Annotated in this window: 51 protein-coding genes and 1 tRNA gene (1 of these 52 running past the window's edge); 12 read left to right on the forward strand and 40 right to left on the reverse strand. The window is 67.7% G+C overall.

Features of this window, described 5'->3' with window-relative positions; genetic code table 11:
* The 5 genes from ACZY0Y_RS07730 to ACZY0Y_RS07750 all read right to left on the reverse strand — a co-directional run.
* Nucleotides 1–1,042, reverse strand: a 1,042-nt coding sequence (locus tag ACZY0Y_RS07730) for a DUF222 domain-containing protein (RefSeq protein WP_463957313.1), incomplete at its 3' end; no start/stop codon positions are given.
* Between the two features lie 529 nt (nt 1,043–1,571).
* Nucleotides 1,572–1,647 (reverse strand) — tRNA-Val (locus ACZY0Y_RS07735).
* Between the two features lie 91 nt (nt 1,648–1,738).
* The gene (locus ACZY0Y_RS07740) at nt 1,739–2,632 is read right to left on the reverse strand and encodes an NAD-dependent protein deacetylase (RefSeq protein WP_463883401.1); all 894 of its coding nucleotides are present in this window, start codon (nt 2,630–2,632) and stop codon (nt 1,739–1,741) included.
* A 31-nt stretch (nt 2,633–2,663) separates the two neighbouring features.
* Nucleotides 2,664–3,182 carry a peroxiredoxin gene (locus ACZY0Y_RS07745; protein WP_463957314.1) on the reverse strand — a complete coding sequence of 173 codons (519 nt, stop codon included), beginning with the start codon at nt 3,180–3,182 and terminating at the stop codon, nt 2,664–2,666.
* Complete coding sequence (locus ACZY0Y_RS07750) at nt 3,179–3,598, reverse strand: DUF3052 domain-containing protein (protein WP_224046791.1); 420 nt, start codon at nt 3,596–3,598, stop codon at nt 3,179–3,181. Before ACZY0Y_RS07750 ends, ACZY0Y_RS07745 begins: the two co-directional genes overlap by 4 nt.
* Nucleotides 3,599–3,995: 397 nt before the next feature.
* Here ACZY0Y_RS07750 and aceE point away from each other — a divergent pair, with 397 nt between their 5' ends.
* The 6 genes from aceE to fabF all read left to right on the forward strand — a co-directional run bounded on the left by aceE (nt 3,996) and on the right by fabF (nt 12,014).
* On the forward strand, nt 3,996–6,776 hold the full coding sequence (gene aceE / locus ACZY0Y_RS07755; protein WP_463957315.1) for a pyruvate dehydrogenase (acetyl-transferring), homodimeric type: 2,781 nt from the start codon (nt 3,996–3,998) through the stop codon (nt 6,774–6,776).
* A gap of 155 nt (nt 6,777–6,931) precedes the next feature.
* Nucleotides 6,932–8,176, forward strand: coding sequence for a PucR family transcriptional regulator (locus tag ACZY0Y_RS07760; protein WP_463957316.1), 1,245 nt, complete (start codon nt 6,932–6,934; stop codon nt 8,174–8,176).
* 87 nt (nt 8,177–8,263) lie between these two features.
* Nucleotides 8,264–9,193, forward strand: coding sequence for an ACP S-malonyltransferase (locus tag ACZY0Y_RS07765; protein ID WP_463883406.1), 930 nt, complete (start codon nt 8,264–8,266; stop codon nt 9,191–9,193).
* The gene (locus tag ACZY0Y_RS07770; protein WP_463883408.1) at nt 9,190–10,251 is read left to right on the forward strand and encodes a beta-ketoacyl-ACP synthase III; all 1,062 of its coding nucleotides are present in this window, start codon (nt 9,190–9,192) and stop codon (nt 10,249–10,251) included. Before ACZY0Y_RS07765 ends, ACZY0Y_RS07770 begins: the two co-directional genes overlap by 4 nt.
* Before the next feature lie 126 nt (nt 10,252–10,377).
* Nucleotides 10,378–10,623, forward strand: a complete 246-nt coding sequence (locus tag ACZY0Y_RS07775) for an acyl carrier protein (protein WP_011692310.1) — start codon at nt 10,378–10,380, stop codon at nt 10,621–10,623.
* A gap of 155 nt (nt 10,624–10,778) precedes the next feature.
* Nucleotides 10,779–12,014 (forward strand): beta-ketoacyl-ACP synthase II, encoded by a 1,236-nt coding sequence (gene fabF, locus ACZY0Y_RS07780; protein WP_463883410.1) that lies wholly within the window; start codon nt 10,779–10,781, stop codon nt 12,012–12,014.
* A 117-nt stretch (nt 12,015–12,131) separates the two neighbouring features.
* Here fabF and ACZY0Y_RS07785 read toward each other — a convergent pair whose 3' ends face one another.
* The 19 genes from ACZY0Y_RS07785 to ffh form a co-directional block, all read right to left on the reverse strand.
* Nucleotides 12,132–12,635 (reverse strand): DUF3145 domain-containing protein, encoded by a 504-nt coding sequence (locus ACZY0Y_RS07785; RefSeq protein ID WP_024368243.1) that lies wholly within the window; start codon nt 12,633–12,635, stop codon nt 12,132–12,134.
* A 301-nt stretch (nt 12,636–12,936) separates the two neighbouring features.
* Nucleotides 12,937–13,863, reverse strand: a complete 927-nt coding sequence (locus ACZY0Y_RS07790) for a tyrosine recombinase XerC (RefSeq protein WP_463883412.1) — start codon at nt 13,861–13,863, stop codon at nt 12,937–12,939.
* Between the two features lie 100 nt (nt 13,864–13,963).
* Complete coding sequence (gene dprA, locus ACZY0Y_RS07795) at nt 13,964–15,154, reverse strand: DNA-processing protein DprA (protein ID WP_463957317.1); 1,191 nt, start codon at nt 15,152–15,154, stop codon at nt 13,964–13,966.
* 73 nt (nt 15,155–15,227) lie between these two features.
* Complete coding sequence (locus ACZY0Y_RS07800; protein WP_463957318.1) at nt 15,228–16,775, reverse strand: YifB family Mg chelatase-like AAA ATPase; 1,548 nt, start codon at nt 16,773–16,775, stop codon at nt 15,228–15,230.
* Nucleotides 16,776–17,132, reverse strand: coding sequence for a YraN family protein (locus tag ACZY0Y_RS07805; RefSeq protein WP_463883416.1), 357 nt, complete (start codon nt 17,130–17,132; stop codon nt 16,776–16,778).
* Nucleotides 17,133–17,261: 129 nt separating this feature from the next.
* Nucleotides 17,262–17,588 (reverse strand): DUF2469 domain-containing protein, encoded by a 327-nt coding sequence (locus ACZY0Y_RS07810; protein ID WP_024368249.1) that lies wholly within the window; start codon nt 17,586–17,588, stop codon nt 17,262–17,264.
* A gap of 99 nt (nt 17,589–17,687) precedes the next feature.
* Entirely contained in the window at nt 17,688–18,359 is a 672-nt protein-coding gene (rnhB, locus tag ACZY0Y_RS07815) for a ribonuclease HII (protein WP_463957319.1), read from the reverse strand.
* Nucleotides 18,360–18,370: 11 nt separating this feature from the next.
* A complete protein-coding gene (lepB, locus tag ACZY0Y_RS07820) occupies nt 18,371–19,345 on the reverse strand; it encodes a signal peptidase I (protein ID WP_463957320.1) in 975 nt (324 codons plus the stop codon).
* A complete protein-coding gene (lepB, locus tag ACZY0Y_RS07825; protein ID WP_463883419.1) occupies nt 19,346–20,026 on the reverse strand; it encodes a signal peptidase I in 681 nt (226 codons plus the stop codon). It abuts the gene before it with no gap.
* Between the two features lie 112 nt (nt 20,027–20,138).
* A complete protein-coding gene (gene rplS / locus ACZY0Y_RS07830) occupies nt 20,139–20,498 on the reverse strand; it encodes a 50S ribosomal protein L19 (RefSeq protein WP_024366586.1) in 360 nt (119 codons plus the stop codon).
* Between the two features lie 230 nt (nt 20,499–20,728).
* Nucleotides 20,729–21,553, reverse strand: a complete 825-nt coding sequence (gene trmD / locus ACZY0Y_RS07835; protein ID WP_463957321.1) for a tRNA (guanosine(37)-N1)-methyltransferase TrmD — start codon at nt 21,551–21,553, stop codon at nt 20,729–20,731.
* Entirely contained in the window at nt 21,554–22,144 is a 591-nt protein-coding gene (rimM, locus tag ACZY0Y_RS07840) for a ribosome maturation factor RimM (protein WP_463957322.1), read from the reverse strand.
* 113 nt (nt 22,145–22,257) lie between these two features.
* Complete coding sequence (locus tag ACZY0Y_RS07845) at nt 22,258–22,500, reverse strand: RNA-binding protein (protein ID WP_056426755.1); 243 nt, start codon at nt 22,498–22,500, stop codon at nt 22,258–22,260.
* Nucleotide 22,501: 1 nt separating this feature from the next.
* Nucleotides 22,502–22,924: a 30S ribosomal protein S16 gene (gene rpsP, locus ACZY0Y_RS07850; protein WP_024366590.1), complete on the reverse strand. Its 423-nt coding sequence runs from the start codon at nt 22,922–22,924 to the stop codon at nt 22,502–22,504.
* A 206-nt stretch (nt 22,925–23,130) separates the two neighbouring features.
* Nucleotides 23,131–23,568: a hypothetical protein gene (locus ACZY0Y_RS07855; protein WP_463883423.1), complete on the reverse strand. Its 438-nt coding sequence runs from the start codon at nt 23,566–23,568 to the stop codon at nt 23,131–23,133.
* 421 nt (nt 23,569–23,989) lie between these two features.
* A complete protein-coding gene (locus ACZY0Y_RS07860; RefSeq protein WP_463957323.1) occupies nt 23,990–24,865 on the reverse strand; it encodes a VOC family protein in 876 nt (291 codons plus the stop codon).
* 101 nt (nt 24,866–24,966) lie between these two features.
* The gene (locus tag ACZY0Y_RS07865) at nt 24,967–26,049 is read right to left on the reverse strand and encodes an amidohydrolase family protein (protein WP_463957324.1); all 1,083 of its coding nucleotides are present in this window, start codon (nt 26,047–26,049) and stop codon (nt 24,967–24,969) included.
* A 52-nt stretch (nt 26,050–26,101) separates the two neighbouring features.
* Nucleotides 26,102–26,851, reverse strand: coding sequence for an alpha/beta fold hydrolase (locus tag ACZY0Y_RS07870; protein ID WP_463883427.1), 750 nt, complete (start codon nt 26,849–26,851; stop codon nt 26,102–26,104).
* A gap of 58 nt (nt 26,852–26,909) precedes the next feature.
* Complete coding sequence (gene ffh / locus ACZY0Y_RS07875; protein ID WP_463957325.1) at nt 26,910–28,496, reverse strand: signal recognition particle protein; 1,587 nt, start codon at nt 28,494–28,496, stop codon at nt 26,910–26,912.
* Between the two features lie 164 nt (nt 28,497–28,660).
* Here ffh and ACZY0Y_RS07880 point away from each other — a divergent pair, with 164 nt between their 5' ends.
* Entirely contained in the window at nt 28,661–30,037 is a 1,377-nt protein-coding gene (locus ACZY0Y_RS07880; protein ID WP_463957326.1) for a glucose-6-phosphate dehydrogenase, read from the forward strand.
* 48 nt (nt 30,038–30,085) lie between these two features.
* On the opposite strand, the gene ACZY0Y_RS07885 is transcribed toward ACZY0Y_RS07880, so the two are convergent.
* From ACZY0Y_RS07885 to ACZY0Y_RS07895, 3 genes are all read right to left on the reverse strand, one after another.
* The gene (locus ACZY0Y_RS07885) at nt 30,086–31,288 is read right to left on the reverse strand and encodes an acyltransferase family protein (protein WP_463883431.1); all 1,203 of its coding nucleotides are present in this window, start codon (nt 31,286–31,288) and stop codon (nt 30,086–30,088) included.
* A 185-nt stretch (nt 31,289–31,473) separates the two neighbouring features.
* Complete coding sequence (locus ACZY0Y_RS07890) at nt 31,474–31,812, reverse strand: P-II family nitrogen regulator (RefSeq protein WP_463883433.1); 339 nt, start codon at nt 31,810–31,812, stop codon at nt 31,474–31,476.
* Nucleotides 31,809–33,173: an ammonium transporter gene (locus tag ACZY0Y_RS07895; protein ID WP_463883434.1), complete on the reverse strand. Its 1,365-nt coding sequence runs from the start codon at nt 33,171–33,173 to the stop codon at nt 31,809–31,811. Before ACZY0Y_RS07895 ends, ACZY0Y_RS07890 begins: the two co-directional genes overlap by 4 nt.
* Nucleotides 33,174–33,420: 247 nt before the next feature.
* Here ACZY0Y_RS07895 and ACZY0Y_RS07900 point away from each other — a divergent pair, with 247 nt between their 5' ends.
* A complete protein-coding gene (locus tag ACZY0Y_RS07900; protein ID WP_463883436.1) occupies nt 33,421–34,668 on the forward strand; it encodes an MFS transporter in 1,248 nt (415 codons plus the stop codon).
* Between the two features lie 95 nt (nt 34,669–34,763).
* Here the strand turns inward: ACZY0Y_RS07900 and ftsY are convergent, their stop codons facing one another.
* Nucleotides 34,764–35,987, reverse strand: coding sequence for a signal recognition particle-docking protein FtsY (gene ftsY, locus ACZY0Y_RS07905; RefSeq protein WP_463883438.1), 1,224 nt, complete (start codon nt 35,985–35,987; stop codon nt 34,764–34,766).
* Nucleotides 35,988–36,049: 62 nt separating this feature from the next.
* Nucleotides 36,050–39,643: a chromosome segregation protein SMC gene (gene smc, locus ACZY0Y_RS07910; RefSeq protein WP_463957327.1), complete on the reverse strand. Its 3,594-nt coding sequence runs from the start codon at nt 39,641–39,643 to the stop codon at nt 36,050–36,052.
* Between the two features lie 365 nt (nt 39,644–40,008).
* Here smc and ACZY0Y_RS07915 point away from each other — a divergent pair, with 365 nt between their 5' ends.
* Nucleotides 40,009–44,769, forward strand: coding sequence for a DUF4082 domain-containing protein (locus ACZY0Y_RS07915; RefSeq protein WP_463957328.1), 4,761 nt, complete (start codon nt 40,009–40,011; stop codon nt 44,767–44,769).
* A gap of 83 nt (nt 44,770–44,852) precedes the next feature.
* Here the strand turns inward: ACZY0Y_RS07915 and ACZY0Y_RS07920 are convergent, their stop codons facing one another.
* The 8 genes from ACZY0Y_RS07920 to coaD form a co-directional block, all read right to left on the reverse strand.
* The gene (locus ACZY0Y_RS07920; protein WP_463957329.1) at nt 44,853–45,881 is read right to left on the reverse strand and encodes a TolB family protein; all 1,029 of its coding nucleotides are present in this window, start codon (nt 45,879–45,881) and stop codon (nt 44,853–44,855) included.
* Nucleotides 45,878–47,170, reverse strand: a complete 1,293-nt coding sequence (locus tag ACZY0Y_RS07925) for an MFS transporter (RefSeq protein ID WP_463957330.1) — start codon at nt 47,168–47,170, stop codon at nt 45,878–45,880. The genes ACZY0Y_RS07920 and ACZY0Y_RS07925 overlap by 4 nt, the downstream gene beginning before the upstream one ends.
* A 4-nt stretch (nt 47,171–47,174) precedes the next feature.
* Entirely contained in the window at nt 47,175–47,891 is a 717-nt protein-coding gene (locus tag ACZY0Y_RS07930; RefSeq protein ID WP_463957331.1) for a hypothetical protein, read from the reverse strand.
* A gap of 132 nt (nt 47,892–48,023) precedes the next feature.
* Nucleotides 48,024–48,983 carry a bifunctional DNA-formamidopyrimidine glycosylase/DNA-(apurinic or apyrimidinic site) lyase gene (gene mutM, locus ACZY0Y_RS07935; protein WP_463957332.1) on the reverse strand — a complete coding sequence of 320 codons (960 nt, stop codon included), beginning with the start codon at nt 48,981–48,983 and terminating at the stop codon, nt 48,024–48,026.
* A 9-nt stretch (nt 48,984–48,992) separates the two neighbouring features.
* Nucleotides 48,993–49,772 (reverse strand): ribonuclease III, encoded by a 780-nt coding sequence (rnc, locus tag ACZY0Y_RS07940; protein ID WP_463957333.1) that lies wholly within the window; start codon nt 49,770–49,772, stop codon nt 48,993–48,995.
* A 21-nt stretch (nt 49,773–49,793) separates the two neighbouring features.
* The gene (gene rpmF, locus ACZY0Y_RS07945) at nt 49,794–49,997 is read right to left on the reverse strand and encodes a 50S ribosomal protein L32 (RefSeq protein WP_009356569.1); all 204 of its coding nucleotides are present in this window, start codon (nt 49,995–49,997) and stop codon (nt 49,794–49,796) included.
* A gap of 36 nt (nt 49,998–50,033) precedes the next feature.
* Nucleotides 50,034–50,558 (reverse strand): YceD family protein, encoded by a 525-nt coding sequence (locus tag ACZY0Y_RS07950; protein ID WP_084507086.1) that lies wholly within the window; start codon nt 50,556–50,558, stop codon nt 50,034–50,036.
* A gap of 174 nt (nt 50,559–50,732) precedes the next feature.
* Nucleotides 50,733–51,233, reverse strand: coding sequence for a pantetheine-phosphate adenylyltransferase (gene coaD, locus ACZY0Y_RS07955; RefSeq protein ID WP_160665041.1), 501 nt, complete (start codon nt 51,231–51,233; stop codon nt 50,733–50,735).
* 48 nt (nt 51,234–51,281) lie between these two features.
* Between coaD and ACZY0Y_RS07960 the strand changes: the two genes are divergently transcribed.
* Genes ACZY0Y_RS07960 through ACZY0Y_RS07970 form a run of 3 tightly spaced genes read left to right on the forward strand, consistent with a single transcriptional unit; the run spans nt 51,282 to nt 54,120 of the window.
* A complete protein-coding gene (locus ACZY0Y_RS07960) occupies nt 51,282–52,139 on the forward strand; it encodes an SDR family NAD(P)-dependent oxidoreductase (protein WP_463957334.1) in 858 nt (285 codons plus the stop codon).
* Nucleotides 52,136–53,338 carry an aminotransferase class I/II-fold pyridoxal phosphate-dependent enzyme gene (locus tag ACZY0Y_RS07965; RefSeq protein WP_463883454.1) on the forward strand — a complete coding sequence of 401 codons (1,203 nt, stop codon included), beginning with the start codon at nt 52,136–52,138 and terminating at the stop codon, nt 53,336–53,338. Before ACZY0Y_RS07960 ends, ACZY0Y_RS07965 begins: the two co-directional genes overlap by 4 nt.
* Nucleotides 53,338–54,120, forward strand: coding sequence for a spermidine synthase (locus ACZY0Y_RS07970; RefSeq protein WP_463883456.1), 783 nt, complete (start codon nt 53,338–53,340; stop codon nt 54,118–54,120). The genes ACZY0Y_RS07965 and ACZY0Y_RS07970 overlap by 1 nt, the downstream gene beginning before the upstream one ends.
* On the opposite strand, the gene rsmD is transcribed toward ACZY0Y_RS07970, so the two are convergent.
* The 3 genes in view from rsmD to ACZY0Y_RS07985 are tightly spaced (at most 30 nt apart) and all read right to left on the reverse strand, a layout consistent with a single transcriptional unit that may run on beyond the window.
* A complete protein-coding gene (gene rsmD / locus ACZY0Y_RS07975) occupies nt 54,117–54,746 on the reverse strand; it encodes a 16S rRNA (guanine(966)-N(2))-methyltransferase RsmD (protein ID WP_463883458.1) in 630 nt (209 codons plus the stop codon). The two genes, ACZY0Y_RS07970 and rsmD, sit on opposite strands and share 4 nt — an antisense overlap.
* Before the next feature lie 30 nt (nt 54,747–54,776).
* Nucleotides 54,777–57,062 (reverse strand): ATP-dependent DNA helicase RecG, encoded by a 2,286-nt coding sequence (locus ACZY0Y_RS07980; RefSeq protein ID WP_463957335.1) that lies wholly within the window; start codon nt 57,060–57,062, stop codon nt 54,777–54,779.
* On the reverse strand, nt 57,052–57,671 hold the 3' portion of the coding sequence (locus ACZY0Y_RS07985; protein WP_463957355.1) for a DAK2 domain-containing protein. It continues 442 nt past the right edge of the window; only the last 620 of its 1,062 coding nucleotides appear in the window; its start codon lies beyond the right edge, outside the window — the gene reads right to left on this strand; it ends in the stop codon at nt 57,052–57,054. The genes ACZY0Y_RS07980 and ACZY0Y_RS07985 overlap by 11 nt, the downstream gene beginning before the upstream one ends.

The raw sequence follows: 57,671 nt of genomic DNA on the forward strand, positions 1-57,671 counted from the left end.
GCAGCCCTCCCGTAACGGGCAGGGTCCCGGCGGCGAGGGCAACTTTGCAGGCACCGACGAGGCCGTCGAGGAGTTTCTGCGGCCGGGAGCGCAGGTCCAGCGGGACGTCCATGCCCGCCGCGGAACCGTCCGCTGCGGAATCAGGGCTGGCGGCAGCGTCCACCCCGGGCTCCGGGGCCTGCGTGCGGGGGTTGGTGGCGGTGTTCATCACGGTGAGGAGATGTTCGAACTGTTCGGCGGTCGCGAAGATCTCCAGGTGCTGGAGTCCGTGCCGGGGCTTGCGGAGGAACGCGCCCTGGAGCTGGCGCAGGAGTTCTTCGGAGGGCTCGGCCCCGTCCTGGTCGATCGCGTCTGCCCAGCTCCGGGCCACCCGGGCCAGGAAGTCCGGGTCGTTCTCCGCGGCCGTGCGGGTCAGGGCGTGTTCCATCCGGGCGGCGGTCTCGGCGTCGCAGACGTGCCGGACACGGTCCAGGGCGAGGCTGATGATGGTCGCGGGCCGGGACCCGACCGCGCCGGAAGCGACGGCGGCCCCCAGCTCCCCGTGCACGGCAGGCAAGTCTTCTCCGGTGAATCCCCGGCGGGGCAGCAGACTGTCGGCGAGGGACAACCGGCGCCGGGCCTCCGCGGAGCCGATCCGCAGCCGCGCCCGCAGGAACTCCGTAGTGTTCCGGTACCCGTCATCAACAGCACCAGCATCAGCAGGCTCATCCGCGGCGGCCGGGTCGTCAGTGCCGCCGGGGGTCTCCCGCCAACCCGTGGACCACGACGTGCCCGCCTTCGGGCCGGCGGCCGCGGCCTGCTTCCGGGTCCGGTCCACGGCGCCGGCCGCGACGAGCTGCAGATACTCCGCGATCCGCGAGAACTCCTCCACGGTGCCGGCGAACTCCGACGCCTCCTGGAAGCCCCGCAACGCCGCATCCCCGGCCGCCGTCAAAGCCACCTCCCGGAGCGTGGCCAGGGCATCATCCAGACCGGACCGCCGGGCCGGAGCAACGCCCCGGTCTGTGTCCTGAAAAGCAATGAAATCCCTGACGGTTTCCATAAACCCACACTACTTTGGGGGTCTGACACTTCTAAGCGAGGTCTATTAGGACAAACCGTGTGTATGGAATGTGCCTGCTTCCCAGTGGCGGCGGGGGGAGATCCGGGGTAGCTAGGCTTTGAAAGCTTAGGGTGGCTGGGGTGCTTGTTTATCTCTGGAATGCCTGGTGTGCGGCCGGACGCTGGGCCGAAACGGGCAGACCGTTGCGGCCCAGCCGGTGCCGGTGCCTGGGTGAACTCCGGACGGCGCCATTCGCCGTCCGGGGCGCCTTTGAACACGATTCCGGCCCTTAAGGTCCGGTGTTTGCGGCGTGTCCGTGTCAAAGTGCCCCAGGACCGCCCATGACGGGCGAAACCAGGGGCGCGCCCGAGTCCGCTTGCTTAGGGTCCAGGCAGGACGCGACCGGCACGCCGGGGATTGACCCACGTTTTGTCCTATAAGCGTGTTCCCCGGTTGTCTGACCATCCCGTTCCGAGAAAACAAAAAACCCCGCCATGCTGCCTTTGGGCCTGCACTGACGGGGTTTTGCTGGTGGGTCCTACCGGGATCGAACCGATGACATCCACGGTGTAAACGTGGCGCTCTACCAGCTGAGCTAAAGACCCAAACCGCTGATTCCGCGCTTCCACGCTTCAACCAACGAACAGTCACTGTACCGGATGAACCCGGCGGAGCGCCAATCGGACCTGTCGCCTCTCAAAGCGGCGGGAGTTCGGCAGCGAGCCAGGTGAGCGCTTCGCTGACACCGGCGTCGAGCTTGATGGTGGCGAGGTCATCCCCGCGGGTCTGGCCCCGGTTGATGATGACAACGGGCTTTCCGTGCTTGGCAGCGTGCCGGGCAAACCGCAGCCCGCTCATTACCGTCAGCGAGGAGCCGGCGACCAGGAGGGCAGCGGCCTCGTCCACCATGGCATAGGAGCGTTCGACCCGGTCCTTGGGGACGTTCTCGCCGAAGTAGACGAAGTCGGGTTTGAGTGTGCCGCCGCAGGCCGGGCAGTGGGCCACGACAAAACTCTCGATCAGATCGGCGTCCTCGACTGTGGCGTCGGCGTCCGGGGCCATTTCGACCGCCCCGGCGGCCTGTGCCCGCTCCAGGAAGCCGGGGTTGAGTTCCGTCAGCACTCCCGCCAGCATTGTTCGGCTGTAACGCCGGTGGCAGGCAAGGCAGACCACCTGGTCGAACCGGCCGTGCAGGTCCACCACGTTGACGCTGCCGGCGTCCTCATGGAGCCGGTCCACGTTCTGGGTGATGAGTCCCGTGAGCAGACCGCGGTGTTCCATCCGGGCGACGGCGGCGTGGCCGTCATTGGGGTCGGCCCGGCGCAGATGGGACCAGCCGATGTGGTTGCGGGCCCAGTAGCGGCGCCGGTTGTCCGCTTCGCCGATGAATTCCTGGTAGGTCATGGGGGCACGCGGTGCGGCGCCCGGTCCGCGGTAATCGGGGATGCCGGAATCCGTACTCAGCCCGGCACCGGTCAGCAGCGCGAAGCGCTCGCCCGCGAGGAGGCGGTGGATTTCCTGCAGGACCTCAAGCTCGTCACGGGCCGGTACGGCGGCGGGGACCGGGGGCAGGCTGGCAAATCCAGTCATGCCGATCCCGGGCCGCCGCGTCCGCACTGCGTCAGTTCCCGACGAGTCCCGCCAGGGCGGCGCGGTAGTCGGCGAAATCCCGGGCCTGGCCGCGGGGATTCACCACCACATAGCGCACGATTCCGCTCGCGTCGATGATGAAGGTGCCGCGCTTGGCCATCCCGCTGTCGGGGTCAAAAACGCCGTACCGCCCTGCCACGGCCCCATGCGGCCAGAAATCCGCCAGCAGGTCGAAGGCGTAACCTTCCTTCTCCGCGTAGGCCCGCTGGGCGAACTTGCTGTCCACGGAAATCCCCAGGACGGTGGTATCGGCGTCCTCGAACAGCGCCAGGTTGTCCCGGATTTCGCACAGCTCCCCCGTGCAGATGCCGGAGAAAGCGAACGGGAAGAACACGAGGACGACGTTGCGGCCGCGAAGTTCCGCGAGCCTCACGGGTTCGCCGAACTGGTTCAGCAGCTCGAAGTCAGGGGCTGCCTCGCCGACGGCGGGTACACCCCGAGCTTCACGTCCCTGTTCCGCTATGGTGCCAACCGCTCCGGTTTGGGTCACTTGTTCTTCCGTGTGACCAGACGGGTGGCGCTCCAGTCCTTGGAGACGCCCGCGGAGGTGGTGTAGTGCAGGCCGGCGGTGGGGGCGGCATCCTGGATGTCGGCCGGCGAAACGTAGCCCACGCGGCCGGACTTCGGGGTCAGCACCCAGACGACGCCGCCCTCGGTCAGGGTGGTCCGCGAGCCGACCAGAGTGTCCACGAGGTCGCCGTCGTCGGACCGCCACCAAAGAATCACGGCATCGACGACTTCGTGATCGTCCTCATCGAAGAGTTCCGAGCCGGTGAGATCTTCGATGTCGTCGCGCAAATCGAAGTCGACATCATCGTCATAACCGAATTCCTGAATCAGGTCCCCGGTTTTGAAACCCAGTTTTTCCGCCACATTTACCGAAGTGGCGGCGTCGGCCTCGCTCACGTGTTGCTCCTATGCTTGGTGTTTTCAATAGCTCTAGTGATTTCCATTACTCCAAGCCAACACCCTTTGCGCCTGCGCTTCAAGCTGTTGGCCCCGCGATCCGCCATATTCTGCGTCACACACGGGGTTTCGGGCGCCGCCAGGCGGCACGTCGTCACACAACCAGTATGCCGGTCAAATACAACCCGGACCCCAGGCGGGAGCTACGCATCCCCGAGCCGTCACAGCTAGAGTGGCTGATGACGACTACGCCTGCGAGGGCGGACGCCCCGCTGACGAAGGCGGGCATAGTTGTGATTGGACCTTGCCCGGCGCACATGACCGGGCAGTTGTAACCGATATGTCGCACACGTCGCGTTCACGCCAGGCAGTTACCCTGCCGGAGCTGAGGGCGCCGATGAATGCGCTCAAAGAGAGGTTGGACGTGGCTGCAGGAGAAGAGACCTCCCATATCCTCAGCGGGTTGACTAACCAGCTGCCTGATCGTGATCCGGAAGAGACCGCCGAGTGGCTGGAGTCCCTGGATACGCTGATTCAGGAACAGGGCACTGAGCGTGCCCAGTACATAATGCGCAGCCTGCTTCAGCGGGCCGGCGCGCAGAGCGTGGGTGTTCCGATGGTCACCACCACGGACTACGTCAACACGATCCCGGTGGACCAGGAAGCACCATTCCCCGGCGACGAGGAGATTGAGCGCAAGTACCGGGCGTGGCTGCGCTGGAACGCCGCGGTCATGGTGCACCGGGCGCAGCGGGCCGATATCGGCGTCGGCGGACACATCTCCACCTACGCCGGTGCCGCAACGCTCTACGAGGTCGGTTTCAACCACTTCTTCCGCGGCAAGGACCACCCCGGCGGCGGCGACCAGGTCTTCTTCCAGGGCCACGCCTCCCCCGGCATGTACGCCCGGGCCTTCATGGAAGGCCGGCTCTCCGAGGAGGACCTGGACGGGTTCCGGCAGGAAAAGTCCAAGGAGGGCCACGCACTGTCCTCCTACCCGCACCCGCGGCTGATGCCGGAGTTCTGGGAATTCCCCACGGTCTCGATGGGCATCGGGCCGATGAACGCGATCTACCAGGCACAGTCCAACCGCTACCTGCACAACCGCGGCATCAAGGACACGTCCGACCAGCAGGTCTGGGCGTTCCTGGGCGACGGCGAAATGGACGAGCCCGAGTCCCGCGGCCTGCTCCAGCTCGCCGCAAACGACAAGCTGGACAACCTCAACTTCGTGATCAACTGCAACCTCCAGCGCCTTGACGGACCCGTCCGCGGCAATGGCAAGATCATGCAGGAACTTGAGGCGTTCTTCCGCGGCGCGGGCTGGAACGTCATCAAGGTCGTCTGGGGCCGGGAGTGGGATGACCTGCTGGCCAAGGACGAGGGCGGCTCACTCGTCAAGATCATGAACGAAACCGTCGACGGCGACTACCAGACCTACAAGGCCGAGTCCGGCGCGTTCGTCCGCGAGCACTTCTTCGGGCAGACCCCACAGACCAAGGAAATGGTCCAGGACCTCACCGACGACCAGATCTGGAACCTCAAGCGCGGCGGCCACGACTACAACAAGGTCTACGCCGCATACAAAGCCGCGACCGAGTTCAAGGGCAAGCCCACGGTCATCCTCGCCCACACCGTCAAGGGCTACGGCCTGGGCACCCACTTCGAGGGCCGCAACGCGACCCACCAGATGAAGAAGCTCACCCTCGCGGACCTGAAAGCCTTCCGCGACCACCTGCGCATTCCCATCACGGACGACCAGCTCGAAGCGGACCTCTACCGCCCCCCGTACTACCACCCCGGCATGGACTCCCCCGAGATCCAGTACCTCATGGAACGCCGCCGTTCCCTCGGCGGATTCGTCCCCGAACGCCGCTCCAAGCACAGTGAGGTCACCCTCCCGGAGGACAAGGTCTACGAAGTCGCCAACCGCGGCTCCGGCAAGCAGCTGGCAGCCACCACCATGGCCTTCGTCCGCCTGCTCAAGGACCTCATGCGGGACAAGGAGTTCGGCCAGCGGATCGTTCCGATCATCCCGGACGAGGCCCGCACGTTCGGCATGGACGCGTTCTTCCCGACGGCCAAGATCTACAACCCCAACGGCCAGAACTACCTGTCCGTGGACCGCGAGCTCGTCCTGGCGTACAAGGAGTCCATCTCCGGCCAGATCGTGCACGCCGGCATCAACGAGGCCGGCTCGGTGGCGGCCTTCACCGCCGCGGGCACGTCCTACGCCACGCACGGCGAGCCGCTGATCCCGATCTACGTGTTCTACTCGATGTTCGGTTTCCAGCGCACCGGCGATTCGTTCTGGGCCGCCGCGGACCAGATGACCCGCGGGTTCATCATCGGCGCCACCGCCGGCCGCACCACCCTCACCGGTGAAGGCCTGCAGCACGCCGACGGACACTCTCCCATCCTGGCCGCGACCAACCCGGCCGTCGTCACCTACGACCCGGCATACGGCTACGAGATCGGCGTGATCATGCGCGACGGCCTCAACCGTATGTATGGTCCGGGCCTGGCGGACAACGACCCGTCGCGGAACGTGATGTACTACATCACCGTCTACAACGAGCCGATCTCCCAGCCTGCAGCGCCGGCGGAAATGGACGTCGAGGGCATCATCAAGGGCATCTACCTGCTGGCACCGGCCAAGATCGACGGCCCGCGCACGCAGATCCTTGCCTCCGGCGTGTCTGTTCCCTGGGCCCTCGAGGCCCAGCGGGTCCTCGCCGAGGACTGGGGCGTCTCGGCCGATGTGTGGTCCGTGACGTCCTGGAGCGAGCTGCGCCGCGACGCCATGGCCGCCGAGGAAGAAGCCTTCCTCAACCCCGGCCAGCCCGCCCGCGTCCCGTTCGTCACCGAACAGCTCGCCGGCGCCACCGGTCCGATTGTGGCGGTCACCGACTACATGAAGGCCGTGCCGGACCAGATCCGGCAGTTCATCCCGAACGAGTTCGCCTCGCTCGGGGCAGACGGCTTCGGATTCTCCGACACCCGCGCCGCAGCGCGCCGCTTCTTCAAGAACGACATCCACTCCGTGGTTGTCCGTTCCCTGCAGATGCTGGCCCGCCGTGGCGAGGTGGATGCCCAGGCTCCGGCCCAGGCCATCGAGAAGTACCGCCTGCATAACGTCAACGCCGGCACCACCGGCAACGCGGGCGGCGACTCCTAGGGTCAGTCCAGCACCGTACGACGGCGGTCCCCACCGGAAGGCGGGGGCCGCCGTCGTCGTTAAGGCCCTGTGATCTGGCACTGTGATCCAGCACAAGGCGCGTTGTAGCCTTTGCACAAATGGAGCTTGGGCCGCAGTCCCCGTATGCTCGATGGATGGCCGAGCCGATCACCACTCCCGCAAAACGCAAGCCCGCTTCGAGGGCGGTGCCTCCGGAGAAGGTCGAGACGCTCAAGAAGCTGCGGGCAAGCGTGGGCCAGCTCTCCACGACGACGCTCCGCCAGCTGGAGAAGTCCCTGCCGTGGTACAGCCGGCTGAACTCCGACGAACGCTCGGCCCTGGGCATGGTGGCCCAGAACGGCATCGCCGCCTTCGTCACGTGGTACGAGCGGCCCAGCTCGCCGTCGTGGATCCTGTCGGACGTTTTCGGCACCGCGCCCACCGAACTCACCCGCTCCATCAGCCTGCAAAAGGCTCTCCAGCTGATCCGGATCGTGGTGGAAGTGGTCGAGGACCAGGTGCCCGTGATCGCCCCGGAGGCGGACCAGGGCGCGCTGCGCGAGGCGGTACTGCGGTACTCCCGCGAGGTGGCGTTCGCGGCGGCCGATGTCTACGCCCGCGCTGCCGAAACCCGCGGATCGTGGGACACCCGGCTGGAAGCGCTCATTGTGGACGCCATCCTGCGCGGCGAAAACACCGATGCCCTGCGGTCCCGGATTGCTGCCCTGGGCTGGAAGGCGCAGGAGCGCTTCACCGTCATGGTGGGCAATACCCCGTCCGAACCGAATGCCAGCTACGTCAGCGAACTGCGCCGCACGGCCGGGCGTTTTGCCGAAGACGCCCTCGTCGGAATCCAGGGCGACCGGCTCATCCTCATCCTCGGCGGGGTCCACGACCGGGAGACCGCGTACCTGAAACTCGCCGAACTCTTCGCCCCCGGTCCGGTGGTCTACGGCGCCGAAGCGGGCTCCCTGCTGGAGGCCAGCAGCTCGGCCCAGTCAGCCTTCGCCGGGCTGACCGCTGCCCGCGCTTGGCCCGCCGCGCCCCGCCCGGTCGCCGCCGATGACCTCCTGCCGGAACGGGTGATCTCCGGCGACGACGCCGCCCGGCGCTCCCTCGTCAAGAACATCTACCGGCCCCTGCTCGCGGCATCCAACGGCCTGGTGGAGACCCTCGGGACGTACCTGGAACTGGGCCATTCGCTCGAGGCCACGGCCCGTGAACTCTTCGTCCATGCCAACACCGTGCGCTACCGGCTCAAGCGCGTCTGCGACGTCACGGGCTGGGACCCGCTGTTGCCCCGGGAGGCTTTTGTACTCCAGACGGCCCTTGTCGTTGGCCGTCTGGCGGCCCCGCCGAAGCCCGCCGCGGAACGGCAACCGTCGCGTAACAACACCTGAGCAGTTGTAGACTTCCTACAAAGTGACCCTGTGAGCTTGGTGCATGAATGCACCGATAATCACGCCGTAGTTTGGAAAGCTGGATACGTGCTTGCAATCGTCTGCCCTGGACAGGGCTCCCAGACCCCCGGTTTTTTGGCCCCTTGGCTGGAACTGCCGCCCGTCGCAGGCCATCTGGCCGCCCTCAGCGAAATCGCAGGGGTCGACCTCACCGCTCACGGCACCACCTCCGATGAAGAGACCATCAAGGATACTGCTGTTGCGCAGCCGCTGATCGTCGCCGCCGGACTGGTGGCCGCACAGTCGCTGTTCGACGTCGAACTGGGCACCCTGCCGGTCATCCTTGCCGGCCACTCCGTCGGGGAGATCACAGCGTCCGCCCTGGCCGGCGTGCTCACCGAAACCGAAGCCATGACGTTCGTCCGCGAACGCGCCAACGGCATGGCAGCCGCCGCCGCAGCCACGCCCACCGGCATGAGCGCCGTTGTGGGCGGCGACCCGGCCGAGGTCCTGGCCGCGATCGAGGCCTGCGGCGCCACGGCAGCCAACGTCAACGGCGCCGGCCAGACCGTCGCGGCCGGAACCCTGGACCAGCTCAAGGCCCTCGCGGGGAACCCGCCGGCCAAGGCCCGCGTCATCCCGCTCAAGGTCGCCGGGGCATTCCACACCTCGCACATGTCCCCCGCCGTCGCGGCGCTCCGGGCCCTCCGGCCCTCGCTGCACCCGCGGAACCCGCAGGTCCCCCTGCTCTCCAACTTCGACGGCGCGGAAGTCACCGATGGTGCCGCCGCCGTCGAAAGCCTGATCGCCCAGGTATCCCGCCCGGTCCGCTGGGACCTTTGCATGGAAACGCTCGTGAAGCGCGGCGTGACCGGCGTGATTGAACTGGCTCCGGCCGGAACCCTCGCCGGACTCGCGAAGCGCGGCATGCCGGGCGTCAAGACCGTGACCGTCAAGACCCCGGACGACTTGTCCGCCGCCCTGGCCCTATTCGCAGAACTGGAAGGACAGGCATGAGCGTGCCCACGTTGAAGCAGGCCCCCCTGCACGAGAACACCCGAGTCATGGGAGTCGGCGCATACCGGCCCAGCGTGATCGTCACCAACGATGACGTCTGCCAGTGGATCGATTCCTCCGACGAGTGGATCCGCCAGCGCACCGGCATCATCACCCGGCACCGTGCCCCCGCTGACGTCAGCGTCATCGACATGGCCGAGGGCGCGGCCCGCGATGCCCTGCAGAAGGCCGGCATCGAAGCCTCCCAGCTCGGCGCCGTCATTGTCTCCACTGTGACGCACCCGTACGCGACGCCGTCCGCGGCCGCCAGCCTCGCCGACCGCCTCGGCGCGACGCCGGCCCCGGCCTTTGACATCTCCGCCGCCTGCGCCGGGTACTGCTACGGCATCGCCCAGGCCGACGCGCTGGTCCGCTCCGGCGCGGCCAACTATGTCCTCGTCGTCGGCGCGGAAAAGCTCTCGGACGTCATCGACAACACCGAGCGCACCATCTCCTTCCTGCTCGGCGACGGCGCGGGCGCCGTCGTGATCGGCCCCTCCGACACCCCGGGCATCGGTCCGTCGGTGTGGGGCTCGGACGGCAGCAAGTGGGACGCGATCGGCATGACCGGCTCCATGCTGGACCTCCGTGAGCTCGCCACGGCGGGCAAGCAGGGCGGTGCGCTGAGCGCCGAGGAAGCCGCCGTCACCGACGCGGCGCTCTGGCCGACACTCCGCCAGGACGGCCAGACGGTCTTCCGCTGGGCAGTCTGGGAGATGGCCAAGGTGGCCCAGCAGGCGCTGGATGCTGCCGGCATCAGCGCCGACGATCTCGCGGCCTTCATCCCGCACCAGGCGAACATGCGGATCATCGACGAGATGGCCAAAAAGCTGAAGCTGCCGGAGAACGTCATCATCGCCCGTGACATCGCCGACGCCGGCAACACCTCCGCAGCGTCCATCCCCCTGGCCACCCACCGCCTGTTACAGGAAAACCCGCAGCTCAGCGGCGGGCTTGCACTGCAGATCGGATTCGGTGCCGGACTGGTTTTCGGTGCCCAAGTGATCGTGCTTCCGTAGGCGTCCTTCCTCCCAACTTTTCCCGTCTTCATATCCCAGAGCAAACCGAACCCTCGGTTTGAGTCATTTCCGCCCAGGCTGCCGGCACACCGGCAGCCCACGGCAATAACAAGAAAAGGAGCCATCATGGCTAGCAACGAAGAGATCCTGGCCGGCCTGGCTGAAATCGTCAACGAAGAGACAGGCCTGGCCACCGAGGCAGTCGAACTGGACAAGTCCTTCACCGAGGACCTCGACATCGACTCCATCTCGATGATGACGATCGTCGTCAACGCTGAAGAGAAGTTCGGCGTGCGCATCCCGGACGAAGAGGTCAAGAACCTCAAGACCGTCGGCGACGCCGTCAGCTTCATCGCGAACGCACAGGCCTAATTACGGCCCCGGCCGGTCCGGGGGCGCACCTGCACCCCCGGACCGCGCCATTTGCAGCACCACCCCAGCAGCACCCCACAGTTTTTCAAACGCAGGCCCCGGCAAAGCATTCCCAAGTCCCGGACACGGCAGGCGCACCGACAGAGAGTGATCCCATGGCACGCAAAGTAGTCATTACCGGTCTGGGTGCCACCACACCCATCGGCGGCGATGTCCCCACGATGTGGAAGAACGCGCTGAAGGGCGTCTCCGGCGCGCACACGCTTGAGGACGACTGGGTGGCCAAGTACGAGCTGCCCGTCCACTTTGCCGCCCGCGCGTCCACCCCCGCCACTGAGGTCCTGAGCCGGGTCGAAGCCAAGCGCATGGACCCGTCCACGCAGTTCGCCGTTGTGGCCTCCCGCGAGGCTTGGGCCGACGCCGGCATCACCGAAATCGACCACGACCGCCTGGCCGTGGCCTTCGCCACCGGCATCGGCGGCGTCTGGACCCTCCTGGATGCCTGGGACACCCTGCGCGAAAAGGGCCCCCGCCGCGTCCTGCCCATGACCGTTCCCATGCTGATGCCCAATGGCCCGGCCGCGGCGGTCAGCCTCGACCTTGGCGCCCGCGCCGGTGCCCACACCCCTGTCTCCGCCTGCGCGTCCGGCACCGAAGCCGTGCACATGGGCCTGGACCTGATCCGCTCCGGCAAGGCCGACGTCGTCGTCTGCGGTGGCGCCGAAGCCGCCATCCACCCGATGCCGATCGCCGCCTTCGCCTCCATGCAGGCACTCTCGCGCCGCAACGACGATCCCGAGCACGCCTCACGGCCCTACGACCGTGACCGCGACGGTTTTGTGATGGGCGAAGGCGCCGGCGCCCTGGTCCTTGAAGCCGAGGAACACGCCCTGGCCCGCGGTGCCCGGATCTACGCGGAGCTGGCCGGCACGTCGGTCACCGCCGACGCCTATCACATCACCGCCCCGGACCCACAGGGTCTCGGAGCCACCCGCGCGCTGAAGGCCGCCATGTTCGACGGCCGCATCCAGCCCGAGGACGTGGTGCACGTCAACGCGCACGCCACGTCCACCCCGGTCGGCGACAAGCCCGAGTACGCCGCCCTCAAGGCCGCGCTGGGCAAGCACGTGGACGACGTCGCCGTCTCGGCCACCAAGTCGCAGATGGGGCACCTGCTGGGCGCCTCCGGTGCCGTGGAAGCCGTGCTGACCGTCATGGCCATCTACGAGCGCAAGGCGCCGGTGACCATCAACCTGGAGAACCAGGACCCGGAAATCCCGCTCGACATCGTCACGACGGCCCGCGATCTGCCCTCCGGCAGCATCTCGGCGCTGAGCAACTCCTTCGGCTTCGGCGGCCATAATGCCGTGATCGCAGTGCGGAGCATCTAGCCCGGGCTGCCCGCAGCACGCCGGGAACACAGATGGCGGCAATGTTCTTCGTGAACATTGCCGCCATCTGTGTTCCCGGCGCAGCTATGGGGGTGTGTTGCGGCTGGCTTGCAGGCCTTAGCCGACCTGGTGGAGCCAGCGCACCGGGGCGCCTTCGGCGGCATGCCGGAAGGGCTCGAGTTCTTCGTCCCAGGCTTCGCCGAGGGCCAGGGAAAGCTCATGGTAAACCGCGGAGGGGTCGCCGGCGCCGGATTCGTACGCGTATCGGATGCGGTCCTCGGAGACCATGATGTTGCCGTGCACGTCCGTGGCGGCGTGGAAGATGCCAAGCTCCGGAGTGTGCGACCAGCGGCCGCCATCGACGCCCTGGCTGGGCTCTTCCGTGACTTCGTAGCGAAGGTGCGCCCAACCTCGAAGCGCGGACGCCAATTGGGCCCCCGTGCCCGGGTTTCCGGTCCACGACAGCTCAGCCCGGAACATTCCGGGCGCTGCTGGCTGAGCAGTCCACTCAAGGTCCGTCCGCTTGTCCACAACTGAACCTATGGCCCACTCAACGTGGGGGCACAGGGCAGTTGGGGCCGAGTGAACGAACAACACACCGCGGGTCAGTGCAACAGACATTCCATCCTCCATAGCTGTAGGTACGTCTTCCCCAACGACCTCTGCCTGGATGTCTGTCTGTTGCTCGGGTCCGTAGTGATGCGGGTGGTCCTTGCCAGACTATTAAGTTACTGCCCGGTTCCTCGATGGGACTTGATGCTCAAGAGCTTCAAGCAACACTTGAAAGTTGCCGGGCGTGAGTCTTATTCTGCCGTACCCCACCTAATTACGCCAGTGCGATTCGGCGCGTCTTCTCCGGCGCGCCGCACGGCGTGCCGTCTGTGTCCCCTTCGCTCGACCGGGCCGGCCTGAAGCGCTGGGGTCAGGCCCGCGGGTGGGCCTGCTGGTAGCTCTGCCGGAGCCTCTCGACGGAGACATGGGTGTAGATCTGCGTGGTGGCGAGGCTGCTGTGTCCCAGGATTTCCTGCACCGCCCTGAGGTCGGCCCCGCCGTCGAGCAGGTGCGTGGCGGCGGAGTGCCGGAGGGCGTGCGGGCCCGTGGCGGCGGTGTCCCCCAGGGCTTCCAGCAGATCGTGGACGACGCTGCGGACCTGCCGCTGGTCGACCCGTTTGCCGCGGGCACCGAGGAAGAGGGCGGGCCCGGAGGTATCCGTGGCGAGGGCGGGCCGGCCCCGGCGGAGCCAGTCGTCGACGGCGAGTGCTGCGGGCAGCCCGTACGGCACGGTGCGTTCCTTGTTGCCCTTGCCGAGCACGCGAAGGGTCCTGCGGTCAGGATCGAGGTCGTCCACGTCGAGGCCCGCCAGCTCGCCGACCCGGATGCCGGTGGCGTACAGGAGCTCTACGATGGCACGGTTCCGCAATGGCAGGGGTCCGCCCTCGGCGGCCGCGGATTCCACGCCGGCGACGAGCCGAAGGACCTGCTGCTGGTGCAGCACTCCGGGCAGGGACTTTTCCCGTTTCGGCGCTTTCAAGCGGAGTGCGGGGTCGGCTTCGATCAGTTCCTCGCGGACGGCCCAGGCGGTGAATGCCCGGGCCGTGGCGGAGCGGCGGGCCAGGGTGGCACGGGACATCCCCGCTTCGCTCTGCGAGCCGAGCCAGCGCCGCAGGGTGCCAAGCTCCAGGCCCGCGAGGTCCTCCACTCCTTCGGAGGCTGCGTAGTCAAGGAGGCTGCCGACGTCGGAAAGGTAGGCGCGCACCGTATGGGCTGAACGCCCGCGTTCCGCTTCCAGGTAGCGGCCGAAACGCTGGGCGGCGGTGGCCAGTGCGGCCGGGATCTGCTGTGTGGACACCCCCTTACTCTCGCAGGAATCGCCCGGCGATCAAGGAGCCCGACGGCGAGCCGCCGGTCCGGTGCCCGACGGTGCCGCCCCCTGGCACGCCGGGCGCCGTTCAGCTTTCCTTTCCCGACCGCTTCCAGCCGCCGCGGTGCGACTCGGCCAGGCCCAGCAGCCCGAGCCGGCCCAGGCCAGCACGGACCGACTCCGCGCTGAGGCCCGCAACGGCGGTGAGCTTTTCGACCGAACTTGTGGTCCGCAGCGGCAGGGCGTCCAGCAGGATAAGGTCCTCCAGCGTCAGTCCATCCTGGACAGCCTGCCGGCCGGCCTTGACCTCGGGCAACGATTCGCCGCTGGGCGATGCGAGCTCCGCGATCTCCCCCGCATCGGTGACGCAGACCGCGCCGCCTTCCCGGAGCAACCGGTGACACCCTGCAGAGTTGGCGCTGTGCACTGACCCCGGCACGGCGCCAACGGCCCTGCCGAGCGTTTCCGCATGGTGCGCCGTGTTCAGCGCGCCGGATCTCCACCGGGCTTCCACCACGACCGTGACGGACGCCAGCGCGGCGATCAGCCGGTTGCGCTGCAGGAACCTGTACCGCGTCGGCGCAGAGCCCGGCGGGACCTCTGCCAGGACCGCCCCCTGGTTCGCGACGGTCCGCAGCAGGTCCTCGTTGCCGGAGGGATAGAAGCGGTCCACTCCCCCTGCCATGACGGCGATGGTGGGCATACTGCCGCCGGATCCGCCGGCGAGGGCGGCACGATGGGCGTGGGCGTCGATCCCGTAGGCGCCGCCGGAAATGATCGTGAATCCGCGCTGCGTCAGTGAATACGCGAGGTCGGCCGTTACGGACGCGCCGTAGGAGGTGCTGTCCCTGGAACCCACCAGGGCAATGGACCTGCCGGGCGGAGGCAGCTCCTGCTCGTTGCCGCGCCACCAGAGACAGATCGGTTCCTGCAGTCCGAGGTCCGCCAGTTGGCGGGGCCACAACTCGTCGGAGGGGATGATCAGGCGTCCGCCGAGCCGCTGCATCGTGGCGAGGTCCCGATCCGGTGCCAGATCCGGGACCCTCGGCGCCCAGCGCTTCCGGGCCGTCCCCAGGCCCGTCCAGCCGCTGCCCGAGCTGTTCTCCTGCAGGAGCCGGAACATCTCCTGTTCCAGGTCGGCTCCGGCGGCCACCTGACCGGTCGCGATCTTCAGCGCGTCCTCCGCCCCGGCGATGCGCACGAGCGCGAGGCCGGCGGCGTCCTGCGGTTCAAACAGCCGGGATAACGCTGCCCGGGCGGTCCGTTCGCTCTCTGTCATGGTGTTGTCCTTTCACGGGCTGGCTTTGGTGGCGGCGCCCCAGTTTCGCGGCGGCGACAGTAGGGTGTTTCTGCTACGCGGCGACAGCCGCCTGCCGGAGGTTGAGCGCCAATCCGATGTCATCTGCTGCCGGGACGTCACGGAGGGCCAAATCCGCCAGGGTCCAGGCGAGACGCAACACGCGGTCGTAGCCGCGGGCCGTCAGCACCCCACGCTCCAGGGCATGGTCCAGGATCCGGGTGGTGGGGGCGCCGAGCCGCAGTGCACCCCGCAGCACGCGCCCCGGCACCTGGGCGTTGGTCTCCATCCCGAACGGCAGCAGCCGCCCGAGCTGGCGCTCCCGTGCGGCCCGGACGCGGGACGCAATGGTTGCGGTGTCCTCTTCCGCCCCTGGCCGGCCAAAGTCGGCCAGCGAAACCCGTTCGACCTGCAGCTGGATGTCGACCCTGTCCAGCAGCGGCCCGGACATCCGGGCCAGATACCGCCGGCGCATTGTGGGGGTGCAGATGCAGTCGACCCCCTTGCCCGTGGCCTTGCCGCAGGGGCACGGGTTGGCCGCAAGGACAAGCTGGAAGCGGGCAGGGTACGCCGCTGTTCCCGCCGACCGGTGAAGTACGAGCTCTCCGCTCTCCAGCGGCTGCCGGAGCGCATCAAGGACCCGGCGCTCGTATTCAGGAGCCTCGTCAAGGAACAATACGCCGCGGTGCGCCCGTGATGCGGCGCCGGGCCGCGGCAGCCCGGAGCCCCCTCCGATGATGGCAGCGGACGTGGCTGTGTGATGCGGGTTTTCATACGGGGGCCTGCGCACGAGTTGAAGTGAGGCTGAGGTCAGTGAGCAGAGCGAATGGATGGCCGTCACCTCCATGGCCTCGGCGTCGCCCAGGTCAGGCAGGAGTCCGGGAAGCCGTTCGGCCAGCATCGTTTTTCCCGCGCCCGGCGGGCCGGTCAGCAACAGATGGTGCGCGCCGGCGGCCGCGACTTCCAGCGCTCTCCGGGCGTCCCCTTGCCCGGAGACGTCGCACATGTCCGGTGGGATGAAGGAAACCGCGTCGGTTCCGGCGTCGGGTCCGCCGGGCTCGGGCGCGGGCTCGAAGTCCAGAGCCAGCTCCTGCAGATCAGCGCCGAAGTCGAAGGCCAGGCGGGCCAGGGTGGCGTAGCCCTGCACCCGGGCGCCGGGCACGAGTTGGGCTTCGGCGGCGTTTGCCTGCGCCACGACAATGTCGGCGTAGCCTGCCCGTACCGCAGCCATGACGGCGGGAAGGACCCCGCGGACAGGCCGCAGCCTGCCGTCCAGTCCGAGTTCGGCGATAAACACAGTCCGGCCGGTCGACCGGACATCATTGGAGGCCAGCAGGGCTGCCATGGCGATTGCCAGGTCGAAGCCTGAGCCGCGTTTGGGCAACGACGCCGGAATGAGGTTGGCCGTGATCTTCCGGCGGCTCAGCGGAATGCCGGAGTTCTGGGCCGCCGAGCGGATCCGTTCCTTGGCCTCATTGAGCGAAGCGTCGGGCAGCCCAAGGATGATAAACGCCGGGAGGGTCTGGCCGATGTCGGCCTCCACCTCAACGATGTAGCCGTTCAGCCCCACGAGGGCCACCGAGTAGGTCCGGCCGAGCGCCACCTACCCCACCCCCTTAAGGTGTTCCACGCGGGGGTCCGCAATGCCGTCGTCGAGCACGGAAACGACGTCCACCCGGCGCAGGGTCATCCGGAGGTCATGGTCGCGGCACCAGGCAGAGGCCAGGCGGTGCAGCCGAGCCAGCTTGTCCAGGCCGACAGCTTCGAACGGATGCCCGTACGCGAGGGAACTGCGCGTTTTCACTTCGGCGATGACCAGGGTGTCGCCGTCGAGGGCGACAATGTCGATTTCGCCCTCGGAACACCGCCAGTTGCGGTCCACTATCCGCATGCCCTGGGCTTCGAGGTATCCGGCCGCGAGTTCCTCCCCGCGCCGGCCCAGCACGTCCTTTGCTCTCATGTAACCAGCGTGCGGCGCCGCGGGAGGACAGCCCAGAGTGTCAGGGCGCTATGTGGATAGCCAACGCCAGGACGGTGGTGTGGAGGAGGAGTGGCCCGGCGCTCCCCTGCTAGTCACCGGAAAATCCGGTCAGTTCCCCAGGTCGCCGACCTTGGGCAGCGCGAGTTCCTCGTTGCGCGGGAGTTCCTCGACGTTGACGTCCTTGAACGTGATCACCCGGACGCTCTTGACGAAGCGGGCGGAGCGGTAGACGTCCCAGACCCAGGCATCCTGCAGCGTCAGGTCGAAGTAGACCTCGCCGTCGGCGCTGCGGGCCTGCAGGTCAACGTGGTTGGCCAGATAGAAACGCCGTTCGGTCTCGACCACATAGCTGAACAGCCCGACAACGTCCCGGTATTCGCGGTAGAGCTGCAGCTCCATGTCGGTTTCATAGTTTTCAAGGTCCTCGGCACTCATGGTTCCATCTTGCACCATCCGGCGGGGCCCGCGAGCCACGGCCCGTCGCGCAGCAGCACCGGCAGCCCGTTTGCCGTTCGTGCCGGGACGGTCCGGACCTCAGTCCGCGAGGAGCTGCCAGCTCACGCGGTGGTACGGCGTGGTCCCGGCAGCGCGGAGGGCGTCCTTGTGTATGGCCGTGCCGTAGCCCTTGTTCACGTCCCAGCCGAAGGCCGGGTATTCGTTGTGCAGTTCACGCATGATGCCGTCGCGTTCCACCTTGGCCAGGATGGACGCTGCGGCAACGCTCAGGCACTGCATGTCGGCTTTGATCAGCGTGTGCACGGGCGCGTCGCAACCCGGTTCCGCCGGGCCGGCGTCGAAGAGGGACGGCTGGGTCTCCGGCGAGAGCCAGTTGTGGCTGCCGTCCAGCAGTACGACGTCCGGGGTCACCCCTGTGGCAAGGACTGCGAGCCAGGCGCGCGTGCCGGCGAGCCGGAGCGCGGCGACGATGCCGAGGGCGTCGATTTCCTTCGCCGATGCATGGCCGACGGCGGAGGCCACACTCCAGCTCCGGACCAGCGGGACCAGGCGTTCACGGTCCGCCACCTTGAGCAGCTTGCTGTCCCGCACGTCGGCGAGCAGCGTCAGCTGGTGCAGGTCCACGACCGCGATCCCCACGCTGACGGGCCCGGCGAGGGCGCCGCGGCCCACCTCGTCGACGCCGGCGACAAGCCGGGCGCCGGAGCTTCGAAAGCGGCGCTCGTAGTCGAGGGTGGGCGCGTCGGACATGGCTTCAGCTGCTACTTTCCGGCCGGGGCGGGCACGCCGCGGAAGACGTCGGGATAGTTATCCAGGGCGCCGATGCGGTTCAGCGGCCAGGCAATGACGGCGGCCCGGCCTTCAATGTCGGCGATGTTGACGAAGCCGCCGTTGCTGTCCGTGTGGGCGCGGGAGTCGGCGGAGTGGTTCCGGTTGTCGCCCATGACCCAGACCTTGCCTTCGGGGACCACAACGTCGAATTCGCGGACCTGGGGCACTTCGGCGGGGTTGATGTAGGTCTCGTCCAGCGGGGTGCCGTTGACCATGAGCCGGCCGCCGGCGTCGCAGCAGGCCACACGGTCACCCGGCAGCCCGACGACGCGCTTGACGAGGTGCTGCTCCGAGTTGTCCGGCAACAGCCCAATGAACGTCAGTCCGTCCTGGACCCAGGTGAAGGGGCCGGCTGCCTTCTGCGCCGCAGGCACCAGCCAGCCCTGGGTGTCCCGGAACACAACGACGTCGCCGCGCTCCAGGGCGAACGGCTCCGGGACCAGGAGGTTCACGAAGATGCGGTCGTTCACGTCCAGGGTGTTGACCATGGATTCGGACGGAATGTAGAAGGCCCGGAACAGGAAGGTCTTGATCAGGAACGACAGCACAATGGCGACGAGCACCACGGTGGCCACTTCCTTCACCCACAGGAACAGCGGGCTGTGGCCTTCCTGGGCCCTGGCCCGGCGCGCACGCTTGGAGGTGCCTCCGGCATGGGCCGGCCCGCCTGGAGCCGGCGCGTCCCGGGGCGGGGTCGCTGCAGCCGGCGCATCCCGGGGCGGGGCCTGCGGCAGCTGCGAGGTCGGATAGGCGTGGGCGGCCGGAGAGCCGGCGCCGGCCAGGGGCCCGGGATCCGAGCGGAATCCAGCCTCCGCGGCATGCTTCGTGGCGGGGATCGCCGAGGAGGTAACCCCGGGCTGGTCCTGCCCCTGCGGATCGGGATTCCGGGGTCCGGTCTCGGGCATCTACTGTCCGTTCTTCGCTGTCGTTGTGGCGGCCCCGGAGGGCCTTGCTACTGCTGTAAATCTATCAAGCGGCCAGATGATCTGTACCGGCCTGCCGATCACCCGCTCCTGCGGGACCATGCCTCCGCCGGGGGCGCCCAGAAGACTGCGGGAATCCGCGGACAGGGAGCGGTGGTCGCCCATCAGCCACAGCCGGCCGGGCGGAACGATCACACTGAATTTCAGCTCGCTCGGGGCGTCACCCGCATAAAGGTAGGGTTCCGCAACTTGCTGGCCATTGACTGTGAGGTGGCCGCCGGCATCGCAGCAGACCACGTGGTCGCCGGGGAGGCCGATGACGCGTTTGATGTAGGTGTTGTCACCGCCGGAGAGTCCGATCCAGTGCCCGACGCCGCCCAGAAAGTCCAGCGCGGGGCCGTTGCCGCTGTTCAGCGGGGCGAAGGATCCGCGGCCGTCGAAGACGACGATGTCGCCACGGCCCATAGGATCGGCGCGGAAGTCCGTCCGTGACACGAGGATCCTGTCACCTTCACGGAAGAGCGGCTCCATCGAGCCGGAGGGGATGTAGTAGACGTCGAGCCACAGTGAGCGGACCAGGCCGCTGATGAGGACGGCCAGCACCACGGCCAGGAACACAAAACGCCAGCCGAGTTTCCTGGGCTGGCGTTTTGTGTGTTCCATGATCCGTATCCTCTAACGCTTGATGTGAACAGCGCTGTTGCGGATGCTCCGGCGCTGGCCGGACACGGTCCTGGACCCGCGGTGGAAGGCTGCGGTGTTAGACGGAAAAGTCTTACTTTGCGGTCTGGAAGTCGCGCTTTTCCTTGATCTTGGCGGCCTTGCCACGCAGGTTGCGCATGTAGTAAAGCTTGGCGCGGCGCACGTCACCCTTTGAGACGAGCTCGATCTTCTCGATGATCGGGGAGTGCACCGGGAACTTACGCTCCACGCCAACGCCGAAGGAGACCTTGCGGATGCTGAAGGTTTCGCGCAGCCCGTCGCCGTGGCGGCCAAGGACGAAGCCCTGGAACACCTGGACACGGGAGTTCTTGCCTTCGATGATGTTCACGTGAACCTTGAGGGTGTCACCCGCGCGGAAGACCGGAATATCGGTGCGCAGCGAGGCTGCATCTACGGAATCGAGAATGTGCATTGATTCACTCCTGGTGAACGCCACAGGTCCTTCACGTTGGGTCACGACGGCCAAACCCGGGCGCGCGTGCGTCCGGAAATTCCCGCCGAAAAATTGTCAATCCGGCTCCGTCAGGACTTGACGGGGACCGGGGTGCCGCGCTGTTGATTACGCTCCCCCTGTGGCAGGTTCGCAACCCAGCAGGCACAAGGACTAATTTTGCCACACCCGGGGCCATCCAGCCAATCCGGTCAGGCGGAATTACCGCCGGCGTCGGGGCGGCGTTCCAGGCGGCCGTCGACGACGGCGTACCCCAGGTCCGCAAAAGCGGTCCGGTCCGCGCGGGGCAGCTTGCCGGCGTCGAACCCGGCGAGGAGGTCCGGGCGCCGTTCGGCGGTGCGCCGGTACTGCTCGTGCCGGCGCCACTGGGCGATCTTGCCGTGGTTGCCGCTGAGCAGCACCGCGGGGACCTCGCGGTCCCGCCAGCTCGAGGGCTTGGTGTAGACGGGGTACTCCAGCAGGCCGTCCGAGTGCGATTCCTCCACGAGGGATTCAGGGTTGCCAACAACGCCGGGCAGCAGGCGGCCGATGGCCTCCACCATCGCCAGCACTGCCACTTCGCCGCCGTTGAGCACGTAGTCGCCGAGGCTCATCGGCCGCACCGTGAAGTGGTCGGCCGCCCATTCCATCACGCGCTCATCGATGCCTTCGTACCGCCCGCAGGCGAACACCAGCCGGTCTTCCCCGGCGAGCTCGTGGGCCGCGGCCTGGGTGAACCGCTCCCCCGCCGGGGACGGGACGATCAGGACCGGCGTGGCTGCCCGCTCCGGGCCGGAACCGCCCGGACGGTCTGCCGCAACGGACGCCAGAGCCTGGGCCCAGGGCTCGGGCTTCATGACCATGCCGGCGCCGCCGCCGTACGGGGTGTCATCCACGGTCCTGTGGCGGTCCGTGGTGAAATCCCGGAGGTCGTGGACGTTGAGCTCCAGCAGCCCGTCCTGGCGCGCCTTGCCGATCAGCGACAGTTCCAGCGGTGCCAGGTACTCGGGGAAGATGGTGACGACGTCGATCCTCATTTAGGCGTTGTCTCCGGCGGTTGCAACTTCGGAGGCGGCACCGGCGGACGCCGGCTTGTCCCCGGCCTTGGACTCGTCCTCGGCATTGACCTCAAAGAGTCCCGGCGGCGGGGTGACCAGCACATAGCCTTCCCCGACGTTGACCTCGGGGACGATCTGCTCCACGAAGGGGATCAGGACTTCCTTGCCGTCGGTCGCGGTGACCACCAGCAGGTCCTGGACCGGAAGGGTGTGGAGGCCGGAAACCTTGCCGACCACCTGGTCACCGACGCGGACATCCAGGCCTTCGAGTTCGTGCTCGTACCAGCCTTCGTCGTCGTCATCGTCGTCGAGTTCTTCGGTTTCGATGAAGAGCTTGGCACCGCGGAGGGTCTCCGCCTCGTTGCGGGTCTCGATCTCCTCGAAGGCGAGCAGCAGGATGTCCTTGTTCCAGCGGGCGCTGACGATGGTCAGCGGACCGGCGGTGGCCGGTTCCACCACGAACTGGACCCCCGGGACGAAGCGGTCGCCGGGCGCGTCGGTGAGCACCTGGACGGTCACTTCGCCGCGGATGCCGTGGGGCTTGCCGATTCGTGCCACCTGAAGCTGCATCTGTTCCTCTGTTCGGGGTTGGTGATTGTGTGGATTTACGGGGGAAAACAGTCCGGCCCCTCCACCATTATCTGGTGAAGGGGCCGGACTCAAGACAAGTGTTGCTGAAAGCGTTACCGGCGGCGGTCGGTGTCGACGACGTCGACCCTGACCGGCTCGCCATCCGCCAGTGCTGCCACCACAGTGCGCAAAGCGCGTGCGGTGCGGCCCTGGCGGCCGATCACCCGTCCGAGGTCGTCCTGATGAACGCGCACTTCGAGGGTGTCCCCGCGGCGGTTGTTCTTGGCACTGACCTTGACATCCTCAGGACTGTCAACGATCCCGCGGACGAGGTGTTCGAGCGCTTCTGCCAGCAATTTACTCAGCCTCGGTGGTCTCTGCTTCGGCGTCGGCGGGAGCCTCGGCTGCATCGTCCTTCTTGGCCTTCTTGGTGATGGCTTCCGGGATGATCACGGAACCCTTTTCCGGGGTAACAAAGGCAGCCTTGGGAGCCTTGGTCTTCAAGGTGCCCTCCTGGCCCGGGAGACCCTTGAACTTCTGCCAGTCACCGGTGATCTTGAGGATCGCGGCGACCTGCTCGGACGGCTGTGCGCCGACGCCAAGCCAGTACTGGGCACGGTCCGTGTCGACCTCGATGTACGAGGGCTCTTCGGTCGGGTGGTACTTGCCGATTTCTTCGATGGCACGGCCGTCACGCTTGGAGCGTGCGTCCATGACGACGATGCGGTAGTACGGTGCGCGCATCTTGCCAAAGCGCTTAAGGCGAATCTTTACGGCCACTTTTGTGGTCACTCCTGTTTCTGAAACGGGGTCGAGCCCGGCGTTCTGCACCCGTGGGGCGGGCCGTACTAGGGGGTTCTAAAAGGACAAGATCCGGACGCGGAGAGAGGGGCCACGCAGATCAAGTACCTGTTCATTGTGCCAGATCAGCGCGGGGATTTCGACTTGACACCCGTAAGCGGTCCGTTCGGCGGCCTGACGGCGCGTCACGCTGTCCAGACATAGAGTCCGGACTGGCTGGCCGGATCGACGGCGGCGGCGAGTTCGGCGAGCCGGCGGACATAGCGGACGGCCTGCTCCGCACCGAAGGGCATGTCCTCCTCGGCGGCCCAACCTTCGGCGACGTCTTCCAGGACGTCGCCTTCGCCCTCGGTCTCGTAGCTGAGCAACTCCGCGAGGGCGCGCACCATCGCCGGCGGGACCCCGAGCAGGGAGTCGCTGGCAACATCGACCATGGCCAGTCCGTAGTCCGCGCCGGCTGCGTGGACGGCAGTGCCGGCCAGGTCGCCCAGGCGCTCGATTTCGAAGTCGGTGATATCCGCAATCCGGACGGCCGCGGGGGCCGCGGGAGCACCGCCGTCGAGGGCGGCAGCACGTTTGAGGGCTTCATCGTGGGTGGAGACAAAGACTTCGGTGAATCCCATGGAGCTCGTCCTTAGATGTCTGGCGGCGCTGGGCCGCTGTTTTCGGCGTCGCTTCAGCCTAGCCGGTTCAGCCCTGCCCGCCCGGACTGGACATGCCCTCCCCTGGCCGTGCCCCGTGGACATAAAGCCACTATGTCCCCTGCAGGCCGCGACCGGTGGACATGCCCCGCGGCCCTGCCCGGGAAAAGTGGACATGCCCTCCGCTCACGCGGTCGCGCCGCGCCTCACTTGCCCGGCCCAGTGGACATGCCCGCGCTCCTGCCAGGGAACTTGCCCGGCCCAGTGGACATGCCCTCCCCTGAGCTGCACGAAGGGACACGTGGCCACTTTGCCCATTCGCTGCCGTCAGCGCTGGACATGTCCCGGGGGCCGGGCCGACGGTGTCCAGCAGGGCCGGCGGCGGCGCCGGGAAGGCGTGGGCTCAGCGAACGGCGACGCGGATCCGGTTGCGCCACGGATCCTCAAAGCGAAGTTCGGCTCCGGTGTGGTGGGACTGGACCCCTGCGGTCTTGAGGCGGTCGGCGAGGGCTCCGACGTCGTCTCCGTCCGGTACTTCGATCAGCACCTCGCCGAGTCCCAGGGTGTCCCGGCGGGGTCCGGCACCCCGGCTGTTCCAGACGTTCATGGCCATGTGGTGGTGGTAGCCGCCGGCCGAGACGAACAAAGCCTGCCCGTGCCAGCCCGCCGTCTTTTCAAACCCGAGGGTACCGACGTAGAAGTCTTGGGCGGACTGGACGTCACCAACCTGCAGGTGGACGTGCCCGACGCCGGCCAGGGCCTCGCGCTGTCCGCTCACCGATTCCTCGGTCAGGAACTGCTCGAGGTAACGCTGAGGCGGCAGGGCCAGGCTGTCCATGACCACGTTGTTGCCCTCCCAGGACCAGGCATCGCGGGGCCGGTCCCAGTAGAGCTCGATGCCGTTGCCCTCGGGGTCGGTGAAGTAGAAGGCCTCGCTGACGAGGTGGTCGGCGCTGCCCGCAAAGGACTGCGGCTCGAACTGTGCCGCGCTGGCGACGGTGGCGGCGAGGGCCGGCTGGTCCTCGAACAGCAGGGCCGTGTGGAAGAGACCGGCCTCGCCGCGGGACGGAACGCTCAGTCCGGGCGCAGGCGCGAGGTGGACCAGCGGCTTCTGCCGGCGTCCAAGGTAGAGGCCGCCGTCCTGCTCGGCCACAATGTCGAGGCCCAGGGCGCGCTGGTAATAGTCGGTCATGAGCAACATGTCCCCGACCTTGAGCATCACGGTGCCCATGGTGAGTTCGGCGGGAAGTAGGTCCTGGGTGCTGGCTTCTGCGGTCATGTGATCACTCCGGTGCTTCAACGGCCACCGACCTTCGATGACCCTACATAGTGTTAAATTACTTGAAGCTTCAATTTATTCCCGGTGGGCCGGGCCTGGTGCTAGCGGACCAGTTTTCCGCGCAGCACGATGTTCTTGAGATCCTGCAGGGTGGCGAGATTGCTGCGCGGGTCCTCGGCGCAGACCAGGACGTCGGCGCTGGCACCCCCGGTGATGCCGTCCGCACCCAGCCAGTCCCGGGCGGCCCAGGCGCCGGCGTCGAGCGCCGCCCGGGCCGGGAGCCCGGCCGCGTGGAGCGCCTGGAGCTCGTCGACGATTCGCCCGTGCTTGATGACGCTCCCGGCGTCCGTCCCGGCGAAAATCGTGACACCGGCTTCGAACGCTTCCAGGACACGTTCTGCCCGGCGCTCCCAGAGTGAGCGCATATGCGCTGCGTACCGGGGGAACTTGGCCCCGGCCTGCGCGGCGATGTCGGGGAAAGTGGCGATATTGATGAGCGTGGGGACGATCGGCACGCCCTGTTCGACGAATCGCAGCAGGTGCCGAGGGAGCAGGCCGGTGGCGTGCTCGACGCAGTCGATCCCGGCGTCGAGCATGTCATCCAGGGTGTCTTCGGCGAAGCAGTGTGCCGTGACCCGCGCGCCTTCGTCGTGGGCGGCTGCGACCGCGTCCCTAAGCACCGCGGCGGGAAACGAGCCGGCGAGGTCACCGGCGTCGCGGTCGATCCAGTCCCCCACGAGCTTGACCCAGCCGTCGCCGGCGCGCGCCTGCTTGCGCACGGCCTCGACCAGGTCGCGGGGTTCGACCTCGACGGCGAAGCCGCGCAGGTACCGCCTCGTCCGGGCGATGTGCCGGCCCGAGCGGATGAGGCGCGGCAGGTCCGCCCGGTGCTGGATCCAGCGGGTGTCGTGGACGGCACCCGCGTCGCGGACCAGCAGCGTGCCGGCATTCCGGTCGGTGACGGCCTGGTGTTCGGCCAGCTGCTCCGGGACATCCCCGCCGGGGCCGAGTCCGATGTGGCAGTGCGCATCGACCAGCCCGGGAATGACCCACCCGTCGAGGACGAGGTCCGGGGCGGCCGCGGGACGGTCAAAAGTCAGCCTGCCGTCCACCGACCAGAGGCCCGGGCGTTCCTGGTCGGGGCCGGTGAGGACGGGGCCGGTGAACTCGATGATGCGGGTCATGGCTTAAAGCCTAATCCGCAGACCGGGTCCGCGAAGAGCGGAGAGCGAACAGCTAGGAGGCGTGCGCGTGCTGTTGCCGGCCGACGTCGGCGATGAACGCCCGGATGATCCGGTTTCCCTCTGCTGAATCCTGGGGCCGGTGCCCGCCCGCCGCAGTGCGGTGCAGGGCGCCGGTTTCACGCAGGTAGCCCGCGATCTCTTCGTAGAGCGGTTCCCAGCCGCCGGTCAGGACCAGGGTGGGGACGCCCGGGACGATCTGCAGCGGCGCTTCCCAGGCCGGAGCCTGCAGTCGCAGTCGGCGGGCTTCCCGCTGGTCTTCCGGGCCCGGGGCACCCAGGGCCGCCTGTGCCGGAGTGTGGGCCGCGAACACCCGGCGGACGAATTCGCGGTGGAAATCCTCGTCGCTGAGGTGGTGGCGGACGTCGAAGAGCGGCTGCATCAAGGCGCGGTGCGCCGCCGTCGCCGGCAGCTCCGCGGTGAGCGAGAGGCAGGCCGGCTCCACGAGGGTCAGGGAGTGCACGAGGTCGGGCCGTTCGACGGCGGCCATCATCGCAGCGATGGCGCCCTGGGAGTGCGCCACAACGTGGCCGCCGGCCTCGCCGCGGCCGTCGTCGGCCAGCGCCCGCAGCACAATGGCAGCGTCGGCAGCGAAGTCCGTTTCCAGCGGCTCGGCGACGGGGTCGTAACCGTGGCGGCGCAGGAACAGCGCGTCGTAGTTCAGCGCCATTCCGTGCTGTTTTGGCCACGCGGCAGCACCGAAGCTGCCCGCCCCGTGGACGAAGACTACGCGCTGCTTGAACATGCTCTAACCCTATGACACCGGCCCGACAATGGGCCGCAGACATTTCGGCCGGCAGGGCCTATTTGCCGCCGCCGAGGAACTTGTCGAAGCCCTTGGGCAGGTTCAGCTGGGAGGGATCGAAATCGCCGCCCTGCTGCCCGAACGCGGCACCGGTCGGAAGGGCCTTGGCGCCTTCGGCCCGGCGGGCCTGGGCATCCTTGAGCTCCTGCGCGGCCTTGGCCGGGTTGCCGGAGCGCGCCTTTTTCTTGGGTGCGCTCTTGGCGCCCTTGCGGGCCCCTCCGCCACCCATGCCGGGCATCCCCGGCATCCCGGGCATGCCGCCGCCGGCAGCCATCTTCTTCATCATCTTCTGGGCCTGGGCAAAGCGTTCCAGCAGGCCGTTGACCTCGGAGACGTGCACACCGGAACCGCGGGCAATCCGGGCCCGGCGGGAACCGTTAATGATCTTGGGGGCGACGCGTTCGTGTGGCGTCATGGAGCGCACAATCGCCTCGACGCGGTCGATCTCACGCTCGTCGAACTGCTCGAGCTGCTGCCGGATGTTCTGCGCTCCGGGCATCATCATGAGCATCTTTTTCATGGATCCCATGTTGCGGATCTGCTGCATCTGGGCGAGGAAGTCGTCCAGGGTGAAGTCTTCCTGGTCGGCGAACTTCTTCGCCATCCGGGCAGCTTCGTCCTTGTCCCAGGACTTCTCCGCCTGCTCGATCAGGGTGAGTACGTCACCGAGGTCGAGGATGCGCGAAGCCATGCGGTCCGGGTGGAAGAGTTCGAAGTCGTCCAGGCCTTCGCCGGTGGACGCGAACATTACGGGCTTTCCGGTGACGGAGGAGACGGAGAGCGCGGCACCGCCGCGGGCGTCGCCGTCGAGCTTGGAGAGCACGATGCCGGTGAAGTTGACGCCTTCATCGAAGGCCATGGCCGTGTTGACGGCGTCCTGGCCGATCATGGCGTCGACCACGAAGAGCACTTCGTTCGGGACGATGGCGCGGCGGATCTGGCGTGCCTGTTCCATCATTTCGGCGTCCACGCCGGTCCGGCCGGCGGTGTCAACGATCACGACGTCGTGCAGGGTGCGCTTGGCTTCCTCGACGCCGGCGCGGGCGACCGTGACCGGGTCGCCAGCGGGGTGGTCCAGCTCGGTGGAGGTGGCGCCCGGGTGCGGTGCGAAGACGGGCACCCCGGCGCGCTGGCCGACCACCTGGAGCTGGGTCACGGCATTGGGGCGCTGCAGGTCGCAGGCCACGAGCATGGGGCTGTGGCCCTGCGCCTTGAGGTACTTGGAGAGCTTGCCGGCCAGGGTGGTTTTGCCGGCACCCTGGAGCCCCGCGAGCATGATGATCGTGGGGCCGGTTTTCGCGAGCCGGATCCGGCGGGTCTCGCCGCCGAGGATCTCGACGAGTTCCTCGTTGACGATCTTCACGATCTGCTGGCCCGGGTTCAGCGCGGCCGAGACTTCGGCGCCGAGCGCACGCTCGCGCACGCGCCCGGTGAATTCGCGGACGACGGGGACGGCGACGTCGGCGTCCAGGAGGGCGCGCCGGATTTCGCGGACTGTGGCGTCAACGTCCGCCTCGGTCAGGCGGCCCTTGCCACGGAGGTTCTTGAAGGTTGCTGTCAACCGGTCAGAGAGTGAATTGAACACGCGCCGTGCACTTCTTTCAGTGGATCTACAGTTGGCGGCCGGTCCGGCACGCCAGCGTCGCGACTGATGTTCGCCTGAACGAACCGCCTCGACAACGGGACTCGACTATCTAGGGTACCAAGACGCGCCTTCAAGATGGCATGCTGGCTTAGGTGACCAGCCAAATGACAGTAAAAACCCTGCTCATCCTCGGCGCCTCGGGCGACCTCACCGGCAGGCTGCTCTTGCCGGGCCTTGCCCGGCTCGTGTCCCGGGGACGCGCCGACGGGCTGACACTGGTCGGCGCCGGCTCGGATGCCTGGACCCCGGAGCAGTGGCTCGAGCGCATCGATGAGTCCTTTGCCGACGCCAATTCCCAGGCCGAGGCCTATGGGCGGCGGGAGCTTAGGCGGGCCCGCGAAACCACCAGCTACCACCAGCTCGACGTCACGGCCGACGGGCAACTGGCCGGTCTGCTGGCCCGGCTGGAGGGGCCCGTGGCCGTCTACTTCGCCCTGCCGCCGCGCGTCAGCCAGCTGGCCTGCGAGGCGCTGGCTCCCGGGGAGGTGCCCGCCGGGACCCTGCTGGTCATGGAGAAGCCGTTCGGTTCCAGCGAGGAGTCCGCCCGGCACCTCAACCAGACCCTGGCCGCCCTGGTGCCGGAGGACCACATCCACCGGGTGGACCACTTCCTGGGCAAGGCAACGGTGCTGAACATCCTGGGACTTCGTTTCGCCAACACCTTCCTGGAGCCGGTGTGGAACCGCGGGCACATCGAAAAGGTCGAGATTGTCTTCGACGAGGACCTCGCGCTGGAGGGGCGCGCCCGCTATTACGACGGCGCCGGCGCCCTCCGCGACATGATCCAGAGCCACCTGTTGCAGATCATGGCCCTGATGGCGATCGAGCCGCCGGCCTCAGTGGATGAGCGGGACCTCCGCGACGCCGTGGCCACGGTGCTGCGGGCCAGCAGCATCAAGGCACCCTATGCAAAGAGCACACGCCGCGCCCGCTACACTGCGGGGTCGGTGGGCGGCAGGACGGTCCCGGACTATGCCAAGGAAGAGGGCGTCGACGCGCACCGGGGCACGGAGACGCTCGCCGAGGTGGAAGTGGCGATCGACAACTGGCGGTGGCAGGGCGTCCCGTTCATCCTGCGCTCCGGCAAGGCCCTGGGCATCAAACGCAAGGAGGCCGTGGTGACCTTCCGGCCGGTGCCGCACCTGCCCAGGGGCTTCACCGGGGTGGACTCCCCCAACCAGCTGAGGATCGGCTTCGGCCCGGACACACTGCAGTTCGACGTCGACGTGAACGGCCCCGGCGACGTCCTCAGCCTGGACCGTGCCACCCTCGTGGCTGAGCTCAGCGCCTCCGAGCTGCTGCCGTACGGGGAAGTCCTCGAGGGTGTCCTGACCGGCGATCCCCTGCTCTCCGTCCGCGCCGATACCGCCGAAGACTGCTGGCGGATCCTGGAGCCTGTCCTCAGGGCCTGGGCCAGGGACAGCGCACCGCTGGAGGAGTACGCCGCCGGGAGCGCCGGACCGGAGGGCTGGCCCGCCTGAATTTCCGGGGGCAGGGGCGGGCATCAAAGTTGCGCCTGGACGCTGGCGTCAGGACGTCCCGGTCAGGTCGCCCTGTGTCTGCTGGACGGTTGCCGGCGTTGACTTCCGCGCCAGGTCCGCTTCTTCCCGCTGCTGCCGCGCGAGCCCGAATCTGCGTGCTACCCGATGCGAGGGCCGCTCCACTCCCAGGTAGAACAGCCAGCCGATCAGGAGTGAGACCACGGCAACCAGCGGTAGCTGAAGCCAAAGAGGTGACTGCCCATGGGTGAGGAACCCCAGTGCGACAACGACCGGTTCCTGCGTGAGGTACAGGCTGAAAGAAATCGTTCCCAGCCACCGGACGCCGGCCGCGGAGAAGAACCGGACGGCCGGTGCCCAATGGGCGACGACAAAAACCAGAAGAGCGGCGCCGGCCGCTGCAGGACCAATCCATGCGGCGCGCAGGGATGAGTTCGGATCCAGGGCGGCAATTAACCAGGAATTGGTGATCAGAACCGCCGAGATCGCGAGCGCCGGGATCCATCCCCAGGACGGGACTCGCTGCGCCCAGTCCCGAAGAAGGTCCGTGTTATAGGCCATCAGCACACCCAGGGCAAACACGGAAATATACACAAGGTCGGGATAGAAGACGCCCGCGAGCCGCCAAAAGATACAGAACGCAATGACGCTGGCAACCTTGAACCACAGGAGGCGCTTGAACCGAACTGCGAAAAGCAGGAACAGCGGCAGCAACAGCGAGAAGACCACTTCCCACCGCAACGACCACAAGGACGTATTCAGCCCACCCCACCCTGCCATCAGTGACGATCCAAGCAGGACCTGCAGGAGGCCGTTGGGCTTCTCTGCGTGTGCGTTAAGCCAGTGGCCGGCATCCGGCAGCACAGAACGGCTGACCGCAAGGGTGGTCAGATACGCGAAAACAAGGCTGGCGATAGCCGGCAAATAGAGGCGCAAGAGCCGCCTCGGGTAGAAATACCGCCACGGCTGGCCATGATTGCGGGCAAATGGAAGCGCCAGCACGAATCCGCTGAGTACGTAGAAAACGACAACTGCTTCGGATCCGGCCCAGAGAATCCTCGCCGGGGAATAGTGCATGATCTGCTCAAAGAGGGTCAGTTGGCCGGTGTTCTCCAGCTCGTAGATGGCCCCCGCCCTCCCGTCCGCGATGACTACGTGGAACACGACGACAGCTGCGGCAGCGACACCGCGCAGTCCGTCCAATGAGGTGTAGCGGGGGCGGGTAGCTTCCATCTTTTCCTCCAACGACGGCGCCAGCTGGGGTATGCCCGTGCGTACAGGCTCCGCTCAGTGCCGCCAGCCTACGGCAATCCGGCCCGTGCGTCAGCGGATTTGACGTGCCGGAATACGCGAAAGCCCCGATTGCCGTGGACTTTTGAAGTCCACGGCAATCGGGGCTTGTCTGCGGTTTCGAAACGTTAGATGGCGGCCGATCCGCGTTCTCCGGTGCGGACCCGCACTGCTTCGAACACATCCATCGTCCAGACCTTGCCGTCACCGGCCCGGCCGGTGTTCGAGCTGGCAATGATGACATCCAGGATGTCATCCGCCTGTTCGTCGGTGGCCAGGACTTCTACCCGGATCTTGGGGAGCAGGTCCACGTTGTACTCGGCGCCGCGGTACACCTCGGTGTAGCCCCGCTGCCGGCCGTAGCCGCTGGCCGCACTGACCGTGAGGCCCTGCACGCCGTAGGATTCAAGCCCTTCGCGGATAGTGTCGAGCTTTTCGGGCCGGACAATTGCTGTGATCAGTTTCATGCCTCCACACTTTCCTTGCCTGCTGCTGCGGTCTTCTTGCCGTTGGACGTTGGGTCCACCGTCGCGGCCGGGGCCGCTGCGGCCTGGGCCTTGCCGGTGATGAGTTCGTGCAGCGGGGTGAAGCTTCCGCCGTGGCCGCCGACTCCGAATTCGTAGGCGGTTTCGGCGTGCAGGCTGAGGTCCACGCCCACCACTTCCTGCTCCGGGGAAACCCGGAAGCCCATGGTCTTGTGGATCGTGAAAGCGATGATCGAGGTCAGCACCGCGGAGTAGGCGATCGCGATGCCGGCCACGGCGAGCTGGGCCCAGAGCTGGGTGAAGCCGCCGCCGTAGAAGAGGCCGCCGCCGGCACCTTCGACCGGGAGGGCGATGAAGCCCAGTGCCACGGTGCCGATGATGCCCGAGACGAGGTGGACACCCACGACGTCGAGCGAATCGTCAAAGCCCCAGCGGAACTTGAGTCCGACGGCGAGCGCGGAGGCCACACCGGCGACGAGGCCGAGGCACAGCGCGCCGACCGGGCTGACGTTGGCGCAGGCCGGGGTGATGGCGACGAGGCCGGCGACCACACCGGATGCGGCACCAAGGGAGGTCGGGTGGCCGTCGCGGATGCGCTCCGTGACGAGCCAGCCGAGCATTGCCGCGGCCGGGGCTGCCAGGGTGTTGACCCAGATCAGGCCGCCCTGTTCCGCCGTCGTTGCCGCGCCGCCGTTGAAGCCGAACCAGCCGAACCAGAGGATCGCGGCACCGAGCATCACGAACGGGATATTGTGCGGGCGGTGGTTGGGGTCCTTGCCGAAGCCCTTGCGGTTGCCGATGATCAGCACGAGGATCAGCGCCGCAACACCGGCGTTGATGTGGACGACCGTGCCGCCGGCGAAGTCAATCGCCGGGCCGAGGGCCTTGCCGATTGCGCCTTCCGGGCCGAAGAGCCCGCCGCCCCAGACCATGTAGGCCAGCGGGCAGTACACCAGGGTGACCCAGACCGGGACGAACACGGACCAGGCGCCGAACTTGGCGCGGTCGGCGATCGCGCCGCTGATCAGGGCGACAGTGATGATGGCGAAGGTGGCTGCGTAGCCGACCTTGATGAGTCCGTCAGGGGTGTTGATGCCCTCCAGCCCGAAGGTGGCGAACGGGTTTCCCACCATCTGCAGGAAGCCCTCACCGGAGCTCATCGAGGCGCCCCAGAGCACCCAGACCACACCGACCATGCCGATGGAGATGAAGCTCATCATCATCATGTTCAGTGCAGCCTTGGCGCGCGTCATGCCGCCGTAGAAAAATGCGAGTCCTGGTGTCATGAACAGCACAAGTGCTGCTGCCACCATCAGCCATACGTGACCTGCGGTAAGTTCCATGGTGCACGTCCTCCTTGCTTGGATGCGATCGAGAAGTTGTTGTTGCGGAGTTCTCCGCGTGCCTCAACGCGGTTTGCGTTCTAAGAAGATTTTGTCGGGGGCGTGTTTCGCCGGCGCAGGATTTAGATTGCCGGGGTGTTACAAGAACCTCTTGGAAGTAAATGGTGCAAATCCTTCTTGTTACGGTTATGTTTCACGCGCTCCAACATCCCCTCCCACGCGCCCACAGGACCAGGAAGCCTTCACCATGAGTAAGTCCCACCGCCCCGCGGGATCCCCGGCCCAGGCAGGCACCCGGACCAGCGGCAGGGCGGTGCTGCCCCGGGACATCAAGGTGATGTTGGTAGCTGCCTTCCTCATCGCCCTCGGCTTCGGCCTGGTGGCCCCGGTCCTCCCCCAGTTCGCCACCACGTTCGACGTCGGAGCGACGGCGGCCGCCGTGATCGTGAGCATCTTCGCGTTTATGCGGCTGGTGTTCGCCCCCGCCGGCGGCGCGCTGATTGTGCGGCTCGGGGAACGGCCGGTCTACGTGGCCGGACTGCTCATTGTTGCGGCGTCGACGGCGGCGTGCGCCTTCGCGCAGGACTACTGGCAGCTGCTCATCTTCCGGGGCCTCGGCGGCGCCGGCTCGGTGATGTTCACGGTCGCATCGATGGCCCTCGTGGTCCGGCTGGCGCCGCCCGAGAGCCGCGGCCGGGTCTCGGGGGCGTATGCTTCGGCGTTCCTGATCGGCAATGTGTGCGGGCCTGTCGTGGGCGGCCTGCTGGCCGGCTTCGGGCTGCGGGTGCCGTTCCTCGTTTACGCGGCCGCCCTGGTCCTGGCGGCCCTGGTGGTGCAGACCCAGCTGAGCCATGTGCCGGCCGCCTCCCGCCCGGACGGGTCCACGGCGCCGGCGATGGAGCTGCGTGCGGCGCTTCGGGACAGCGCGTACCGGGCGGGGCTGTTCTCCAGCTTCGCGAACGGCTGGGCGACGTTCGGCGTGCGGATGGCCACGGTTCCGCTCTTCGCGGTTGCCGCGCTGAACGCGGGCCCGGAATCGGCGGGCTGGGCCCTGGCGATGTTCGCCGCGGCCAACGCGGTGGCGCTGACGTTCTCCGGCAAACTCGCGGACAGCCTGGGCCGGAAACCCATGATGATTTCCGGGCTGCTCGTCACCGGAACCGCCACGGCAGCGATCGGCTTCACCCACGAGCTGCCCTGGTTCCTCGCGGCGACCGCCGTGGCCGGCATCGGGTCAGGCCTGCTCGGCCCCGCCCAGCAGGCTGCCATGGCCGACGTGATTGGCAATGAGCGCTCGGGTGGCCGGGTGCTCGCGATCTTCCAGATGACGGCAGACAGCGGCGCGATCATCGGACCGGTCCTTGCCGGGCTCCTCGCAGACCGGCTGGGCTATGGCTGGGCGTTCGGCGTCACCGGCGGCGTCCTGGTCGCGGCCGCCGCGGGCTGGCTGCTGGCCCGGGAAACGTTCCAGCGGCCGGCTACGCGCGGCGCCTGACTCCTGCCCGTTTAAACGCCACTGGCCCGCGGCGGCTGTCGTTGTCAGCGACGGCATCCGCGGGCCAGGGGGCTGCCTCTGTGGGAGGCACGCCCTCAGTTCAGGATGGCGTCGACGAAGCTCTCGGCGTCGAACGGGGCGAGGTCGTCCGCGCCCTCGCCGAGGCCGATGAGCTTGACCGGGACCCCAAGCGACTTCTGGATGGCCACCACGATGCCGCCCTTGGCCGTTCCGTCCAGCTTGGTCAGGACGATGCCGGTGATGTTCACGACCTCGGCGAACACCCGGGCCTGGTTCAGGCCGTTCTGGCCCGTGGTGGCGTCCAGGACCAGGAGCACCTCGTCCACCTCGGCGAGCTTCTCGATGACGCGCTTGACCTTGCCGAGCTCGTCCATCAGGCCCGTCTTGTTCTGCAGGCGGCCGGCGGTGTCGATCATTACGACGTCGACTTCCTGGTCGATGCCTGCCTTGACCGCTTCATAGGCGACGGACGCCGGGTCCGCGCCGTCGACGTCGGACTTCACGGTGGGGACGCCGACGCGCTGGCCCCACGTGGCGAGCTGCTCGGCGGCGGCGGCGCGGAAGGTGTCCGCGGCACCGAGCAGGACATCCTTGTCTTCGGCGACAAGCACGCGGGCGAGCTTGCCCACCGTGGTGGTCTTGCCGACGCCGTTGACGCCCACCACGAGCACGACGGCGGGCTTGTCGGCGTGGCGTTCGACGCGGAGCGTCCGGTCCATCGTCGGGTCGACGAGCTTGATGAGTTCCTCGCGCAGCAGGGCCTTGACCTGTTCCGGGGAGCGGGTGCCGAGCACCTTGACGCGTTCGCGGAGCGCGTCGACGAGCTGCAGGGTCGGCTCGGTGCCAAGGTCGGCGAGCAGGAGGGTCTCCTCCACCTCGTCCCAGACGTTCTCATCGATCTTGTCAGCTGAGAGCAGCGCCAGCAGGCCTTTGCCGAGGATGTTGTTGGACTTGATGAGGCGTTCGCGGAGGCGGACCAGGCGGCCGGCCACCGGCAGCGGCGTTTCCACCGGGACGGTTTCCAGGCCGGCGACGTTGTCCGGGACTTCGACTGTTTCCAGGCCCTCAAGGTCGACGGCGCCGTCTACGTCGTCTGGTGACACGCGTTCGCGCGGCGGTGCGGGACGGTCCTCGAGGAGGGTCCCGCCGCCGGCACCCGGCCTCACAGGATCGTTCTCATCACGCTTTCCGGGGTAGTTGGTGATGTTCTTCCGGGTCTTCATCAGGACCGGAATGAGCGCACCGAGGACCACCAGGGCAGCGAGGATGGGCAGGAGAATGGGGAGGATGTCGTTCACTCCCCTAGCTTCTCACAAACCGGAAAGCCGCCGCGGGGCCTGGAAACGCGGGCGGGCGCGCCTCAGACCTGGGCGCCGAGCCGCTGGCTGATGACCGTGGAGACGCCGTCGCCGCGCATCGTGACGCCGTAGAGGGCGTCGGCAACTTCCATGGTGCGCTTCTGGTGGGTGATGATGATGAGCTGGCTGGATTCGCGCAGCTCCTCGAAGATGGTGATGAGCCGGCCCAGGTTGGTGTCGTCCAGCGCCGCTTCCACCTCATCCATCACATAGAACGGTGAGGGCCGGGCCTTGAAGATCGCGACGAGCAGGGCCACTGCGGTCAGCGAACGTTCGCCGCCCGAAAGCAGTGAGAGCCGCTTGATCTTCTTGCCGGCCGGCCGCGCCTCGACTTCGATGCCGGTGGTCAGCATGTCCGAGGGGTCGGTGAGGACCAGCCGGCCCTCGCCGCCGGGGAAGAGCCGCGCGAAGATCCGGACGAACTGCGCCGAGGTGTCCTCGAAAGCCTCGGCAAAGACCTTTTGGACACGCTCGTCGACTTCCTTGATGATGTCCAGCAGGTCTTTCCGGCTGGATTTGAGGTCTTCGAGCTGGGTGCTCAGGAACTGGTGGCGCTCCTCGAGGGCGGCGAATTCCTCCAGCGCCAGCGGGTTGACCCGGCCCAGGGCTGACAGGTCCCGCTCGGCCCGTTTGAGCCGCTTCTCCTGTTCCTCGCGGACGAAGGGCTTGCCGGTGATGATCTCACGGCCGTCCTCGTCCACCGGGGCGCGCAGGGCGGCCCATTTGTCCGCCGATTCCCCCTCGGGCACGGGGACTGGCTGGTCGGGGCCGAAATCCGCCACCAGCTGGGCGGCGGTCAGGCCCAGTTCCTCAACGCTCCTGAGTTCCAGGGCTTCGATCCGGAGGCGCTGCTGGGTGCGGGCCAGTTCGTCGCGGTGCACGGAGTCGGTCAGTTCGGCCAGTTCGCGGGCGAGGGCATCGTTGCTGCTGCGCACGGCCGCGAGCTCGACGTCCATCTGTTCCTTGCGTTCCTCGGCGCTGTCGCGCTCCTGCCGGGCAAGTTCGACGGATACGTCGATGAAGCCGACCACCCGGGCGACGGCGGCGGAGACGGCCGCGGCCCGTTTGGCCTGGAGCCGGCGGCGGCGTGCCCGTTCGGCCGCTTCCTCGCGGGCGCGGCGCTCGGTGGCGGCGGCGCGTTCGAGCGACGACGCCCGGTTGCGGGTGGCCGTAAGCTGTTCCTCGGCGCTGCGCAGGGCGAGCCGGGCATCCATCTCGGCGCCGCGGGCCAGCGACGCGGCCAGGGCGAGGGCGTCCCGGTGTTCCGGTGAGGGCTCCTCCTCCGCTGGTGCTTCCTGGGCGGCGGCCAGCCGTGCCGCCACGGCCTCCAGCGACTCCTGTTCGGTGCGGATGTTGGCCTCGGCCCGGGCGAGGGAGGCGGCGAGCCGCTCGCTTTCGCCGACGGCACTGCGCAGCACGGAGTTCAGGTGCCCCAGGCGTTCGGCCACGGCCGCCAGCCGGGCATCCGAATCGTGGAGTTTCTCCAGGGCCGCATCGGCACGGTCCTGTGCCGCGCTGCGCCGGGCCTGCGCGGCGGCGAGGGCGAAACGCTGGCGTTCCAGCTCGGCGGTCACCGCGGCAAGCCGCGCGGAAGCGTCGTCGACGGCGGCCTGCACCTCGATCAGCGAGGGAGCCTTGGCGGAGCCTCCGTTCACGGTCAGGACGGTCAGGACGTCCCCGGCACGGGTCACGGCGGTCAGTTCCGGGCGGCCGGCAAGGAGTTGTGCCGCGTCGTCCAGGCCCTCGACGACGGCGATGCCCGCCAGCAGTGCGGACAGGGGCAGCCGGGGGGCGGCATCGTCCGTGCCTGACGCCGTGACCAGACCGGACGCCCACCGGGCGCCCGCGGGAAGCTGCCCGCCGGGGGCGGTGCGGGCGGCGGCTGTGCCCGCCAGCAGCAGGGCGGCCCGGCCGGCGTCGTCGCTCTTCAACCGCTCGACGGCGGTGGCCGCGGCTTCGCCGTCCTGCACCACGACGGCGTCGGAGGAGGAGCCCAGGGCCGCGGCGATGGCCGCCTCGAAGCCGGGTTCCACTGTGATCATGGACGCCAGGGATCCAATCACGCCGGGAATTCCTGAGCCAAGGACGTGATCCGAGCCGTCCTTGCGGTTCAGTCCGAGCTGAAGGGCGTCACGGCGGGCCATGAGGGCACCGCGTTCCCGCTCGCCTTCGCGTTCGGCCGCCTGCAGCGCGTCGATCTCAGCGGCGATGGTGTCGAGCACCATGCTGGCGTCCTCGTACTCGGCGTCGAGGGTTTCCTCGCCGTCTTCCGCCCCGGCGACCTGGGATTCGAGGGCGGTGAACTCGCTATGGGCCTGCCTGCGGCGTTCCTCCCCTGCCCTGAGGGATTCACGGAGCCGGCCGAGTTCCGCCTGGGCGGACTCGACGCGGGAGCGTGCGGCGCCCACCTGCCCGGACAGTCTGGCGAGGCCCTCGCGGCGGTCCGCGGCGGCGCGGAGCAGGGACGCGAGGCGCTTGTCCTCGGCGGCGGCGGCGTTTTCGGCGTCCTGTTTGGCGGCGGTGGCGGCGTCCAGGGTGCTGCGGCGCTCCACTATCTGGCGCTCCAGCCCGGACTGTTCCGCACGGACGCGGGCGGCCTGCCGGTCGAGCTGGTCGGGGTCGCGGCCGGTATCCGGGACGGCGTCGGAGGCACCAAGCAGCCGGCGCCGCTCCTCGGCGAGGGAGCCCAGGGAGCGCAGCCGTTCCCGTCCGGCGGAGAGCTGGTACCAGGTGTCGCGGGCGGCGCTGAGTGTGGGGGTGGCTTCGGCGGCGAGCTGTTCGAGGCTGGCCTGCCGCTGCCTGCCGAGCTCGAGTTCCTGCCCGACGACGCCCCGCCGGGCTTTGAGTGCGCTTTCGTCCGCGACGTCCCGGGCCAGGGCCGACTGCAGCTGGACGAGGTCGTCCGCGAGGAGGCGGGAGCGCGCGTCCCGGACTTCGAACTGGACGGTCTGGGCGCGCCGTGCCACTTCGGCCTGTTTGCCCAGCGGCGTGAGCTGGCGCCGGATTTCGCCGGTGAGGTCGCTGAGGCGTGCAAGGTTGGCCTGCATGGCTTCGAGCTTGCGGACGGTCTTTTCCTTGCGGCGGCGGTGCTTGAGGATGCCGGCGGCTTCCTCGATGAAACCGCGCCGGTCCTCCGGGGTGGCGTGCAGCACCTTGTCGAGCTGCCCCTGCCCCACGATCACGTGCATTTCCCGCCCCAGGCCGGAATCCGAGAGGAGCTCCTGGATGTCCAGGAGCCGGCAGCCGGCGCCGTTGATGGCGTACTCCGAGCCGCCGGTGCGGAACAGGGTGCGGGAAATCGTGACTTCGCTGTACTCGATCGGCAGGGCGCCGTCGCTGTTGTCAATGGTGAGCGAGACGTGGGCGCGGCCCAGAGGCGGGCGCCCGGACGTGCCCGCGAAGATCACGTCCTCCATTTTGCCGCCGCGCAGGGTCTTGGCGCCCTGTTCACCCATCACCCAGGCCAGGGCGTCCACCACATTGGACTTGCCCGAGCCGTTGGGTCCCACGACGGCGGTGACGCCTGGTTCGAATTCGAAAGTCGTCGCCGAAGCGAAGGACTTGAATCCCCGGACGGTCAGGCTTTTGAGGTGCAAGGTATTTCGGATCTCCTGGCTGGCGGAAACGGCTGCTCCCGCCCTAAATCTACCGCCACGGCCCTAAAATCAGCGGATTTAGGCTTTTCCCAAGGAATTCTTTTGCTGGCTCTCCGCGCGGAACCCTAGGCTGACGGCGAAGAGTTGCTTGGTGCTGCTCGGGCCGGCGGGCTCACGCCGTCCCGACGTGGCAGGACGCAGTTGGTTCTGTGTCCCGGCCTCGGGCGCAAGGGGGGTGTTTGGCTGGCAACTCGATGTTGGAAGACAACTGGATAACTTGGTTGGCTGCCCCGGGGGGTGCGGCACAGGGCGGTGCACGATGCGCCGGCCCGATACCGCCACAGCGTACTCACTCAGGAGTTCATATGTCCGCATCCCCAGCCGGTCGACCGCTGAAAGCACTCACACGAGGCGCCATTCGGCTGGTTGCCGCCGCACTGGTTGCAGCGCTCCTGCCGGTCGCTGCGCCGGCGGCGCTCCTGCCGTCCGCCAACGCTGCGGATCCGTGCTCCCCGCTCCTGAACGCCGTGGCGTGTGAGAATTCGAAGCCCGGAAGCCCGCCCTCGGAATGGGACATCACCGGCGCCGGTGATGCCGACATTCAGGGATTCGCGACCGACATCAGCGTCAACGCGGGCCAGCCCATCAGCTTCAAGGTGGACACCACCGCGGCCAACTACACGATCGGCATCTACCGGACCGGCTGGTACCAGGGACTCGGCGCCCGCAAGATTGCCGATGTGACCCCGGCGGCATTGCGGCAAACACAACCCCAATGCCTCTCTGACGTCACCACGGAACTCTACGATTGCGGAACCTGGGCGGTGTCCGCCACCTGGCAGGTCCCCGCGTCCGCCGTCTCCGGCGTGTATGTCGCCCTCCTGACGCGGCCGGACAACGGCAGCCAGAGCCACATCACTTTCATTGTCCGCTCGGATGGCAGCCATTCGGATGTCGTCTTCCAGACCTCCGACACGTCGTGGCAGGCCTACAACGACTACGGCGGCTCGGATTTCTACCAGGGGGCACAGAACGGCCGGGCCTACAAAATCAGCTACAACCGGCCGGTCAACACACGTGGCGCCGTGGACGGCCGCGACTTCTACTTCGGCAGCGAGTACCCGCTGGTCCGCTTCCTGGAAAAGAACGGCTACGACGTAAGTTACATCAGTGGAGTGGACACTGACCGGAACGGCGCCCAGCTGCTCAACCACAAGGTGTTCCTCTCCGTGGGCCACGACGAATACTGGTCCGGTGCCCAGCGGGCGAATGTGGAGGCCGCCCGCGACGCCGGCGTGAATCTGCAGTTCCTCTCGGGCAACGAAGTGTACTGGCGGACGCGGCTGGAGCCTTCCCCGGTCGACGGTGCAGCCGGACGCACCATCACCTCCTACAAGGAGACCTGGGCCGGCGGCAAGATTGACCCCAGCACGCAGTGGACCGGCACGTGGCGCGATCCGAGGTTCGCCGCGCAGGCCAACGGCGGCGGCCTTCCGGAAAACGCACTCACCGGGACGATGTACATGTCCAACTACACGGACCTGCCCGTCACCGTCAGCGCCGCCGAGGGAAAAGCGCGTCTCTGGCGCAACACCACACTGGCAACACTCGCCGCCGGAAGCTCCGCGGAGTTGGCGCCGCACACGGTGGGCTACGAATCCAATGAGGACGTCGACAACGGGTTCAGGCCGGCGGGACTGATCCGGCTGTCCACCACCACGGGGACATCCCCCCAGTATCTGCAGGATTTCGGCAACACCGTGCTGCCCGGAACCACTACGCACCACCTGACCATGTACCGGGCCCCCAGCGGGGCTCTGGTCTTCTCCGCGGGTACGGTCCAGTGGACGTGGGGCCTGGACCAGCAGCATGACGGCGACGGCGCGCCCGCGGATCCGCGGATGCAGCAGGCACAAATCAACCTGCTGGCAGACATGGGCGCCCAGCCCGCCACCCGCGACACGGCCCTTGCCGCCGCGTCGGCCAGCAGCGACACGGCGCCCCCGACCGTGGCGGTCTCCTCCCCTGCCGAGGGTGCCAGCATCCCGCACGGCACGGCCGTCACGGTGTCCGGAACGGCCAGCGACGCCGGCGGCATCGTCGCCGGCGTCGAAGTCTCCACCGACGGGGGAACAAGCTGGCGGCGCGCCGACGGCAAACAAAGCTGGTCCTACACCTATATCCAGAAGGGCCTTGCCACGGCCAGCATCCAGGTGCGCGCCGTGGACGACAGCGCCAACATCGGCACACCGTTAACCCGTCATCTGCTGCTGGCCGGACCGTACTCCGTCTTCGGCCAGCAGGCACCGGACGTGCCTGATGCCCAGGACGGCGGCGCATATGAGCTTGGTATGAATATCACACCCAGCGTGGACGGCTTCATCACCGGAGCGCGCTTCTACAAGAGCGCCGCCAATACCGGAACCCACAACGGTTCGCTCTGGAGTGCTGCGGGCCAGCGGCTTGCGACGGCCGCGTTCACCGCGGAAACGGCGTCCGGCTGGCAGCAAGTACGTTTCAGTCAGCCGGTGCCGGTGACCGCCGGCCAAAAGTATGTCGTCTCGTACACCGCTCCGAGCGGACACTATGCCAGCAAGGACAACCAGTGGGCCAGCTTTGGCCTGACGGCCCCGCCCCTGACCGTGGCCGGCGGATTCGGGAGCCCTCCGGCCGGTGTGTACGCCGCTCCGGGGTCGTTTCCGTCGAACAGTTACAACAACGGCAACTATTTCGTGGATGCCCTGTTTGACACCGTCGACACCTCCGACCTGACGGCCTCCGGGCACTGGCCGCTGGACGGCTCGTCGAGCGTCCCCCAGGCCACAACAGTGGGGGCGGTACTCTCCAAGGCCGTCACGGATTCGAGCGTGCAACTGACGCTCACGGCGAACGGCACGGCCGTGGCCGGCACCACCGGCTACGACTCCACCCTGCGGAAGGTCACTTTCACCCCGGCAGCTGTCCTGGCGCTCGGTACCACCTACACCGCTACGCTCAGCGCCACGGACGCGGGCGGCGGCGCTGTGACCAGCGGTGCAACGTGGTCCTTCACCACTGTGGTCTCTCCGCCGGTTCCGGGAAGCTGCCCTTGCAGCCTTTATGATGACGCTGTCGTCCCGGGGATCCAGGAGGTCAGGGACGGTGTGCCGCTGACCCTCGGGGTCCGCTTCTCCAGCGTTGCTGCAGGGACCGTCACCGGCGTCCGCTTCTACAAGTCAGCGGGCAACACCGGCACACACACCGGGACCCTGTTCACTGTGTCCGGACAGCAGCTCGCCACTGTCACCTTCGCAAACGAGAGTAGCTCCGGCTGGCAAACGGCGAACTTCAACCAGCCCATCGCCCTGACGGCAAATACCGAATACATCATGGCCTACAAGAGCACCACCGGAGCCTACTCGGCCACCGTGAACGGCTTCGGATCCGGACTGAGCGTCGGAAACCTGAGAACGGCGTCCGACGCCGGAGCGTACTCCTACACGAGCGATTTCCCGGGTGCGCGTTCGGGAGCCAGCTACCTCGTTGACGTCGTGGTCCAGTACCCGGAACTGCCCTTCGTGGCCGGCGCGCAGACGCCGCTTCCCGGCTCCTCGAGCATTGCCCTGGATACCGCGGTCTCCGCTGCCCTGTCCAAGCCTGCCGCCGGGTCAAGTGTGGCGCTGACGTTGACAGGTCCCGGCTCTGTCGATGTTCCCGGCACCGCCAGCTACGACTCGGCGACGGGCAAAGTGACCTTCACTCCGGCGGCAGCCCTGGCAGCTGCCACCAGCTACACGGCTACTTTGACGGCAACCTCGACGACGGGCCAGTCACTCAGCGCCGGCGGCACCTGGACCTTCACGACCGTTCCGTCCCCGCGGTCCGACGGGGTCTGCCCGTGCTCGCTGTATCAGGACACCGTGACCCCGGTCGTCCCGGAATTCAATGACGGGGTGCCCCTCACGCTGGGCGTACGCTTCGCCAGCAATGCCCCCGGCAAGATCACGGGCATCCGCTTCTACAAGGCCGCGGGCAACACCGGAACACACACCGGGGCGCTGTACACCGCCGCCGGTGAGCAGTTGGCGACGGCCACCTTCACTGGAGAATCCTCGTCCGGATGGCAGACAGCCACCTTCAGCCAGCCCGTGGACATCGCGGCGAACACGGAATATGTGGCCGCCTACCGCACACCCACCGGCATCTATTCGGCGACACCGGGCGGGTTGGGATCCGCACTCACCAGCGGACCATTGCGTGCGGCCGCCGGCGCAGGTGCTTACACGTACAACGGCGACTTCCCGTCATCTTCCGCGAACGCAAGTTACCTCGTGGACGTGGACTTCGTCGTATCGGTGCAGCCGCTCACCGCGACAGCCCTGGTGCCTGCGGCAGATTCCCTCGGGTTCCCCCTGACATCCAAACCGTCGGTGACGCTGTCAGCGCCCGTCCAGAACGGCTTCACCTTTGAACTGTCAGCCAACGGTGCCGCCGTCAGCGGCGCGTCCGCACTGTCGGCGGACGCCCGGACGATCACGTTCTCGCCGGCACAACCGCTTCCGGCGGCCACGGTGATATCAGCCGGCGTCAGCAACGTCGTCTCAACGCAAGGCGCCGCGCTGGCGCCGCTCAGTTGGCAGTTCACCACATCCAATCCTGCCGGCGCGGAACAGTCCCTGTTCGGATCCCTGCTCCCTGCCGTCCCGGCCGCAACCGGGGACACGTCATCCATTGAGCTGGGCACCGCCTTCTCAGTGTCGGCGTCGGGCAATGCCACCGGCGTCAGGTTCTACAAAGGCGCTGGCAACACGGGAACGCATGTCGGCTCATTGTGGACTGCCGCCGGGCAGCAACTGGCCCAGGTGACATTCACGGGCGAGACAACCTCCGGCTGGCAAACGGCCACGTTTGCTGCTCCGGTCGCGCTCGAGCCCGGACAGAGCTACGTGGTGTCCTACCTGGCTCCCAACGGCAGCTATCCCTCCACAGCGGCGTTCTTCGCGGAACCCTGGATCAACGGCGTCCTGACAGCCGCGGGCCCGAACAACGGCCTGTACCAATACGGGTCCGGCGGCGCCATGCCGACGAACTCCTGGAACGCCACCAACTACTTCGTCGATATCGTCTTCGCACCTGCCGCACCCTGACCCCCATCCGCTGCTCCATAACGGCCCTTTTGAGGCTCTATAAGGGCCGTTATGGAGCAATCGATGGGTGGCGGAAGCTCCTGTCAGCGCACCACCGACGGCGACCAGGCGTGTTCGATGTAGAGGGAGGAACGGGACGCGGGATCCACATTGATCTGCCAGATGTCGCTGTCGCCCGCGGCACCGTCCCGGGCGAGTCCGTAGAGCAGTGTCCGGTCGTCAAGCCATTCGATCTGGTCATCCACGCTGCGCGGCTCGGACAGGACGGTCTCCGTCCCGGCGGCCAGGTCCAGCAGCGCGACCCGCCAGTGCGCGGCCAGCGGGCCGCCGGTGTTCTTTTTGTACGCGATCCGGGTGCCATCGGGAGAGATCGACGGGCACTCCACGCCGTCGTGGACTGCTGTGAGGGTGCGCGCCGAAATGCTCCCCTTCACAAGCCAGATACGGCCGGAGGATGCTGCCGTCGCGTAGAACGTGTCGCTTTGGCCAGGAACGAAGGTCACGCCCCAGACGTTGCGGTCTGCCGCCGTGATGCGGGTGCCGTTAACCAGCAGCGCGAAGTCTTCAAGGCTCCCGGTTCCGCCGCCGCCCTGCGCCGCCGTGATGGATGTCTCCGTCGAGAAGCCCGCACTGCCGTACGAGTGCCCGGTGACAAACACCGTTGTGGCCACGAGGGAGCCGTCCGCACTCATCCGTGTGCGGCTGGGGATGCCCGGGACCGCCCAGCTCCGCCTTTGCTGCCAGTCCGGGTCAAGGAGTACGGCTTCAAAGTTGGTGACCAGGCCGCGGTTGGTCTTCAGGCAGACAATGTCCTGCAGCGTGCCGTACACCCTGTCGCAGGCAACCTCCGTCAATGACCGCTCGCCGGCAGGTTCGGACAGCGGGACGGTGCCGATCATCCCGTAGCCCTGCCCGGACGCCGTGTTGCGGAACAGGACGGCTGCCTTTGTCAGCACGGCGCCGCCGGATGCCACCCGTGCCGACGACGCCGCCGTCATGCTCTCCTGAAAACGCCCGAAGGCAATCGCCGCGTAGGTTCCGGCGGCGGCAATGACCAGCGCAGTCACGAGCAGCAGGATCCCCCACTTCGACTTGCTTCCTGGCGGGGTCAAGCGGCCGTCCTCTGCCGCAGGCCGCCGCGCAGGATGAACCACGACGCCGCGACGGCCGCGGCGAGGCAACCGCCAACCACCATCATCGCGGTGGAGGGACCCAGCGCAAACCAAAGGACACCAAAGCCGGCGGACGCGGCCATCCGGCTGAGTGCGACCACGGTCTGTGCTGCCCCGAGTCCCGTGGCAAGTTTGTCAGGCGGAGTAAGCTGGCTTGCCAACGCAGCCAGCACGCCGTCCGTCGCAGCGTAGAACGCCCCGAGCAGAACCAGGCAGGCCACGGTAGGGCCCAGGCCGCCCAGCGGCGCCGCAGCCAGCAGGTAGCAGGCAAGGAGTGCGACGTGCCCTGCCACAAACACCCGCGCCTTGCCCCAACGGTCCGCGAGGCGGCCCAGCGGAACGGCGAGGACCAGAAAAACCACGTTCGTTCCCACGTAGAGCAGCGGAAACCACTGCACAGCAAACGAGTCCCTGTCCTGCAGCACCAGGTAGATGAAGCCGTCCCCTACCGTGAGCAGGCCCAGAATCCCGGCGGCGACCAGCAGCCGGCCTATGCCCGGTTCACGGAGCAACCGCCACCGGAAACCCCACGCCGGCCTGGTTTTGCTGGCCGGCCCTGAGTCTCGCGGCTCCCCTGTTTTGAGGTTCGGCACCAAGAGCGCGAGCGCTGCGACACCAATTGCGGCGAACGCCAGCGAGACCACAAAGACAATGCCATAGCCGTTGGGCACCAGCATCAGGATGAAGAAGGCCAGCAGCGGCCCGCTGGCCGCACCGATGTTGTCCAGCATCCGGTGCACACCGAAATGCCGCGCCAGGTATTCCGGCTGGGCTGACACCGCGATCAGTGCGTCGCGCGGGGCCGTTCGGATGCCCTTGCCAATCCGGTCCGCCGTCACCACCCCGGTCAGGGCCCAGAATCCGCTGGCGAACAGGAGGCCGATCCGGGCCACCATGGAAAGGCCGTAGCCTGCGAGGGCCACCCCTTTGGGGCGCCCGAGGCGGTCGGACGCATGGCCGGCAGCGATCCGGACAATGGCGCTCGCACCCTGGTTGATTCCATCGAGAATGCCAAACGCAATGGTGGACAGGCCCAGGAATCCGGTGATGTACAGGGGCAGGATTGCGGAGACGGATTCGGACGATACGTCGGTGAGCATGCTGACCACGCCCAGGCAGAGAATCACCGGGGAGAGACGGAAGGGCTTTCCCCGGGGCCCGGCCGGGGTTATGTCCGCCGCGGCCAGGTCGCTCTTGCCGCCGTTGCGGTCAGAGATGGAGATGTACATGGCGCTACCCGCCTGCCGCCACATGCAGGTTTGCCAACAGCATGAACCGGGTGCTCCCCGTTCCCGTCGTTGAGGTCGTGAGAGTCACTGAATCATTGCCCCGGCTGAACCGCATGGACTGTTGTCCGTCCGGCGCCTGAACGGGTTCGGACCAGAACTTCAAGGGCCCCAGGATCTGCTGGAAGTGCCCCACCACTGACGCCTGGCTGGACGCGGCGATGGCGTCCGCGGAAATCTGCAGGGAGCCATCAGCCGAGGACACACCGGTCGAGACAACCACCGTACCCTCGGGAAACGCGATGACGTCCGCGGGGAACCCGTCCACGATTTTGCCTTGGGCTGATGCTGTCGCCGGCAGGGGCAAGCTGATGAGGGGAGCCGGAGGCGGCGGCATGGGCAGCCCGGACGGCGACGGACTCACGGCGGGAAGGACTTCACGCCCCGCCGGTGCCGAGGCCGAGCCATCGGCTGAACCCTCTGCCGGCTTGGCCGCGGCACCACTGGCTTCCGCCGTTGCGGCTCCGCCGGCTTCCGCCGCTGTGGCTGCGTCGGCTGTGCCGGGGTCCGCACCGGATCCGGAGGCTGTCGGACTGCTGCCGGGCACCGGCGCGGAACGCGAATCAGCGGACTGTCCTGCCGTCACCTGGTCGAGCACGACGGCGGTTCCTCCGAGGACCGCCGCTATGCCAACCCCCGCGATGACCAGCCGCTTGGCTATCACCGGCTTTCCCCGGCCCCGGCGAAGGCTTCCATTGCAACCACGGTCCCTGCTCCCCTGACACTCATCGGCACAGTCTTTCAGCGGGATGCACGGTTCGGAAGAGTAGTACTACTTGTCTTTTGCGGCCGGTACCTACCAGCGCCCGTTGCGGGGCCGGGGCTGGCAGACCGGGCACGAGTACGATGAGCGGTTCATGAACTGTTCCCGCTTCATCAGGCTAACCAGGCCGGCCGCGGCGCAGCGCTTGCATTCCAGGCCTTCGCGGCCGTAGGCATTGAGCGAGCGGTCGAAGTAGCCGGAGGCCCCGTTGACGTTGACATAGAGCGAATCGAAGCTGGTCCCGCCGGCGGCGAGGGCATCCGTCATGACCTCGCGGGCGGCTTCCAGTACCCGGAGGGCATCGGCCCGGCGCAGGGTGTCCGTGGGGCGGGCATAGTGCAGCTTCGCCTTCCACAGGGCCTCGTCCGCGTAGATGTTGCCGATTCCGGAAACGAGCCCCTGGTCCAGGAGGGAGCGTTTGAGCCCGGTCTTGCGGGTCCGGAGCCGCCGGTAGAACTCCTCGAAGGAGAAGTGGGGGTCCAGCGGGTCCCGCGCGATGTGGGAGGCTCCCCCGGCGATCAGCGGCAGCGGTGTTTCGGCGAGCCCGCCGGGACCGCCGTCGGGCGTGGGGATCAGCGGGGTGAGGAAGAGCCCACCGAAGATCCGCTGGTCCACGAACCGGAGCTGGTCCGGCATACCGTCCGCGGGGCTGAGCCGCAGCCGAACTTTCAGGTGCTTTTCGTCCGGAACAGTGGAGTCCTGCATCAGCAGTTGCCCGGACATGCCCAGGTGCGCCATGAGTGCCACGGCGGGCATGTCCGCTGCAGCGGGATCCCCCGGGGCCGTATCAGCCAACGGCAGCCAGAGGAACTTTCCGCGCCGGACAACGTCCAGGACGCGGGCACCTTCAAGGTTGCCGGCGAAGTCCTCGGGGCCAAGTGCGTGCCGCCGGACGGAGCGCGGATCCAGCACCTCAACGGCGGTGATGGTCCGGCCCCGCACCCAGTTCACCAGGCCGCGGCGGACAACTTCGACCTCGGGCAGTTCAGGCACAGGGCGTGCCTAGGCGCCGGTCTGGGACTGCAGCTGCTGCGCGTCGGGTTCCGGCGATGCGGCGGGTGCCGTGTCGGGTACGGCGGCCGTGTCCGGCGCAGCAGCCGCCGACGGCGCCGAGAGCCTGCGCCAGGCGTCAGCGGCCGCTTCCTGCTCGGCTTCTTTTTTGGAGTTGCCCGAGCCGGAGCCGTAGTCGTTGCCGCCGATCCGCAGGATGGCCTCGAACGTCCGGGCGTGGTCCGGCCCGGAGCCCTCCACGGCATAGTTGATCGTCCCGAGCTGGCGGCTGGCTGCCAGCTCCTGGATGCTGGTCTTCCAGTCGGTGCCGGCGCCGAGCGCGGCCGCGTCCTTGAGCAGGGGCCCGATCAGGCGCATGACCAGCTGGCGTGCGGTCTCGATGTCATTGGAGATATAGGTGGCGCCGATGAGCGCCTCCATGGTGTCCGCGAGGATGGACGCCTTGTTTTTGCCCTCGGTGAGCTTTTCGCCCTGGCCGAGGTAGATGTACTCACCAAGTCCGATGCTGCGGCCGATGCCCGCGAGTGCCCGGGTGCTGACGACGGCGGAGCGGCGCTTGGCCAGGTCCCCTTCGGGCAGCGTGGGGTTGTCACGGTACAGCGCGTCGGTGACCGAGAACCCCAGGATGGAGTCGCCCAGGAACTCGAGACGTTCATTGGTGGGTATGCCGCCGTTTTCGTAGGCGTAGGAACGGTGTGTGAGCGCAAGACGAAGCGTCCCGGCGTCAATAGTGACACCGAGACGCTTCAGAAGCTCTTCAGTTGAAGACATCTTAGTCAGCCAGTTGGCGGATTAGACGTCTGCGACCTTGCGGCCCTTGTATTCAAGGAACAGCGCGGTGCCAGCCGAGTCAGTAACGACCTTTGCCTGGTGCGGCAGGCTGTACGTAACCTGGCCGTTCTCGACAGTCTTCACCAGGTGGGGGGCAGTTGCCTTCCACTGGGAGCGGCGGGCGCGGGTATTCGAGCGAGACATTTTCCGCTTCGGGACAGCCACGGCTAACTCATTTCTCTCTAGTCCAACACTTACAAATCAGTTTTGCCGGTCAGGCTTAGCCAAGTCAGCTAGGGCAGCCCAGCGAGGATCTACCACCTCGTGGTGATGCCCCGGCTCGTCTTCCAGGCGAACTCCACATTCGGAGCAAAGGCCCTGGCAGTCTTCCCGGCACACCGGCTGGAACGGCAGCATGGTTACAACTGCGTCCCGCAACACCGGCTCAAGATCGATCAGATCGTGCTCGACTCGACGTTGCTCTTCTTCGTCTTCCTCATCCGAGAACACAGCGTCCTCGTAGAAGAAAAGTTCTTGCACATCGACCTCTTGGTCATACGCAAGGGGATCCAGGCATCGGCCGCACTCGCCAGTAACTTCGACGTGCGCGGTTCCTGATACCAGAATTCCTTCGTGTACGGCCTCGAGCCGCAGATCCAGCTCGACATCCGAGCCTTCCTGCACGCCGATGAGCGCCACACCAAGATCACCTGGTGCGGGTACATGTTCCGTCAGCGTCCGCATGCTTCCCGGACTGCGTCCGAGGTCCTTGACGTCAAACACCAAGGGCGAACTAGCATCTCGTTTAATGAGAACTCCTGTTGAACATATGACCGACGTACTATCTTAGCCTGATCTTCCGGACGGACTCAAACCGGGGGCATGCCTGCGGTTCACACCGCACGCCGCCTCGGATTCGGGCCGCGCAACCGGCAGCAGGCCGCCGAGTACCGATCAAGCTTACCCTCTGTGCGGCTGGTCCTGGTCCGCCTCGCCCGCGTGCAGCCGTTTCAGCACCGAGCGGGGCACGAACTCGGACACGTTGCCGCCCAGGGTGAACACTTCCTTGATCAGCGTCGAGGACAAGTGGAGGTAGTGGCTCTCCGCGGGCAGGAAGACAGTCTCGACGCCGGTGAGCTGGCGGTTCATCGTTGCCATCGGCAGTTCATAGTCAAAGTCGGAGGAGGAACGCAGGCCCTTGACGATGGCGGACACGCCGCGCCGGCGGCAGTACTCGGCGAGGAGTCCTTCCCCCACCGGCTCCACCACGATCCCGCGCAGGGACGCCAGGGTTTCTCTGGCCATGTCGATGCGCTCGTCGAGGGTGAAGCGGTATTTCTTGGCGTAGTTCGTGGAGACGCCGACGATGACCTCGTCGAAGAGGCCTGCGGCCCTGGCGATGACTTCCAGGTGGCCATTGTGGATGGGGTCAAAGGAGCCAGGGCATACGGCGCGTCTCATCCTTCGAACCTACCGTACTGCTGCCGCAGGCCGGGATAACATGGCTGAATGTCAGCATCGAGCATTCCTTTCACCGTGTCCGGGGGCGTGGTTCTCGTGACGGGGGCCGCCATGGGCATGGGACGCCTGTACGCCCTGCGAGCGGCCCGGGAGGGGGCCGGCGTCGTGATTCTCTGGGACGTCGACGCCGACGGCCTGGCGAAGACCGCCGCCGAAGTGACCTTGCTCGGCGCGCGCGCCGTGGTCCGCCAGGTGGACCTTTCCGACCGCGCGGCGATTGCCGACGCCGCGGAGGCGTGCCGGGAGGAAGGGCCGCTGACGCTCCTGGTCAACAATGCAGGAATCGTCCGGGGCGCACTCTTCTGGGACCACCACCCGGAGCGGGACATCGCCCTGACCATGGACATCAACGCGCTGGCGCCCATGTACGTCACCCACGCATTCCTGCCGGGCATGATGGACGACGCCGGGCGGCCGCGCCGGATCCTGAACATCGCTTCCGCCGCCGGTACCGTCTCCAACCCGAGGATGAGCGTGTACGCCGCGTCCAAATGGGCTGTGATCGGGTGGAGCGATTCGCTCCGGCTGGAACTCGAACAGCACGGCTACAGCCACCTCGCCGTGACGACGTTCTGCCCCAGCTACATCTCCACGGGGATGTTCGACGGCGCACGCGGCCCGCTGCTGACGCCGCTGATGACCCCGGATGACGCCGTGGACCGGGCCTGGCGGGCCACCACCGCCGGACGGCCGCAACTGATCGCCCCCGCGACCGCGCAGCTGGGCAAGGTCCTGCGCGGCATCCTGCCGGTGCGGGCCTGGGACTTCGTGGGCGGGAAGGTCTTCGGGATCTACTCCACGATGGACAAGTTCACCGGGCGCGGCGAGAAAGCGGGCTCAAAGTGAGCTCCCAGTTGCCGTGGCAGCGGACCGCGACCGGAGCCAACCTGCTCTCCCCAGACGGCACCCTCGGCGTCACGATCTTCGAGGAAATGACCACACTCGCGCTCCAGACCGGAGCCATCAATCTGGGCCAGGGCTTCCCGGACGAGGACGGCCCGGTGGAGATCAAGGCGGCCGCACAGGCCGCCATCGCCGCCGGCGCCAACCAGTACGCCCCCGGGAAGGGCATCCTGGAGCTGCGGGAGGCGATTTCCCTCCACCAGGAACGCTTTTACGGCCTGGAACCGGACCCGCAGACAGAAATCATCGTCACCACCGGCGCCACCGAGGCCATCGCTGCCGCACTGCTCGCGCTCGTGGGCCCGGGCGATGAGGTCCTCACGTTCGAGCCGTTCTATGACTCCTACGGCGCGATCATCGGCCTCTCGGGCGCCCGGCACGTCACCGCCCCGCTGCTGGCACCGGACTTCATGCCGGACCTGGACGCCCTCGAGGCGGCGTTCAGCAGCCGCACCAAGGTGGTGCTGGTCAACAATCCGCACAACCCCACCGGCGCGGTGTTCCCCCGCGAGGTGCTCGAACGCGTCGTCGAGCTCGCCACCAGGCACAACGCCGTCATCATCACCGATGAGGTGTACGAGCACCTGACCTTCGGTGCCCGGCACATCCCGGTGGCCACCCTGCCGGGTGCCGCGGAACGCACCCTGACCATCTCCTCCGCCGGGAAGACCTTCTCTTTTACCGGCTGGAAGATCGGCTGGCTGAGCGGTCCGGAGCACCTGGTCGCCGCCGCCCGCACGGTGAAGCAGTTCCTGAGCTACAGCTCCGGCACCCCGTTCCAGAGCGCCATCGCGGCCGGGCTGGGCCTGCCGGATGAGTTCTATGCCGGGATCGCCGATACCCTCCAGCTCAAACGCGACATCCTCAGCGAGGGCCTGCGGGCGGCAGGACTGGACGTCTTCACGCCGCAGGGAACGTACTTCGTCAATGTGGATACCGCCCCTCTGGGCATCACCGATGCTGTGGACCTGGCCCGCCGGCTGCCCGCGCTCGTTGGTGTCGCGGCGATTCCGGTGCCGGTTTTTTGCCATCCGGAAGGCGCCGAACGCACCCGGAGCCTGCTGCGCTTTGCCTTCTGCAAGAGGATTGATGTCCTGCAGGAGGCCGCGGAACGGCTCGCGACCCTCCGCGACAGGCTCTGATGGCGGACTCCCCCGCGGCCTCCCGCTTCCTGCGCACCACCGGCCAGCACGCCACGATCGAGCCCGACGCCTTCACCGAGGGCGGGTTTGTGCTGAGCATCGGCGGGGCCGAGCAGTCGCACGTCAACCTGGCCGAGCCGGATGACATCTTCTACGAGTACCTGCGCCGGATCGGCCATGTGGTGGACCTCGCGGCACCGTGGGGCGAACCCATCACGGCCCTGCATCTCGGGGCCGGGGCGCTGACGCTGGCGCGCTACATCCAGGCCACCCGGCCCGGCTCCGTGCAGTACGCGGTCGAGCTGGAACGGGAACTGCTGGACTTCGTGCTGCAGCAACTCCCCCTGCCGGGCGGCACGGACCTGCAGATGATCATCGGCGACGCGCGGGACGCCCTGGCCGGGCTCCCCGCGGAACTGCGTTTCGACGTCGTGATCCTGGACATTTTCTCCGGACCGGAGGCGCCGGAGCACATCGCGTGCACCGGGTTCTACCTTGAGGCGGCCGCGAAACTGACCCCGCGCGGCGTCCTGATCATCAACGTCGGCGACGAGCCGGGGCTCACGCTGGTCCGGAGCCAGGTGGCCGCGCTGCGCCGGGCGATGACCGATGTGGCCGCGTTCGCCGAGGCGGGCATGTTCAGCGGCCGCTATCCCGGCAACATCATCCTGGCCGGGACGCAGGGGCCGTGGCCCGAGGTCTGGACGGCGGCGCTCACCGCCCGCGGGCCGCACCCCGCGAAGGTGCTGTCCGGCGTCGCGCTGGACGCGGTGTCGGACTAGCTGTCGCGCTCCGCTTCTACCTCGGGTTCTGCCTCTGTCGCGTCCGCCGGGCCCTCGTCCACGCCGGGTTCGGCGAACCAGAGCTTCGTCTCCCCGTACTTCCGGTCGGCGAACCGCTCCATCCCGTCCGGCCAGGACGGTTCGGGGCTCCGGGACGAGCGCTCGACCACGACGACGGCGCCCTCGGCCAGGTGCGGGAGCAGCTTGGCCAGCACCCCGGCCAGCGCCGGTTCATCCAGGGGGTAGGGCGGATCAAGGAAGATCAGGTCCCAGCGGGCGCTTTCCTGGGTCCGTTCGAGGAATGATTCGACCTTGGAGCGGTGCACGGAGACCACCTTGCGCCCCGCGACGGTGTTGACCAGGTCCGCGTTGCGCTGGCAGACCCCGCTGGCCTTGCCGTCGAATTCCACCAGGTCCACGGCCTGCGCCCCGCGGCTGGCGCTTTCCACGCCGAGCGAACCGGAGCCCGCGTAGAGATCCAGCACGCGGGCGTCAGCTATCACCTCGAAGGCGTCCAGCCGGGAGAACAGCGCTTCCTTGACCCGGTCCGTGGTGGGGCGGGTCAGGGATCCGGGGACGCTGACCAGGGTGGTTCCGCCCGCGGCACCGGCAATGATGCGGCTCATGGCCGTACCGCCAGGGATGGGTGGATGTTCTTAGCCGCGTTCAAGGAACGCCTCCTTTTCCGGATTAAGGTATTCATCGATCGCCGCCGCGAGGCCTGGGTGGGCGCCCAGTGACGGGTCGCCGCCGACAATCCGCCAGGCATCCTGGCGTGCCCGGGCGATCACGTCCTCATGTTCCAGGACCCGCAACAGCTTCAGCGTGGACCTGCCGCCGGACTGGGAGGCACCCAGGATGTCGCCTTCGCGCCGCAGCTTGAGGTCCTCCTGGGAGAGTTCGAAGCCGTCGGTCGTCGCCGCGACGGCATCGAGCCGGCGGCGGCTCGGGTGGCCGGGTTCCAGTGTGGTCACCAGCAGGCAGGTTCCCGGCAGCCCGCCGCGGCCCACCCGGCCGCGGAGCTGGTGGAGCTGCGAGATACCAAAGCGGTCCGCGTCCAGGATCACCATGAGGGTGGCGTTATGGACGTCCACGCCCACCTCGATGACCGTCGTGGAGACCAGGAGCTTGGTCTGGTTGGCGGTGAACGAGGCCATGGTCCCGGACTTCAGGGCCGGGTCCTGCCGCCCGTGCAGCGGCGCCACGGCCACCCCCGCCAGAGCGGGTTCGTCCCGGAGCTGTTCGACGACGCCGGTCACGGACGCGAGTTCGCGCGCGCCGTTGTCCCCGTCGAGGTCAGCGGCGGACGGTTCGGCCTCGCCGGGACTGAAGTCGCCGTCGTCGTCCGAGCCAATCTTGGGACAGACGATGTAGACCTGGTGGCCGGCGTCGATCTCTTCCCGGGAGCGGGTCCAGATGCGCGGGGCCCACGCCGGGTGCTCCGCGAGTCCGACGACGTGGGTGGTGATCGGCGCACGACCGGCCGGAAGCTCGTCGAGAACGGAGGTTTCGAGGTCACCGAACACGGTCATGGCCACGGTCCTGGGGATCGGGGTGGCGGTCATGACCAGCAGGTGCGGCGGTTTGCGGGCCTTGGACCGGAGGACGTCGCGCTGTTCGACGCCGAAACGGTGCTGCTCGTCGACGACGATCAGGCCCAGGTCATAAAAGGACACGTTGTCGCTGAGCAGGGCGTGGGTGCCGATGACGATCCCGGCGGTTCCGGAGGCGGCGTCCAGCATGGCCTGTTTCCGGGCGGCGGTGGGCATGGAGCCGGTCAGGAGCGTGACCTGGACGGCGTCCGCGCCCAGGCCGCCCAGCATGCCGTCCCGGGACAGCGGCCCGAGCGTGCGGCGGATCGAGTCGAAGTGCTGGGCGGCGAGGACCTCCGTGGGGGCCAGCAGGGCGGCCTGTCCCCCGGCGTCAACCACCTGCAGCATGGCGCGCAGTGCCACGATCGTCTTGCCGGAGCCGACTTCGCCCTGCAGCAGCCGGTTCATGGGCGAGTCCTGGGCGAGTTCCGCGGCCAGGGTCTTGCCGACGGCGGCCTGGCCGGCGGTCAGGGTGAACGGCAGCTGCCGGTCAAAGGCTGTCAGCAGCCCTTCCTGGACGGGCCGGCGGGCGGTGGCCTCTTCCGCGGCGAGCTGGGCCCGGCGCCGGGCCAGGGCGGACTGGAGCACGAGGGCTTCCTGGTAGCGGAACCGGTCGCGGGCGCGCTGGAAGTCCGCGGTGGTTTCCGGGGCGTGGATGAGCCGGTAGGCGTCCGCGACCGGCAGGAACTTCTCCCGGGCGGCGATCTCCGCCGGCAGCGGGTCGGGCAGGATGTCCAGGTCCGCGGTGTCCAGCAGCGTGGAGATGACTTTCTGGATGGACCAGCTGGTCAGCTTGGCGGTGGCCGGATACACCGGGATGGGCATGGCGGCGAGCTTTTCCGGATCCATGCCGGGGGTGTCCGGGTCCTCGTCCAGCAGCAGGAAGTCGGGGTTGGTCAGCCCCAGGGCGCCTCCGTAGCGGGTGACCTTGCCAGAGAACATGGCGCGGCGGCCCGGCAGCAGTTCGGCCTTGGCCCGGAAACCGTTGAAGAAGCTCACCTTCAGCGTGCCGCCGCCCATCCCCGTGCCCGGGGACGCGGCGTCGTCGGTAATCACGACGTCGGTCAGCGAACCGCGGCGGGCACGCATGGACCGGGTGCTGTTGGAGAGCACCCGGGCGATCAGGGTGACGTCCTCGTCGAGCGGAACCTCGCTGATGGGGGTGAGCTCACCCCGGTCCAGGTAGCGGCGGGGAAAGTAATTCAGCAACCCGCCGACGGTCGTGATGCCGAGGTGCTTTTCGATCACTGCCGCGGAACGCTTGCCGATCCGGCGCTCCAGGCCCAGCCCCAGTTCAGCGTTGCCCGGTCCGGCGTCGCGCGGTTCAGCGTTGCCCAGCTCAGCGTTCATATCCGTCGGAGACCTGTCCTGCGGGTTCACGGTCACATATCCCGCGGGGTTCGGCGTCCGGCACGGCAAGTTCAGTGATGCTGATGTCCGAAGGTTCACCGAGGGAACGGATCAGCGCCACGGCCGGCTTGGCGTCCGGCACATGGACGTGGACCCGCCAGCGGTACGCGCCGGCGGCGTCGACCGCTCCGCCCACCTGGCTCATGATGACGGAGTCACCCATTTCGTCGAGCCGCTGGCGCATCATGGCGGCGTCGAGCGGTGACAGGGTGATGGTGCACATGACTTCCACGCCCTCGTCCCGGGGCATGCCGGCGTGGATGTGCGGGTCCTGGACGTCGTAGCCGTGCAGTCCGTCCAGCAGCTGGTCCTGGAGTTCCTCGCCGAGGACGGCGGAGCGGAGGCAGTCGAGGATCAGCAGCATCCCGACGCCGCCGGCATCCACCACATGGGCTGCGTGCAGCGCCTCCAACTGGTCCTCGGTGCGCACCACGGCAACGACGGCGGCTTCCACGGCGGCGTCGAGGGCCAGGCCCAGCGTGTGGTTGCTGTCGTCGCCGTCGTGCGCGGAATCCACAGCGGCCGCGGCGCGGGCGGCCGCTTCCATGA

The organism is Pseudarthrobacter kochi, from assembly GCF_055412805.1.

Bases quoted from the DNA above. Each gene is read 5' to 3' on its own strand.
- ACZY0Y_RS07785 (WP_024368243.1), bottom strand. From the start codon at position 12,635: ATGTCTGTTGCACTGACCCGCGGTGTGTTGTTCGTTCACTCGGCCCCA.
- trmD (WP_463957321.1), bottom strand. From the start codon at position 21,553: ATGAGGATCGACGTCGTCACCATCTTCCCCGAGTACCTGGCACCGCTG.
- ACZY0Y_RS07880 (WP_463957326.1), top strand. From the start codon at position 28,661: ATGACAGTAAAAACCCTGCTCATCCTCGGCGCCTCGGGCGACCTCACC.
- rsmD (WP_463883458.1), bottom strand. From the start codon at position 54,746: ATGAGCCGCATCATTGCCGGTGCCGCGGGCGGAACCACCCTGGTCAGC.
- ACZY0Y_RS07805 (WP_463883416.1), bottom strand. From the start codon at position 17,132: ATGAGAGCAAAGGACGTGCTGGGCCGGCGCGGGGAGGAACTCGCGGCC.
- ACZY0Y_RS07775 (WP_011692310.1), top strand. From the start codon at position 10,378: ATGGCTAGCAACGAAGAGATCCTGGCCGGCCTGGCTGAAATCGTCAAC.
- rnhB (WP_463957319.1), bottom strand. From the start codon at position 18,359: ATGTCCGACGCGCCCACCCTCGACTACGAGCGCCGCTTTCGAAGCTCC.
- ACZY0Y_RS07885 (WP_463883431.1), bottom strand. From the start codon at position 31,288: ATGGAAGCTACCCGCCCCCGCTACACCTCATTGGACGGACTGCGCGGT.
- coaD (WP_160665041.1), bottom strand. From the start codon at position 51,233: ATGAGACGCGCCGTATGCCCTGGCTCCTTTGACCCCATCCACAATGGC.
- ACZY0Y_RS07855 (WP_463883423.1), bottom strand. From the start codon at position 23,568: ATGGGATTCACCGAAGTCTTTGTCTCCACCCACGATGAAGCCCTCAAA.
- fabF (WP_463883410.1), top strand. From the start codon at position 10,779: ATGGCACGCAAAGTAGTCATTACCGGTCTGGGTGCCACCACACCCATC.
- aceE (WP_463957315.1), top strand. From the start codon at position 3,996: ATGAATGCGCTCAAAGAGAGGTTGGACGTGGCTGCAGGAGAAGAGACC.
- lepB (WP_463957320.1), bottom strand. From the start codon at position 19,345: ATGCCCGAGACCGGACCCCGGAATCCCGATCCGCAGGGGCAGGACCAG.
- ACZY0Y_RS07895 (WP_463883434.1), bottom strand. From the start codon at position 33,173: ATGGAACTTACCGCAGGTCACGTATGGCTGATGGTGGCAGCAGCACTT.
- ACZY0Y_RS07960 (WP_463957334.1), top strand. From the start codon at position 51,282: ATGTCAGCATCGAGCATTCCTTTCACCGTGTCCGGGGGCGTGGTTCTC.
- ACZY0Y_RS07980 (WP_463957335.1), bottom strand. From the start codon at position 57,062: ATGAACGCTGAGCTGGGCAACGCTGAACCGCGCGACGCCGGACCGGGC.
- ACZY0Y_RS07890 (WP_463883433.1), bottom strand. From the start codon at position 31,812: ATGAAACTGATCACAGCAATTGTCCGGCCCGAAAAGCTCGACACTATC.
- rnc (WP_463957333.1), bottom strand. From the start codon at position 49,772: ATGTCTTCAACTGAAGAGCTTCTGAAGCGTCTCGGTGTCACTATTGAC.
- ACZY0Y_RS07760 (WP_463957316.1), top strand. From the start codon at position 6,932: ATGGCCGAGCCGATCACCACTCCCGCAAAACGCAAGCCCGCTTCGAGG.
- ACZY0Y_RS07870 (WP_463883427.1), bottom strand. From the start codon at position 26,851: ATGTTCAAGCAGCGCGTAGTCTTCGTCCACGGGGCGGGCAGCTTCGGT.
- ACZY0Y_RS07915 (WP_463957328.1), top strand. From the start codon at position 40,009: ATGTCCGCATCCCCAGCCGGTCGACCGCTGAAAGCACTCACACGAGGC.
- dprA (WP_463957317.1), bottom strand. From the start codon at position 15,154: ATGACAGAGAGCGAACGGACCGCCCGGGCAGCGTTATCCCGGCTGTTT.
- ACZY0Y_RS07925 (WP_463957330.1), bottom strand. From the start codon at position 47,170: ATGTACATCTCCATCTCTGACCGCAACGGCGGCAAGAGCGACCTGGCC.
- ACZY0Y_RS07865 (WP_463957324.1), bottom strand. From the start codon at position 26,049: ATGACCCGCATCATCGAGTTCACCGGCCCCGTCCTCACCGGCCCCGAC.
- ACZY0Y_RS07860 (WP_463957323.1), bottom strand. From the start codon at position 24,865: ATGACCGCAGAAGCCAGCACCCAGGACCTACTTCCCGCCGAACTCACC.
- ACZY0Y_RS07970 (WP_463883456.1), top strand. From the start codon at position 53,338: ATGGCGGACTCCCCCGCGGCCTCCCGCTTCCTGCGCACCACCGGCCAG.
- ACZY0Y_RS07740 (WP_463883401.1), bottom strand. From the start codon at position 2,632: ATGACTGGATTTGCCAGCCTGCCCCCGGTCCCCGCCGCCGTACCGGCC.
- rplS (WP_024366586.1), bottom strand. From the start codon at position 20,498: ATGCACATTCTCGATTCCGTAGATGCAGCCTCGCTGCGCACCGATATT.
- lepB (WP_463883419.1), bottom strand. From the start codon at position 20,026: ATGGAACACACAAAACGCCAGCCCAGGAAACTCGGCTGGCGTTTTGTG.
- ACZY0Y_RS07900 (WP_463883436.1), top strand. From the start codon at position 33,421: ATGAGTAAGTCCCACCGCCCCGCGGGATCCCCGGCCCAGGCAGGCACC.
- ACZY0Y_RS07810 (WP_024368249.1), bottom strand. From the start codon at position 17,588: ATGAGTGCCGAGGACCTTGAAAACTATGAAACCGACATGGAGCTGCAG.
- ACZY0Y_RS07770 (WP_463883408.1), top strand. From the start codon at position 9,190: ATGAGCGTGCCCACGTTGAAGCAGGCCCCCCTGCACGAGAACACCCGA.
- rimM (WP_463957322.1), bottom strand. From the start codon at position 22,144: ATGCAGCTTCAGGTGGCACGAATCGGCAAGCCCCACGGCATCCGCGGC.